This is a genomic window from Dokdonella sp. GW821-FHT11D02 (assembly GCF_058808595.1).
Map to the genome: position 1 here is coordinate 1,364,394 of NZ_CM179520.1, position 57,507 is coordinate 1,421,900.

The 57,507-nt window shown below is 66.0% G+C and carries 49 protein-coding genes (2 of these 49 running past the window's edge); 15 read left to right on the plus strand and 34 right to left on the minus strand.

Features of this window, described 5'->3' with window-relative positions; genetic code table 11:
* The 3 genes from AC3QL3_RS05830 to AC3QL3_RS05840 form a co-directional block, all read right to left on the minus strand.
* Nucleotides 1–456, minus strand: partial view of an asparaginase domain-containing protein gene (locus AC3QL3_RS05830; RefSeq protein ID WP_492897405.1) — the 5' portion only. It extends 30 nt beyond the left edge of the window; the window shows 456 of its 486 coding nt (coding positions 1–456); the start codon lies at nt 454–456; its stop codon lies off the left edge, out of view.
* 127 nt (nt 457–583) lie between these two features.
* Complete coding sequence (locus tag AC3QL3_RS05835) at nt 584–2,221, minus strand: isovaleryl-CoA dehydrogenase (RefSeq protein ID WP_492897406.1); 1,638 nt, start codon at nt 2,219–2,221, stop codon at nt 584–586.
* Between the two features lie 174 nt (nt 2,222–2,395).
* Nucleotides 2,396–2,980 (minus strand): FMN-dependent NADH-azoreductase, encoded by a 585-nt coding sequence (locus AC3QL3_RS05840; RefSeq protein WP_492897408.1) that lies wholly within the window; start codon nt 2,978–2,980, stop codon nt 2,396–2,398.
* Between the two features lie 118 nt (nt 2,981–3,098).
* Here AC3QL3_RS05840 and AC3QL3_RS05845 point away from each other — a divergent pair, with 118 nt between their 5' ends.
* The 3 genes from AC3QL3_RS05845 to AC3QL3_RS05855 all read left to right on the plus strand — a co-directional run bounded on the left by AC3QL3_RS05845 (nt 3,099) and on the right by AC3QL3_RS05855 (nt 6,945).
* Entirely contained in the window at nt 3,099–4,082 is a 984-nt protein-coding gene (locus AC3QL3_RS05845) for a LysR substrate-binding domain-containing protein (RefSeq protein WP_492897409.1), read from the plus strand.
* A gap of 1,188 nt (nt 4,083–5,270) precedes the next feature.
* On the plus strand, nt 5,271–6,494 hold the full coding sequence (locus tag AC3QL3_RS05850; RefSeq protein ID WP_492897410.1) for a hypothetical protein: 1,224 nt from the start codon (nt 5,271–5,273) through the stop codon (nt 6,492–6,494).
* 163 nt (nt 6,495–6,657) lie between these two features.
* The gene (locus tag AC3QL3_RS05855) at nt 6,658–6,945 is read left to right on the plus strand and encodes a hypothetical protein (RefSeq protein ID WP_492897411.1); all 288 of its coding nucleotides are present in this window, start codon (nt 6,658–6,660) and stop codon (nt 6,943–6,945) included.
* A gap of 469 nt (nt 6,946–7,414) precedes the next feature.
* Here the strand turns inward: AC3QL3_RS05855 and AC3QL3_RS05860 are convergent, their stop codons facing one another.
* Both AC3QL3_RS05860 and wrbA read right to left on the minus strand, forming a co-directional pair.
* Nucleotides 7,415–7,747: a DUF2069 domain-containing protein gene (locus AC3QL3_RS05860; protein ID WP_492897412.1), complete on the minus strand. Its 333-nt coding sequence runs from the start codon at nt 7,745–7,747 to the stop codon at nt 7,415–7,417.
* Nucleotides 7,744–8,340, minus strand: a complete 597-nt coding sequence (gene wrbA / locus AC3QL3_RS05865; RefSeq protein WP_492897413.1) for an NAD(P)H:quinone oxidoreductase — start codon at nt 8,338–8,340, stop codon at nt 7,744–7,746. The genes AC3QL3_RS05860 and wrbA overlap by 4 nt, the downstream gene beginning before the upstream one ends.
* 168 nt (nt 8,341–8,508) lie before the next feature.
* Here wrbA and AC3QL3_RS05870 point away from each other — a divergent pair, with 168 nt between their 5' ends.
* The 6 genes from AC3QL3_RS05870 (at nt 8,509) to AC3QL3_RS05895 (ending at nt 13,252) form a co-directional block, all read left to right on the plus strand.
* Nucleotides 8,509–9,813: a YihY family inner membrane protein gene (locus tag AC3QL3_RS05870; RefSeq protein WP_492897414.1), complete on the plus strand. Its 1,305-nt coding sequence runs from the start codon at nt 8,509–8,511 to the stop codon at nt 9,811–9,813.
* Nucleotides 9,810–10,316, plus strand: coding sequence for a TlpA family protein disulfide reductase (locus tag AC3QL3_RS05875; protein WP_492897415.1), 507 nt, complete (start codon nt 9,810–9,812; stop codon nt 10,314–10,316). The genes AC3QL3_RS05870 and AC3QL3_RS05875 overlap by 4 nt, the downstream gene beginning before the upstream one ends.
* Nucleotides 10,317–10,324: 8 nt before the next feature.
* Nucleotides 10,325–10,591, plus strand: coding sequence for an acylphosphatase (locus tag AC3QL3_RS05880; RefSeq protein WP_492897416.1), 267 nt, complete (start codon nt 10,325–10,327; stop codon nt 10,589–10,591).
* A gap of 5 nt (nt 10,592–10,596) precedes the next feature.
* Nucleotides 10,597–11,379: a pseudouridine synthase gene (locus AC3QL3_RS05885; protein ID WP_492897417.1), complete on the plus strand. Its 783-nt coding sequence runs from the start codon at nt 10,597–10,599 to the stop codon at nt 11,377–11,379.
* Between the two features lie 61 nt (nt 11,380–11,440).
* Nucleotides 11,441–12,859 (plus strand): hypothetical protein, encoded by a 1,419-nt coding sequence (locus AC3QL3_RS05890; RefSeq protein ID WP_492897418.1) that lies wholly within the window; start codon nt 11,441–11,443, stop codon nt 12,857–12,859.
* A gap of 120 nt (nt 12,860–12,979) precedes the next feature.
* The gene (locus AC3QL3_RS05895; protein WP_492897419.1) at nt 12,980–13,252 is read left to right on the plus strand and encodes a hypothetical protein; all 273 of its coding nucleotides are present in this window, start codon (nt 12,980–12,982) and stop codon (nt 13,250–13,252) included.
* Between the two features lie 48 nt (nt 13,253–13,300).
* On the opposite strand, the gene kbl is transcribed toward AC3QL3_RS05895, so the two are convergent.
* Entirely contained in the window at nt 13,301–14,491 is a 1,191-nt protein-coding gene (gene kbl / locus AC3QL3_RS05900) for a glycine C-acetyltransferase (RefSeq protein WP_492897420.1), read from the minus strand.
* A 197-nt stretch (nt 14,492–14,688) separates the two neighbouring features.
* Between kbl and AC3QL3_RS05905 the strand changes: the two genes are divergently transcribed.
* Entirely contained in the window at nt 14,689–15,852 is a 1,164-nt protein-coding gene (locus AC3QL3_RS05905; protein ID WP_492897422.1) for a hypothetical protein, read from the plus strand.
* A 435-nt stretch (nt 15,853–16,287) separates the two neighbouring features.
* A complete protein-coding gene (locus AC3QL3_RS05910; RefSeq protein ID WP_492897423.1) occupies nt 16,288–18,519 on the plus strand; it encodes a M3 family metallopeptidase in 2,232 nt (743 codons plus the stop codon).
* 84 nt (nt 18,520–18,603) lie between these two features.
* On the opposite strand, the gene AC3QL3_RS05915 is transcribed toward AC3QL3_RS05910, so the two are convergent.
* Together AC3QL3_RS05915 and AC3QL3_RS05920 are read right to left on the minus strand one after the other, a co-directional pair.
* Nucleotides 18,604–19,563, minus strand: a complete 960-nt coding sequence (locus AC3QL3_RS05915) for an acetyl-CoA carboxylase carboxyltransferase subunit alpha (protein ID WP_492897424.1) — start codon at nt 19,561–19,563, stop codon at nt 18,604–18,606.
* Nucleotides 19,564–19,779: 216 nt separating this feature from the next.
* Nucleotides 19,780–21,600: a hypothetical protein gene (locus tag AC3QL3_RS05920; RefSeq protein WP_492897425.1), complete on the minus strand. Its 1,821-nt coding sequence runs from the start codon at nt 21,598–21,600 to the stop codon at nt 19,780–19,782.
* A 304-nt stretch (nt 21,601–21,904) separates the two neighbouring features.
* On the opposite strand from AC3QL3_RS05920, the gene AC3QL3_RS05925 reads away from it, so the two are divergent.
* Both AC3QL3_RS05925 and AC3QL3_RS05930 read left to right on the plus strand, forming a co-directional pair.
* A complete protein-coding gene (locus tag AC3QL3_RS05925; RefSeq protein WP_492897426.1) occupies nt 21,905–25,216 on the plus strand; it encodes an nSTAND1 domain-containing NTPase in 3,312 nt (1,103 codons plus the stop codon).
* A gap of 107 nt (nt 25,217–25,323) precedes the next feature.
* Nucleotides 25,324–25,713: a hypothetical protein gene (locus AC3QL3_RS05930; protein WP_492897427.1), complete on the plus strand. Its 390-nt coding sequence runs from the start codon at nt 25,324–25,326 to the stop codon at nt 25,711–25,713.
* 133 nt (nt 25,714–25,846) lie between these two features.
* Here AC3QL3_RS05930 and AC3QL3_RS05935 read toward each other — a convergent pair whose 3' ends face one another.
* From AC3QL3_RS05935 to rpsB, 26 genes are all read right to left on the minus strand, one after another.
* A complete protein-coding gene (locus AC3QL3_RS05935) occupies nt 25,847–25,978 on the minus strand; it encodes a hypothetical protein (RefSeq protein WP_492897428.1) in 132 nt (43 codons plus the stop codon).
* Nucleotides 25,979–26,052: 74 nt separating this feature from the next.
* On the minus strand, nt 26,053–28,152 hold the full coding sequence (locus AC3QL3_RS05940) for a S41 family peptidase (protein ID WP_492897429.1): 2,100 nt from the start codon (nt 28,150–28,152) through the stop codon (nt 26,053–26,055).
* Between the two features lie 329 nt (nt 28,153–28,481).
* A complete protein-coding gene (locus tag AC3QL3_RS05945) occupies nt 28,482–28,952 on the minus strand; it encodes a putative toxin-antitoxin system toxin component, PIN family (RefSeq protein ID WP_492897430.1) in 471 nt (156 codons plus the stop codon).
* A gap of 30 nt (nt 28,953–28,982) precedes the next feature.
* The gene (locus AC3QL3_RS05950; protein WP_492897431.1) at nt 28,983–29,438 is read right to left on the minus strand and encodes a DUF6194 family protein; all 456 of its coding nucleotides are present in this window, start codon (nt 29,436–29,438) and stop codon (nt 28,983–28,985) included.
* Nucleotides 29,439–29,488: 50 nt separating this feature from the next.
* Nucleotides 29,489–29,896, minus strand: a complete 408-nt coding sequence (locus tag AC3QL3_RS05955; protein ID WP_492897432.1) for a hypothetical protein — start codon at nt 29,894–29,896, stop codon at nt 29,489–29,491.
* Between the two features lie 61 nt (nt 29,897–29,957).
* Nucleotides 29,958–30,290, minus strand: coding sequence for a low molecular weight protein tyrosine phosphatase family protein (locus AC3QL3_RS05960; RefSeq protein WP_492897433.1), 333 nt, complete (start codon nt 30,288–30,290; stop codon nt 29,958–29,960).
* Nucleotides 30,291–30,343: 53 nt separating this feature from the next.
* The gene (locus AC3QL3_RS05965) at nt 30,344–31,051 is read right to left on the minus strand and encodes a hypothetical protein (protein WP_492897434.1); all 708 of its coding nucleotides are present in this window, start codon (nt 31,049–31,051) and stop codon (nt 30,344–30,346) included.
* A gap of 119 nt (nt 31,052–31,170) precedes the next feature.
* A complete protein-coding gene (dnaE, locus tag AC3QL3_RS05970; protein ID WP_492897435.1) occupies nt 31,171–34,665 on the minus strand; it encodes a DNA polymerase III subunit alpha in 3,495 nt (1,164 codons plus the stop codon).
* 82 nt (nt 34,666–34,747) lie between these two features.
* A complete protein-coding gene (gene rnhB, locus AC3QL3_RS05975; protein ID WP_492897436.1) occupies nt 34,748–35,341 on the minus strand; it encodes a ribonuclease HII in 594 nt (197 codons plus the stop codon).
* Entirely contained in the window at nt 35,338–37,065 is a 1,728-nt protein-coding gene (locus tag AC3QL3_RS05980; RefSeq protein WP_492897437.1) for a sulfatase-like hydrolase/transferase, read from the minus strand. The genes rnhB and AC3QL3_RS05980 overlap by 4 nt, the downstream gene beginning before the upstream one ends.
* Nucleotides 37,062–38,330, minus strand: a complete 1,269-nt coding sequence (lpxB, locus tag AC3QL3_RS05985; RefSeq protein ID WP_492897438.1) for a lipid-A-disaccharide synthase — start codon at nt 38,328–38,330, stop codon at nt 37,062–37,064. The genes AC3QL3_RS05980 and lpxB overlap by 4 nt, the downstream gene beginning before the upstream one ends.
* Nucleotides 38,331–38,469: 139 nt before the next feature.
* Entirely contained in the window at nt 38,470–39,240 is a 771-nt protein-coding gene (lpxA, locus tag AC3QL3_RS05990; protein ID WP_492897439.1) for an acyl-ACP--UDP-N-acetylglucosamine O-acyltransferase, read from the minus strand.
* Nucleotides 39,240–39,707, minus strand: a complete 468-nt coding sequence (gene fabZ, locus AC3QL3_RS05995; protein ID WP_492897440.1) for a 3-hydroxyacyl-ACP dehydratase FabZ — start codon at nt 39,705–39,707, stop codon at nt 39,240–39,242. Before fabZ ends, lpxA begins: the two co-directional genes overlap by 1 nt.
* Nucleotides 39,704–40,744 carry a UDP-3-O-(3-hydroxymyristoyl)glucosamine N-acyltransferase gene (gene lpxD / locus AC3QL3_RS06000; RefSeq protein ID WP_492897441.1) on the minus strand — a complete coding sequence of 347 codons (1,041 nt, stop codon included), beginning with the start codon at nt 40,742–40,744 and terminating at the stop codon, nt 39,704–39,706. Before lpxD ends, fabZ begins: the two co-directional genes overlap by 4 nt.
* Entirely contained in the window at nt 40,741–41,289 is a 549-nt protein-coding gene (locus tag AC3QL3_RS06005; protein ID WP_492897442.1) for an OmpH/Skp family outer membrane protein, read from the minus strand. The genes lpxD and AC3QL3_RS06005 overlap by 4 nt, the downstream gene beginning before the upstream one ends.
* Nucleotides 41,290–41,343: 54 nt before the next feature.
* The gene (bamA, locus tag AC3QL3_RS06010) at nt 41,344–43,767 is read right to left on the minus strand and encodes an outer membrane protein assembly factor BamA (protein ID WP_492897444.1); all 2,424 of its coding nucleotides are present in this window, start codon (nt 43,765–43,767) and stop codon (nt 41,344–41,346) included.
* Between the two features lie 77 nt (nt 43,768–43,844).
* The gene (gene rseP, locus AC3QL3_RS06015) at nt 43,845–45,230 is read right to left on the minus strand and encodes an RIP metalloprotease RseP (protein WP_492897445.1); all 1,386 of its coding nucleotides are present in this window, start codon (nt 45,228–45,230) and stop codon (nt 43,845–43,847) included.
* 24 nt (nt 45,231–45,254) lie between these two features.
* Complete coding sequence (ispC, locus tag AC3QL3_RS06020; RefSeq protein ID WP_492897447.1) at nt 45,255–46,463, minus strand: 1-deoxy-D-xylulose-5-phosphate reductoisomerase; 1,209 nt, start codon at nt 46,461–46,463, stop codon at nt 45,255–45,257.
* Entirely contained in the window at nt 46,460–47,290 is an 831-nt protein-coding gene (locus tag AC3QL3_RS06025; RefSeq protein ID WP_492897448.1) for a phosphatidate cytidylyltransferase, read from the minus strand. Before AC3QL3_RS06025 ends, ispC begins: the two co-directional genes overlap by 4 nt.
* A gap of 10 nt (nt 47,291–47,300) precedes the next feature.
* Nucleotides 47,301–48,041, minus strand: a complete 741-nt coding sequence (gene uppS, locus AC3QL3_RS06030) for a polyprenyl diphosphate synthase (protein ID WP_492897450.1) — start codon at nt 48,039–48,041, stop codon at nt 47,301–47,303.
* Between the two features lie 139 nt (nt 48,042–48,180).
* On the minus strand, nt 48,181–48,738 hold the full coding sequence (frr, locus tag AC3QL3_RS06035; protein WP_492897452.1) for a ribosome recycling factor: 558 nt from the start codon (nt 48,736–48,738) through the stop codon (nt 48,181–48,183).
* A gap of 117 nt (nt 48,739–48,855) precedes the next feature.
* The gene (pyrH, locus tag AC3QL3_RS06040) at nt 48,856–49,578 is read right to left on the minus strand and encodes a UMP kinase (RefSeq protein WP_492897454.1); all 723 of its coding nucleotides are present in this window, start codon (nt 49,576–49,578) and stop codon (nt 48,856–48,858) included.
* Between the two features lie 63 nt (nt 49,579–49,641).
* Nucleotides 49,642–50,865, minus strand: a complete 1,224-nt coding sequence (locus AC3QL3_RS06045) for an acyltransferase family protein (RefSeq protein WP_492897456.1) — start codon at nt 50,863–50,865, stop codon at nt 49,642–49,644.
* 65 nt (nt 50,866–50,930) lie between these two features.
* Nucleotides 50,931–52,550 carry an RNA polymerase sigma factor gene (locus tag AC3QL3_RS06050; RefSeq protein ID WP_492897458.1) on the minus strand — a complete coding sequence of 540 codons (1,620 nt, stop codon included), beginning with the start codon at nt 52,548–52,550 and terminating at the stop codon, nt 50,931–50,933.
* 139 nt (nt 52,551–52,689) lie between these two features.
* Nucleotides 52,690–53,565 carry a translation elongation factor Ts gene (gene tsf / locus AC3QL3_RS06055; protein WP_492897460.1) on the minus strand — a complete coding sequence of 292 codons (876 nt, stop codon included), beginning with the start codon at nt 53,563–53,565 and terminating at the stop codon, nt 52,690–52,692.
* 175 nt (nt 53,566–53,740) lie between these two features.
* Nucleotides 53,741–54,640: a 30S ribosomal protein S2 gene (rpsB, locus tag AC3QL3_RS06060; RefSeq protein WP_492897462.1), complete on the minus strand. Its 900-nt coding sequence runs from the start codon at nt 54,638–54,640 to the stop codon at nt 53,741–53,743.
* A gap of 338 nt (nt 54,641–54,978) precedes the next feature.
* On the opposite strand from rpsB, the gene map reads away from it, so the two are divergent.
* Both map and glnD read left to right on the plus strand, forming a co-directional pair.
* Nucleotides 54,979–55,746, plus strand: coding sequence for a type I methionyl aminopeptidase (gene map, locus AC3QL3_RS06065; protein WP_492897463.1), 768 nt, complete (start codon nt 54,979–54,981; stop codon nt 55,744–55,746).
* 91 nt (nt 55,747–55,837) lie between these two features.
* Nucleotides 55,838–57,507 carry the 5' portion of a [protein-PII] uridylyltransferase gene (glnD, locus tag AC3QL3_RS06070; protein WP_492897465.1) on the plus strand. It continues 1,000 nt past the right edge of the window, so only the first 1,670 of its 2,670 coding nucleotides appear in the window; the start codon lies at nt 55,838–55,840; its stop codon lies beyond the right edge, outside the window.

Genomic DNA, 57,507 nt, shown 5'->3' on the forward strand with positions numbered 1-57,507 from the left:
ATTCTTGCGCACGCGCGTCGGGTCCCAGATGCGTCCGTTCATCGCGATGTAGACGCCGTCGGGCAAGGTCTGCACCGCGCCGACCGCACAGCCGATGTTGAACACCGCATCGGAGCCTTTGAACAGCGCCGGGTTCAACGCGCCGGTCAACACGATCACTTTGCCCGCGATCCCGGCCAGCGCCTGCGCGGTCTCGACCATCGTGTCGGTGCCGTGCGTGACCAGCACGTGGCGGTGCGCCTGCTGCTCGATCGCCGCACGCACCGCGGCGCGGTCGGTATCGTCGAGGTGCAGGCTGTCCTTGCGCAGCACCGGCAGCACTTCGAAATCGAAAGCGACGCCGAGCTGCTCGAGGATCTCGCCGATCTGCGGCGCGCCGATTTGAAAGGTGGATTTGTCGTCGAAGTAGATCTTGTCGATGGTGCCGCCGGTGGTGACGATGATCAGATGCTGCATGGTCGTTCCATGGAAAGGTTGCGGGAATGCGGAGGGGTGCGAAGGGGGCCGTGTATGGATGTCATGCCCGCGAAAGCGAGCATCCCAGCTGCGTCGCGCGGATCGGAAGAGGTGGTGTCATGTAATCTCAAAGCGCACGCGCGATCAGGTTTTCGTCGACCAGCGCGGCAGGCAAAGTACCGAGCGTCAGGCCGTGCGCGCCGCCGAGGCGGCTGCGGCAGAACGCCGGCGCCGCCGGACTGCCGGCGCGCAGCAGGACGCTCGCTTGCAGCGCCAGCGCCAGGCGTTCGGTCAGTGCGCGCGCATCGGCTTCCTCGATCCGTGGCGAGGCCAGCATCTGCTGCAGCGGCGGCAGCGCGTCGTCGTAGGCGGCATGCAGTCCGCGCGCGCCCTCCAGCTCGGCCAGCAGCGCGGCGCCGCACTCGGGCTCGCGCGCCAGCGCGCGCAGCACGTCCAGGCACTGCACGTTGCCCGAGCCTTCCCAGATCGAATTGAGCGGTGCTTGCCGGTACAGCCTCGGCAGGATCGATTCCTCGACGTAGCCGGCGCCACCGAGACATTCCTGCGCTTCGTTGACGAAGGCCGGTGCGCGTTTGCACACCCAGTACTTGCCGATCGCGGTGGCGATGCGCGCGAGCGCGGCTTCGTGCGCATCGCGTGCGGCGGCGTCGACCGCGCGTGCGACGCGCATGGACAAGGCCAGCGCCGCTTCGGATTCGAGGGCAAGATCGGTCAGCACGTTGCGCATCAGCGGCTGCTCGATCAGGCGCTTGCCGAACGCCCGGCGATGCGCGGTGTGATGCAGCGCGTGCGCCAGTGCCATGCGCATCTCGGCGGCTGAGCCGAGCATGCAGTCGAGCCGCGTCAGCATGACCATTTCGAGGATGGTCGCGATACCGCGGCCTTCTTCGCCGACGCGCCAGGCGGTGGCGTCGGCGAACTCGACTTCGCTGGAGGCATTGCTCCAGTCGCCGAGTTTGTCCTTCAGCCGCATCAGGCGGAACGCGTTCTTGCTGCCGTCGGGCAGGCGCCGCGGCAACAGGAAGCAGCTGAGCCCGCCGGGTGCCTGCGCCAACACCAGGAACGCGTCGCACATCGGTGCCGAGAAGAACCACTTGTGTCCGACCAGGCGGTACTCGCCCGCGTTCGCGCCGGGCTCGGCGCGCGTGCTGTTGCTGCGTACGTCGCTGCCGCCCTGCTTCTCGGTCATGCCCATGCCGAACATCACGCCGGGCTTGGCGCCGATCGCCGCGTCGCGCGTGTCGTAGCGGCAGGCTGCGATCTTGTCGATCCATTCGCGCAAGTTCGGCGCGTGCCGCAGCACCGGCACGGCGGCGTGCGTCATCGTCAGCGGGCAGCTGGTGCCGGGTTCGACCTGGTGATGCAAATAGCTTAGCGCCGCGCGCGCGACGTGCGCGCCGGCTGCGGCTTCGGCCCAGGACAGTCCGGCCACGCCGTGTTCGACGGCGGCTTGCAGGATGCGGTGGTAGTTGGGATGGAACTCGACCGTGTCGATGCGATGGCCGTAGCGGTCGTGCGTGCGCAGCCGCGGCTTGTCGCGATGCGCATCGAAACTCAACGCGTACAATTCGTCGCCGGCGAGCGCGCCGTAAGCGGCGATACGCGGCGCATAGGCGGCCGCGCCCTCGCGTTGGACTGCTTCACGCAAAGCGATGTCGCCGGCCCACAAGTCGCGCGGAGCGAACTCCGGCGGCTGGTTGTCGACCAGATGCGTTTCGAACGGCGGAAGCGGCGCTGCGGACATGGGCTTGGGATCCTGCGCGAATCCCGCGATTATGTCACTCGTGCGATCGTCCTTGATCGCTTCGGTCTGAAAGGCTGCGGCGGTCGACCAGGATGGCGCTTTCGGATCGTCTACCCGCGGCCATCCGTGGCCACACTTTTCAGTTGCTGCCTCACAAGAGGCGACAGCATTCGCTCACGCCGCGAGCCGCTCGTGGCTGGCGATCGAGGCGTGCGCCGAAGCGATCGCCTGCGCCTTCTGCGCCTCGCCGAGGTTGACGCCTTCGGCGCGCACGAATTCGATGTCGGTGATGCCGATGAAACCGAAGATGTGGCGCAGATACGGCTCCTGGAAATCGGCGCCGGCCGCCGGCGAGCTGCCCGAATAGACGCCGCCGCGCGAGGAGACGACGATAATCTTCTTGCCGCCGGCGAGGCCTTCGGGGCCAGCGGCGGAATAGCGGAAGGTCTTGCCGCCGATCAAGATGCGGTCGATCCAAGCCTTGAGCGAACTCGGAATGCCGAAGTTGTACATCGGCACGCCGATCACGACGGTGTCGGCGGCGAGGAACTCTTCCAACACCTCATTGTTCGTACGCACGGCCGGATCGTCGGCATCGGCGAGCGGAGTCCAATGCGGCAATGGGTTGGCGGCGAGATCGCGGTAGATCACCGGCGCACCGGGATTGCGGCGCTTCCAGTTCTCCACCAACGCGGCGCTGAGTTCGCGTGAGACGGAATGCGCGCCCAGCGCGCTGGAGTCGATGTGCAGCAAGTTCATGGCGAACCTCGTGGGTCAAAGCCGTTTCCGGCGACCGAAACAACGTAGTTCGTGTACGATGATTCGATAAGTCCGCAATTCTTGGATGGATCGTTCGTGAGATGAAACAATGAACCTGATGACGGTCGGTCCCCTGGCGGACCTGAATGACCTCCGTTTCTTCGCCGGCGTGGTCGAACACGGCGGTTTTTCGGCCGCCGGCCGCGCGCTCGGCGTGCCGAAGTCGCGCCTGAGCAAACGCGTCGCTCTGCTGGAGGAGCGCCTCGGCGTACGTCTGTTGCAGCGGACCACGCGGCGCTTCGCGGTCACCGAAATCGGCGAGCGCTTCTATGCGCATTGCCGCGCCATGCTCGAAGAAGCGCAGGCGGCGCAGGACGCGGTGGCCGAACTCAGCACCGAGCCGCGCGGCGTCGTGCGCGTGAGCTGCCCGGTATCGATCGCGCAGACCGTGATGGCCTACCTGCTGCCGGAGTTCCTGTCCGCGCATCCGAAGGTACAGGTGCGCCTGCTCGCCAGCGATCGCCGTGTCGACTTGATCAGCGAAGGCGTCGACATCGCCGTTCGCGTACGCACCAAGCTCGACGCCGACGCCAGCCTGATCCTGCGCAACGTCGGCCACAGCCGCGTGCTGCTGTGCGCGAGCAAAGCCTTCCTCGACGCACGCGGCCGCCCGTCCGCACCGGCCGAGCTGGAATCGTTGCCGCTGTTGTCGTGGAACGAGCACGAAGGCGCACAGACGCTCGAATTGAGCAGCAACGATGGCGCACGCATCAACGTCGAGCTGCAGGCGCGCCTGATCTGCGGCGAGTTCAACGTGATCTACGAAGCGGCCAAGCGCGGCATCGGCATCGCCGCGCTGCCGGAATTCATCTGCGCGCCGGCGATCCTGCGCGGCGAGCTGGAAGTGGTGCTGCCGGAATGGAGCGTGCCGCAGGGCATCGCGCACTTCGTCTACGCCAGCCGCCGCGGCCTGTTACCGGCGGTGCGCGCCTTCGTCGACTTCCTCGCCGAGCGCCTGCCGGAAACCTTGCGCACCAAGCACGAGCAATGCATGAAGCGCAACGATGGCGCCAGCATGGCCGATCCCCTGGGTACGAGGTGAGATGTTCGAAAGCGTAGAGCGCGCCGGTGCCCATTGCGATGCGACGGTTGCGCTGCGGCCGAACGAACCGCCATCCGCCGCTGCGCGCCGTGCCGAGTTCGACGTGGACGCCTAAGCCGGCTTCCACGGCTTGCTCGCGGGTGAGCGAGGATGCAAGGGCGCGCGCGACGCAGCCTGCCCGATGGCGGCGGCGACTCGGCACCAGATTCCATTTTTTCGTGCTGCGGACGGAATCGACCCAAACCGGCGAAGACGGTAGACGTCGACGGCCAGTGCAGTCGTCTCCGCGTCGCGTGCGCATCGAGTCGCGCGCGCCGATCCGGGCGGCCGTTCCAGCCAATCGCGCCAGGCGGCGCTGATGCGGGCGCCCAAGGCGAGATGGGCCTCGCTGATGACGAGGTTGCGCAACGAGGCTTCGCTGATTCGCCGATGGCTCAAGCGGCAGCAATGACGTCGTGCCGCCAGATACCACTGCCGCAGACTCCAGCGCGGATGCGGCTCGATCGGCGCAGGCGCGCAAGCGTGAATGGATGCGCTGTGTAGCCGCAACGCTCCCGCGGCGATGCAGGCCCCGACCATGCGCGCGGATACGTGCAGTTGTCGGCACACCTCCGCTACCGTCAGGCCTTCGCACACACGCGCGCTCAGGCCGCGACGGCACAGCTGACAGCGCACGGCGCGTTCGCTGCGGCGCAGGCGCCGGCACAGCACCGCTACGGGCCAGGTTCCGGCCCAGCGCTCCAGATTCCGCAGCTCGCTGCGGCTCCAGCGCCGGCGCGTTTTCGTCGCGCACGACGCCCCGCCGAACGCAGGCTGGCATTCCCCGTTTCGACGCATAGCGGCTTCGCGCCCGGGCCCGGACGCCTCCTTCGACTTGTGGTCGCCGCAACCCCGGCGCGCAGTTCACCGCATCGAACGTGGATACGCCGTCAACGCACAGCGTCATTTCACCGGTCGCTCGACCCTTCGCGCGCGCTGCCTGCCGCGTTGGCGGGATGAGACAAAACCCGGCGCGGTTGGGCTCTCCAAATCTCTGATCGCCGCGGCGTTTTTCCCCCAGCCAGCGAGCGCTTCGCTGGACGGATTGCGTTTGCGTTCTAGTGTGGCCGGCACGAGTTCGCCGCGAGAAAAGCCGAACGCGCAGCGGCGATAACGAAGCCAGCCATCCTAGTCCGCAGGAGAATGCTCATGATTCCGCGTATTCCCCATAGCTGCCTGGTCGCTGCCGGCCTGCTGTTCGCGACCGGGTTTGCGCAGGCTGCCGCCATGCAGGACATCGGCACCGCTTCCGGCCCGCAGTGCGCCGGCCTCGACGTGAACAATGCCGGTCACGTCGTCGGCGTCTGTGCCGAAGCCGACGGCTCGGCCTCGGCCTTCGTCGCGCTCGCGCCCGGCAGCGCCGTCGACTTGCAGGACCTGGTTTCCAACCGCAACTGCGCGGCCGCCGCCATCACCAACAGCGGACGGGTGATCGGCCGCTGCCTCGACGGCGACTCGCTGTCCACCGCCGTGATCTGGACCGTCAGTCCTCCCGCGGCGCCGACCTCGGCGCAGGAATTGGCGTCGCTGCTCGGCGGCATCCGCACGCAGGCCACCGCCTTCAACCAAGGCGGCGTCGTCGCCGGCGTCAGCATCAACGCCAACGGCACGGCCTTGCCGGCGATGTGGCGCAACAACGAAACCAACGCGCGCGCCTTGCCGATGGGATTGCTCGGACTCGGCGCGACCAACTGCGTACCGACCGACGTCGACAACGCCGCCGTCGATCCGGACCGCCCGGACATCGTCGGCAATTGTCCCGGCAGCGCCGGCCGGCCGCTGCCGTTGCGCTGGAGCGCTACCGGATTGCTCGGCGCCTACGTCGCCAACGCGCTGCCGCTGCCGACCGGCGCCGTCTATTGCGCGACGGCCGAGGTGGTCAGCGGGCGCGTCTTAGGCGGCTGCGATTTCGGCGCGGCGGGAGCGCGTACCGTCGTCTGGTCCGGCTCGCCGGCGGCGCCGCAAGTGTTGGAGTTCGTCCCGCCGATGCGCAACGGCGGGGCCGATCTCAATGCCCACGGCCAGGTCGTCGGCCACTACCGCGACAACGACGGCGACTCGATTCCGTACTTTTGGGATACGCAAACCAATCTGCGCGCGGACATTGCCGCCCTCGGCGGCGGCTTCAACGCCGATGTCGAGGAAATCGGCGACAACGGCGTGGCGGTCGGCGTCAGCGAACTGGGCGACGGCAGCCGTCACGCGTTCAGCTGGACGCTGGCCGGAGGCTCGCTGGATCTGGGTACTTTGCCCGGCGGCGAGAACAGCTCGGCGGCCGGCCTGAGCCAGGACGGTTGCTATCTAACCGGCGCGAGCGAGGTGGCGTTCGAGCATGCGACGCACGCGTACGTGCAAGACCTGTGTACGCCGTGAATCTTCGTCGGTTTCGGGTTTCGGCGCCGCTGGTCTCGCTCTGTGGCCATTGCTCAGAGAGGACGCGGCATATCCGTCGTGCGATCGGAGAGTTCATTCCGATGAGTGCGAATCGCAAGGTCTCGATAGGTCGCGTGCCTGTCGCATCAAGGCGGTCATTGGGATGAACGCGATTAGAAAAATCTGGGTCGGTCGCGCGATGTGCGTCGTGACGATTTTCTTCGTTGAAATGATCGAAAATTCTTCGGCGGAACCGCTGAATGGATATGATGATTTGCGCAAAATTAAAGACTTGATTGAGTTTCTTGATAGAAAAACTGACAACGTAATTACGAAAGAGGAAGTCGAAGAGATGTTTAGTCGCATCGATAGAGAGGGAGACGAGGCGGTGTGTGCGCTAGGGCTGAGGGCCGAGAACGGTGAGCTCAGCTGGATGACATTCCACCATTAGGAGTCCATTCGAATGAGCGCGATTGGAAAAATCTCGAGAGGCGGCATGCTTTGCATCGCGTTGGCGATTTCTTTAGGGGTGCTTGAAAATTCTTCGGCGGAGCCGTTGGAGAGCGTGCCCTATCTCCCGGTGAGTAAGCCCGTGGAGTACAACTATCAGTACTGTTGTAAACAAAATAATCAGAGTGAATATATAAATTTAGAATATATAGAATTTGAGTATGAGAGTAGACCACTTAAATCACGGGCAAATCCTCCTCCGGGCATTGCTTTCGATCCTAGGCGATGCACATGCGATTGGGAGTATCGAGCTGAATAAAATCAATGTCGCCGGCAATGAGGCTTCGAAGAAGCTTGCGCCGGAAGGTTTTGCAGCCCTCGCGCCGTTTTCGAAGCGAGCGAGCCGCCTGGAGACCTCGCAACAGCGCGGAGTCTGCCTTCTTGGCAACGCGCCCGACTCCGTCGTTCGCTCAGTGCGGTGTGCGACGGCTGATCCAGCCAAGCACGCCGATCAGCGCGACGCAGAGCGCGATTTCGAGCAGCGCCGGCACGCGCGTCGCCGGATACACCCAAGCGGCGACGACGCCGTGGCAGAAGTAGAACAAGGCCAGGATGCCGACCCAGAGCAAGGCGCGGTGCGCGCTCTTGCGCAGCGCGAGCAGTGGCCACAACAGCGGCGGCAAGGTCAGCAGCAGGGCGAGGTCGCCGCGTCCGCCGACCGGCGGCGCCAGCCACAGGTACCAGGCCGGTTGCAGCAGCACGAGCAGGGCCCAGGCGATCAGTCCCAGCCGCAGCGGATTCAAACCGAGGCTCCGAGTTTCTTCGCCGTTTCGGCGACGCGGCGGCCGAGTGCGCGTGCCACCGTGCGCTGGTCTTCGCTGATCGCGTTGTCGCCGTTGCTGCCGGCGACGTGACTCGCGCCGTACGGCGAGCCGCCGCCGAGCGTGCGGCTGAGCACCGCCTCGGTGTAGGGTACGCCGACGATCAGCATGCCGTGGTGAAGCAAGGGCAGCATCATCGAGAGCAGAGTCGTTTCCTGGCCGCCGTGCATGGTGCTGGTCGAGGTGAACACACCGGCCGGCTTGCCGACTAAAGTGCCGGAGGCCCATTCGGCCGCGGTCGAATCGATGAAGTGCTTGAGCGGCGCGGCCATGTTGCCGAAGCGCGTCGGGCTGCCGAGCACGAGGCCGGCGCAGTCGCGCAGGTCTGCGCGCGTGGCATAGGGCGCGCCTTCCTCCGGCTCCGGCGCCTGTGCGATTTCCGTCACCGGCGCCACCGGCGGCACGCTGCGCAGGCGCGCCGCGAGTCCGGCTTCCTCGACGCCGCGTGCGACCAGCCGCGCGAGCTGCGCGACCTTGCCGGTACGGCTGTAGTAGAGAACGAGGATTTCGGACACTGCAGCGACCGTCGAACGAGGGCAGCGGACGATAGTCGGCACGGCGCTCGGGCGCAAATCCGCGGCAGCGAGACGCGCTCCATCCGCGCGTGCAAAGGTCAGCCACTCGGTCGTCGCCGCGGTCTGCCGCGATTTGGCCGTGCGTGCACACTGCGTTAGGCTCCCCGCATGCTCGCGCGCATCCACCACTTCACTCGATCGCTACGCGACCGCGACCGCGTCGGCTCCTTCCTGCGCTTCACCTGGCAGCGCTTCCTCGAAGACCGCTGCATGCAGACGGCCGGCGCGCTCGCCTACACCTCGATCTTCGCACTGGTGCCGCTGACGGCGGCCGTACTCGGCATCCTCGCTGCGTTTCCCGGGTTCGCCGGCTGGCGCGATCAGATCACCAGTTGGGTGTTCGAGAACTTCGTGCCGGCCGCCGGCAGCACCGTGCAGGGCTACATCACGCAGTTCGCCGACAGCGCCAGCAAAGCCACCGCGGTCGGCATCCTGGTGCTGCTGTTCAGCGCGGTGTCCTTGATGATGAGCATCGAGGACGCGTTCAATCGCATCTGGCGCGTGCGCGTCGCGCGCGGCGCGACGGCGCGCTTCATCATCTACTGGACGGCGCTGACGCTCGGTCCGCTGCTCCTGGTCGCGGCGCTCGCGATCAGCTCCTATGCGTTCGCGCTGCCGTTCATCGACGCGGCCGAGGCGCAGTTCTCGATCAAGGCGCGCGTGCTGGCGGCGCTGCCGTTCCTGATCGTGTGGGCGGCGATGATCGCGGCCTACGTGGTGATTCCCAACCGCAGCGTGCGCATCGCGCATGCGGTAATCGGCGCGCTGATCGCAGCGGTATTGTTCGAGGCGGCCAAGCGCGGCTTCGCGCTGTACGCGACCAAGTACGCGAGCTACCAGCAGGTGTACGGCACGCTCGCCTTGGTGCCGATCTTCATCTTCTGGATTTATCTGTCGTGGATCGTGGTGCTGCTGGGCGCCTCGATCACCGCCTCGCTGTCCGCCTTCGACTATCGTCCGGCCGATCAATTGCTGCCGCGCGGACAGGAGTTCGCCGGCCTCTTGTGCGTGTTGTCGCGCTTCGTCGACGCGCAGCGCGAGGGCAAGGGTCTGCACAGCATCGCGCTATTGGCGAGCGAGCCGTATCTGACCGACGATTTGCTGCAGCGTTACATCGGCGATCTGCATCGCATCGGTTTGCTCCAGCGCGGCGAGCTGGGCGAATGGATGGTCGTGCGCGATCTCGCCGCCACCGACCTGCTCGAGATTTACGAAGAGGGCGGCTATCGCCTGCCGCTGGAGCCGCACGCGGCCGCACAAGGCCTGCAACCGCCGGCGCGGCAATTGCTCGACGAACTCGGCCGCAGCTTGCGCGCGGAACTTGCGGTGCCGTTGGCCGCACTGTTCCCGCTGCAGGTACCATCGCCGCCTGCGTCCGCGCCGCCGCGCGCCACTCCCACGGAGCCCGTATGAAATCGCTACGTCAGCTGAGCCTTTGCGCCGCGTTCGGCCTGGCCGCGTTCGTCTCGACCACCGCCGCGCTGCGCGCCGACACGCCCAAGCCGCCGCCGAAACAGCCGACGCTGAAGATCGCGACGCTGGACGGCGGCAGCTTCGATCTGGCGGCGCAACGCGGCAAATGGGTGATCGTGAACTTCTGGGCGACCTGGTGCTCGCCCTGCATCAAGGAAATGCCCGACATCTCCGAGTTCGTCGCCGGACGCAAGGACGTCGCCGCGATCGGGCTCGCCTACGAAGACACCGACAAGGCCGACGTCGAGGCGTTCGCGAAAGCGCATCCGGTGAAGTATCCGTTGGCACAAGTGGACGTGTACAAGCCGCCGGCCGATTTCGAGACGCCGCGCGGCCTGCCGACGACGTACTTGATCGCGCCCGACGGCAGCGTCGCGAAGAAGTTCACAGGTCCTATCACCGCCACCGATCTGGACAAGGCGATCGCGGCGGCGAAGCCGTAGCGCGACGCGTGGCGACCGCTCGGTTCCTGATTTCGGGTCTGGTGCAGGGCGTGTATTTCCGCGCCTCGGCGCAGGCGCGCGCGGAGCAGCTCGGCCTGAGCGGCTACGCACGCAATCTCGCCGACGGCCGGGTCGAAGTGGTCGCCAGCGGCGAGATGCCGGCGCTCGCGCGTCTGCAAACCTGGCTGCACCAAGGACCGCCGGCGGCCGCGGTCGAATCGGTGTTGCGCGAGGAACTGGCCGAGCAGCATTTCGACGGCTTCGCGCGGCGCTGATGGTGATGCGCGAACGCGGTCCCGCACGCCCACGCCGCGCTGCGCAGCCGCAAGCCACGGCGCCGCGGCACGGTTTGGCGCGCGTGATCTCCAAACTCGGCGTCGCCTCGCGCACGCAGGCGGCGCGCTGGATCGAGGAAGGCCGCGTCGCCGTCGACGGACGCCCCGTGCGTGATCCCGAGCGTCCCACCGATGCGGCGCGCGAGCGCATCGCGATCGACGGCAAGACGATCGAGGCGCGCGAGCGCATCTATCTGATGTTGAACAAGCCGCGCGGCTACGTGACGACGACTTCCGACGAGCAAGGGCGCGACACGGTCTATGCCTTGTTGCAAGGCGCCGATCTGCCGTGGGTCGCGCCGGTCGGGCGACTCGACCGCGCCAGCGAAGGCCTGCTCTTGTTCAGCAACGACAGCGCCTGGGCCGCGGCGATCGCGGCGCCCGAAACGCATCTGGACAAGACCTATCACGTGCAGATCGATCGCCTGCCCGGCGAAGACCTGTTCGCTTCCTTGCGCGCCGGCGTCGAAGACCGCGGCGAACGCCTCGCCTTGAAGGCGGTGCGCGAGCTGCGCCGCGGCGAGCGCAACGCCTGGCTCGAGGTCGTTCTCGACGAAGGGCGCAACCGACAGGTGCGTCGGGTGCTCTATGCCCATGACATCGGCGTATTGCGGCTCGTGCGCGTCGCGGTCGGCGGACTGGCGTTGGGGACCTTGGCGAAAGGTGCCTGGCGCAGACTGACGAGCGAAGAGACGGCACGCTTGTCGCACTCCGGCGCCTCGGCCTGAATCGGGCCGCGCGCCGGCAGCGCGCGGATTCGAACTCGTCTAGGCAGCTTCGGAGGTGGTAATGGTCGGTATGCGGCGTTGGTTGAAATGGTCGGGCGGCGTGGTGCTGCTGCTCGTTTTGCTCTGCGCGGGCGTCTTGTTCGCGTTCGTGCGCACGTTCTACCCCGAACCGCCGGCGCCGACTTATGCGCCGGCCGCCGATGCGGCGACGGCGCAAAAGCAAGATCTGGACTATTTCCGCCACTATCTGGAACTTAACCGCAGCTACACGCCACAGGCGCGCGAACGCGCCGAGGCGCTGCGCAAGCAGTACCTCGCACAAGCCGGTTCGATGTCCGCGGCGACGTTCGACCTCGCCATCGCGCGCATGACGGCGTTGGCCGACAACGGTCACTCTCGCGTGCATCCCGGCCCGCTGTCGCGGCGGTATGCGCGGCTGCCGTGCCGGTTCTATCGCTTCGCCGACGGCTACTACGTGTTGCGCGCACGGCCGGCCTGCGCGGAGCTGCTCGGCGCGAAGCTGGTCGCGCTGGACGGCCGCCCGGTCGAGGAGGTGGCGCAAGGGATGTACGAATACTTCGGCGGTCCGCGCAATCACTACGATCAGTTCGCCTCGGTGTTCTTTTTGGAGTCGCCGCCGCTCTTGCACGCGGCCGGCCTCGGCGAGTCGCCCGAGCGCTCGACTCTGCGCCTGATCTTGCGCGACGGCACCACGCGCGAACTCGCGCTCGTCGCCGATCCGGCCGACGCCGATGCGCCGCGCGTGTATTCCGACAGCTATCTATCGCCGCAGCGGGTCGAGAACGAAGCGAACGACTGGGCCTCGTTGTTGCCGGCCGATGCGCCGCTGCCGCGATTCCTGCGCGACTACGCGACGCCGTTCCAGGCGGGGCCGCTCGACGATGCGTCGAGCTACTACGTGCAGCTGCGCAGCAACGACGACGAGCCGGGACATCCGATCGGCGAGTTTCTCGCCCGCGTCGAGCGTGATATCCGCGCCGGCAAGCCGCGCGTGATCGTGCTCGATCTGCGCCTCGACCAGGGCGGCAATCTGACCAAGACGCTTGGCTTCATGCGCGGTTTGGCGGCGCTGACCGATTCGATCGAGCGCGTCGACGTGCTGACCAGCGCGTGGACCTTCTCGGCCGGCAACGTGAATCTCGCGTTGCTGCGCGAACATGCCGGCGCCAAGCTGCGCGTGATCGGCGAGGCGGCCGGCGATCGCGTGCGCTTCTGGGCTGAAGGCGGCTCCTTGCAGTTACCCAATTCCAAGCTCTCGATCGGCTACGCCACCGGCCTGCACGACTATGCGAAGCCCTGTTTCGGCGAAGCCGGCTGCTTCTGGATCACGTGGCTGTTTCCAACCCACGTCGCCAGCTTCGAGCCGGATTTGCGCGTCGCTTATACCTTCGGCGACTACGTCGCACTGCGCGATCCGATGCTCGACGCCGCGCTCGCGCCGGTGCACGGACACGATTGAATTTCTTTAGCGCGACTCGCTTGGCGAAACTGAACCGAGCAGCACACGTTCGGCTGCTCGTTCAGACCAGGGCAAGGCGGTTTTTCCAATGATCGAAAGCGTTCCATCACGGAGAGCGCCATGAAGACCTTCCGCAATGCCCTGCTGGCCACGATGATCGCGAGCGTTCCGATGCTCGCTTTTGCGCAGTCGGCGACGCCGACCAAGAGCGATCCCGTTCCGCCGCCGAAGGCGCCCGAATGGACCGAGTCCGACACCAATCGCGACGGCTATCTGACCAAGGAAGAGCTGATCCCGTTCCCGAGCGTGCTCAAGCAGTTCGAGCAGATCGACACCGACGGCGACGGCCGCATTTCGGAAGCGGAATACCGCGCCTGGTTCAACCACAAGTAATTGCATCGACGGTCGCCGCGCTTGCGGCGACCGTCGCTATGCGTCGTTTCAGCCAATCACGCCGAGCTTGCGTCCGACCTTGATGAACGCATCGACCGCACGATCGATCTGCTCGCGCGTATGCGCCGCGCTCATTTGCGTGCGAATGCGTGCTTGCCCTTGCGGCACCACCGGGTAGAAGAAACCGATCACGTAGATGCCTTCCGCCAGCAGTTCCTGCGCGAAGGCTTGCGCGAGCTTGGCGTCGCCGAGCATGACCGGCGCGATCGGATGGGTGCCGGGACGGATGTCGAAGCCCGCTTCCGTCATGCGCTTGCGGAAGTGCAGCGCATTGTCGTTGACCTTGTCGCGCAGGCTGGTGCTGGAGGACAGCATCTCGAACACCTTGATCGAGGCCGCCACCAGCGGCGGCGGCAAGGTGTTGGAGAACAGATACGGGCGCGAGCGCTGGCGCAGCAGATCGATGATCGCCTGGCGTCCGCTGGTGAAGCCGCCCGAGCCGCCGCCGAGCGCTTTGCCGAGGGTGGAGGTGAAGACGTCGACTTCGCTCATCACGCCGTGCAGTTCGGCCGAGCCGCGGCCGGTCGGACCGACGAAGCCGGTCGCGTGCGAATCGTCGACCATCAGCAGCGCGTTGTACTTCTTCTTCAGCGCGACGATCTGATCGAGCTTGGCGATGTAGCCGTCCATCGAGAACACGCCGTCGGTGGCGATCAGGCGCGTGCGCTTGTCCTGCGTTTCCTGCAAATGCTTTTCGAGTTCGGCCAGATCGCCGTTGGCGTAGCGCCGGCGCTCGGCCTTGCACAGGCGGATGCCGTCGATGATCGAGGCGTGGTTTAGCGCGTCGGAGATGACCGCGTCCTGTTCCGACAGCAGAGTTTCGAACAGGCCGCCGTTGGCGTCGAAGCAGCTGGTGTAGAGGATGGTGTCGTCGGTACCGAAGAAGCTGGAGATCGTCTTCTCCAGCTGCTTGTGCAGGTCCTGCGTGCCGCAGATGAAGCGCACGCTGGCGAGGCCGAAGCCGTGCGTGTCGAGCGCGTCCTTCGCCGCGGCGATGATGTCGGGATGATCGGCCAAGCCGAGATAGTTGTTGGCGCAGAAGTTCAGCACTTCGCGCCCGTCGGTGGTCTTGATCGTGGCCGATTGCGGCGTGGTGATGACGCGTTCGGTCTTGTACAGGCCCTGCTCGCGGATCGAGTCGAGTTCGGCTTCCAAGCGGGGGCGGGCGGCGTAATCCATGGGCGGCTCCAGCGGCGTGAAACCGCTATTGTCCCGCATCGGCCGCATGCTGGGGAGGGCGGCTTGCCGCACGCCGGTCCGCGCTCTACGCTGCGCTGCCGCGTCGGTCCACAATGGAATAAATCTACGCGCTCCTCGAGCGTGTCCCCATCCCCAGCACGGCGTCGCGCCTAGCGGCGCACAGCGAGGTCAGGCCGATGAACCGCAAACACGTGGCGACGATCGCAGCCGTGCTATTCGTGGGTTTGGTGACATCCGGCGCGGCGTTCGCCGCGATTCCGCCGGCCGAACGCAACGCGCTGATCGCGCTGTACGAAGCGACTCACGGCGGCGGCTGGACCGACAATTCGAACTGGTGCAGCGGAGCGTGTCCAGTGAGCGGAACGCCGACGTTCAACGCGCTGGGCACGGAATGCAGCTGGCACGGTGTCACCTGCGATGCCGGCACGACTCACGTCACGCGCATCGAGCTGGTCGAGAACCAGCTCGGCGGAAGCTTGCCTGCGCTCGCCGCATTCTCCGCCCTGCAAGTATTCGACGTGCACTACAACGCGATCGGCGGACCCTTGCCCGACATTTCGGGCTCGCTCGCTTTGACCGAGTTCGACGTCTTCGCGAATCAGTTCGAGGGCACGATTCCGCCGCTCATGAACCTGCCGGCGCTCGAGGTCTACAGCGTCGACAACAACTTCCTCGGCGGCTCGATTCCGCCGTTGACGGGATTGCCGGCATTGCGCCGGTTCGTGGTCGATTCCAATCAGCTGACCGGCACGATTCCGGCACTGACCGGCATGACCCAGCTGCAGGAGTTCGCGGTCTACAACAACCAGCTCAGCGGTTCGCTGCCGTCGCTGGCGGGGCTGACTTCGCTGCAGTTGTTCGATGCGAATTCCAACGCCTTGAGCGGCGGCATTCCGAGCCTCGCCGGCCTGACGAATCTGAGCTATTTCGCGGTCTATGCGAATGTGTTGAGCGGTGCGCTGCCCGATCTCACCGGACTCGCCGCGTTGCGCTACTTCGACGCGAGCCAGAACAGCTTCAGCGGCGCGATCCCGCCGTCCTTGAGCAGCGTTTCGACGCTCGAGTACGTGTCGGTGTGGAAGAACGGTCTGACCGGTTCGATTCCGAATCTGTCCGGTTTGACCTCGCTGCAGGCGGTTCGCTTCGACCACAACATTTTGACCGGCACGCTGCCGTCGCCGCCGCCCAATCTCATCCTCGACGCTTCGCAGCTGTGTCCGAACGCGTTCGAGCTGATCGCCGATCCGGCTTGGGACGCCGCCACCGGCCATGCGCCGTGGTGGAATCTTCCCGGCGGTTGCGGCGACCGCATCTTCGCCGACGGATTCGACGGTCTCTAGGAGCGCGCAACCCTCGTCATTCGCGCGACACCTGGCTGCGCCAGGCTCGGCGCAATCAAACGGAGATGACCATGACCAGCGGGAGATGTGGTGCGCGCCGCGCTGAGCGAAGATCGCAGCCGTCCCGCGCTTTTCCGTCTTTGTCGTCGGACCCGGAGGAATCGTCATGAAGATCCCATCCCGCACGCTCGCCCTGCTCAGCCCTATGGTGGTCGTCTTGGGCGCCGCCGCGATCGCCCACAGCGGCTACCTGTTCGGCCAATGGCTCCGCGCCGTCCTTCATTGAGGGATTGACGCGTCCGGTCGCGAAGCGGGTCCGCGCCCGCGCGACGCGCTCCAGGCCGAATCCGGCAGCGCCCGGCATGCCTTTCGTCAGGGGTCACGGCAAATTCGTTTTGCTAGTCTCGGCGGTCCAACCCGTTCAGGTACCGACCGATGAAGCATCCTCTGGCTCTCGCGCTGACTGCGGCGCTGTCCACCCTGGCGCTCGGCGCCTGCACGGCTCCGACCCGCCCCGATGCCGACGCAAAAAAGACGGCCGCGGCGCCGGTCAGTGAGACGGCCAATCCACTGTCCGCCGAGAGCACGCTGCCGCTGCACTACCCGCCGTTCGACAAGGTCAAGGACAGCGATTTCGCGCCGGCCTTCGATCGCGGCATGGCCGAGGAGCTGAAGGAGTACGAAGCGATCGCGAACAATCCGGCCGCGCCGACCTTCGACAACACCTTCGTCGCGATGGAAAAAAGCGGCAAGCAGCTCGATCGCGCGACCACGCTGTTCTATAGCCTGGTCGGTGCCGATACCAACGATGCGCGCAAGAAGATCCAAGCCGACTACGCGCCCAAGCTGAGCGCGCACCAGGATGCGATCAATCTCAATCCGAAACTGTTCGCGCGCGTGCAGGCCCTATACGACCAGCGCGCCAGCCTCGGCCTCGACGCCGAAGATCTGCGCCTGGTCGAGCGCTACTACGACGGCTTCGTCCGTTCCGGCGCCAAGCTGCCGGAAACCGCCAAGGTGCGCCTGAAAGAGATCAACAGCGAACTCGCCACGCTGGGCACCAAGTTCAGCCAGAACGTGCTGGCCGAGGTCAACGATTCGGCCATCACCGTCGACAGCAAAGAAGAACTCGACGGCCTCTCCGAGGAAGCCGTCACCGCCGCCGCGGAAGCGGCGAAGACGCGCAAGCTCGAAGGCAAGTACGTGATCGCACTGCAGAACACCACCGGCCAGCCGCCGGAGGCGTACCTGACCAATCGTGCGCTGCGCCAGCGCTTGTACGAAGCCTCGGTCGCGCGCGGCAGCCGCGGCAACGCCTACGACAACACCGCCATCGTCTCGCAGATCATGAAGCTGCGCATCGAGCGCGCGAAGATGCTCGGCTATCCGACCTTCGCCGCCTACAGCCTGGCCGACCAGACCGCGAAGACGCCCGAGGCGGTCAACTCGATGCTGGGCAAGCTGGCGCCGCCGGCGGTGGCGAACGCCAAGCGCGAAGCCGCCGACTTGCAGGCGGTGATCGATCAGGAACAGAAAGCGAAGGGCCAGCCGAGCTTCAAGCTCGAGCCGTGGGACTGGGCTTTCTATTCGGAGAAAGTGCGGCAGAAGAAGTACGCGTTCGACGAGTCGCAGATCAAGCCGTATCTGGAAATGAAGAACGTGCTCGAGAACGGCGTGTTCTACGCGGCCGGCCAGCTCTACGGTCTCAAGTTCAAGCAGCGCACCGACCTGCCGGTGTACCAGCCCGACGTGCTCACCTACGACGTCTTCAACGAAGACGGCTCGCAGCTCGCCATCTTCATCGCCGACATGTACGCGCGCCCGTCCAAGCGCGGCGGCGCGTGGATGAACGCCTACGTGCAGCAGAACAAGCTGTTCGGCACGCAGCCGGTGGTGGCCAACCATCTGAACATTCCCAAGCCTTCGGCCGGCAAGCCGACGCTGTTGACCTGGGACGAGACGCGCACGATGTTCCACGAGTTCGGCCATGCGCTGCACGGCATGTTCTCGAACGTGAAATATCCCTACTTCGCCGGCACCAAAGTGCCGCGCGACTTCGTCGAGTTCCCCTCGCAAGTGAACGAGATGTGGGCCGACTGGCCGAGCGTCCTGGCCAACTACGCCAAGGACTACCGCAGCGGCGCGCCGATGCCGAAGGAATTGCTCGACAAGGTGATGGCGGCGGCGCAATTCAACGAAGGCTTCCGCACCACCGAATATCTGGGTGCGGCGATGCTGGACCAGAACTGGCATCAGATCGGCAGCGCCGATGCGGTGCCGGCGGCGAACGGCGTGATGGCGTTCGAAGCGGCTGCGCTGGCGAAGGATGGCGTCGACTACAAGCCGGTGCCGCCACGCTATCGCACGCCGTACTTCAGCCACATCATGAGCGGCTACGCGGCCGGCTATTACGCCTACATCTGGTCCGAAGTGCTCGATGCGAACACGGTGCAGTGGATCAAGCAGAACGGCGGGCTGACGCGCGCCAACGGCGACCGCTTCCGCAACACGCTGCTCTCGCGCGGCGGCAGCAAGGACGCGTTGCAGCTGTTCCACGATTTCACCGGCCACGACCCGCAGATCGAACCCTTGCTGGAACGCCGCGGCCTCACCGCGGTGTCGGCCGCGCCGACCAAGGCGAAGCCGCGCAAGTCGAAGAAGAAGTAAACCGCTACGCTGCGAGCTGAAAAAAAAACCGCCCGGAGCGATCCGGGCGGTTTTTTTACGTCTGCAATCGAGGATGTTCTCGGGCTAGCCGCCGGTGAACGCGCCGTGCCGGCGCAGGCGCTGGTAGCGACGCTCGAGCAGGGCGCCCTCGTCGAGCGTTTCGAGTTCGTCGAGCTGGTTCAACAGCACGGCCTTCAAGCGGATCGCCATGCCGCGCGGATTGCGATGCGCACCGCCGAGCGGTTCGCGAATGACTTTGTCGACCAGATCGAATTCCTTCAGCCGCGGCGCGGTGAGGCCGAGCGCTTCGGAGGCGTCCTTCGCCTTGTCCGCGGTCTTCCACAGGATCGAAGCGCAACCTTCCGGCGTGATCACCGAGTAGGTGCTGTATTCGAGCATGTTGGTGATGTCGCCGACGCCGATCGCGAGCGCGCCGCCGGAACCGCCTTCGCCGATCACGGTGCAGATGATCGGCACGCGCAGATCGGACATTTCGAGCAGGTTGCGCGCGATCGCTTCGCTTTGGCCGCGCTCTTCGGCGCCGACGCCCGGATACGCGCCGGGCGTGTCGATGAAGGTCAGGATCGGCAGCTTGAAGCGTTCGGCCAGCTGCATCAGGCGCAGCGCCTTGCGATAGCCTTCCGGCCGCGGCATGCCGAAGTTGCGCCGGATCTTGCTCTTGGTGTCGCGGCCTTTTTGATGGCCGATGATCATCACGCTGCGCCCGCTGATGCGCGCGAGGCCGCCGACGATGGCAGCGTCGTCGGCATAGGTGCGATCGCCGGCGAGTTCGTGGAACTCCTCGCAGATCGCGCCGGTGTAGTCGAGCGTGTAGGGCCGCGCCGGGTGGCGCGCGAGCTGAGCGATCTGCCAGGGCGAAAGATTGCGAAAGATTTCCGCCGTCTTGGTCTTCAGCTTGCCTTGCAGCGTGGCGATCTCGTCCTCGATGTTGATCGATTGGCCGTGGCTGGCATGGCGCAGCTCCTGGAGCTTGGCGTCCAGATCGGCGATCGGCTGTTCGAAATCGAGGAAGTTGGGATTCATTCGCTGCAGCGCCCGACGGCGCCGGATGTCCGTCGGAGTGCGCGGACCGGAGCCAAAGAGGCGGAGTATAGCGGCTCGGCCTGGGACGGACAGTCTCGGCGCGCTGGCGCGGTCGCGGCGGCGGAACTTGCGGCCTGGCCGGCGTGTGCCGGCCAGGCCTCTCGCGTGGTGCGGCGGCGTCCGCCAACGCCGCCGCACCGTTGCCTGCACGTGCGGTTATTGATCGGTGAAACGCGCCGCTCCGGTGATGTGGCTGATGCCGAGGAAGCGCAGGTAGCGCAGGTCGACCTGCTGGCCGTTGATCGCATTCACCGCGCGCAGTCGATACAGCTTGCCGGTGTTCGGTCCGCCGTTGACCAGGTTCAGCGGCGGCAGCACGCTGATCGCGAAGTTGCCGCCGGGGAAGGTCTCCATGTCGGCATCCGGTGCGTTCAAGGCTTCGGCGCCGGGGTAGGCTTCCTCGCTTACGCGGATCTTGCGCAACGAGGTCACCAGCTGCGGCACCCGCGGCGCATGCCAGTACGCGCCGAGCGCATTGGCTTCCGCTTCGGTGACATTGCGTGCGACGACGTCGCCTTCGCCATCGGCGAAGGTGTAGGCATCGCCGGTCGGCTCGCCCCGCTCCTCGCTCGTCAGGAGCGAATTGTCGGCCGGCACGCGCGCGATGCTGACGCCGAGAATCAGCGGTGCATCGGAGGTGGTGGTGCCGCTGAAGGTCTGGCCCTGGCTGCTCGCATTCCAGCCGGCGCGCTCGCTGCCGCCTTCGGCCGAGATGGTGAACGGTCCGATGCGCAACCCGGTCGCCACTTTGAACTTCTCATAGAAGCTCTGGTACGTCGCCTTGCTGGTGCGGATGGTGAAGTTCGGCTTGTAGCCGACGTACATCGCGGTCTTGAGCGTGTTGAAGAAGCCGGTCTTGCCGAACACCGCTTGCGTGCCGTCGCCGCCGTAGGCGCTGTAGCCGCGCACGAACGGACCGTTCGCCTTGCTGCGCACGAACGCGCCGTTGTACCAGTCCGACGGTTGGATCTGGATCTGGTCGAGCGCTTCGAATTCGAGCGAGACTTCCAGCTCGTTGTCGGTTTCGAACTCGGTGATGCGCTCCCACTTGCCGCTGACCTGCACTTCCCAGAACAGCTTGGGGATCGACACCGCGCCGCCGGCCCAGGTCTTGGAGTAGTCGTAGGACTGATCGCGCGCAGTGAAGCCCATGGTGCCGCCGGCCGGGCCGCTGCCGGCCTTGACCGCATTGACCCAGGCGCTCGCGCTCTGCGAGATCTGGTAGTTGGGCACCAGCGGCATTTTGCTCAGGCCGGGATCGTTCAAGCGCGCATAGAAATCCTGGTTGGCGAACTGCTTCTGCGCATCGCCCAATCCGGGCGTGTTGGCCTGATTCACCAGCGCGTCGTAGTTGAGCTGCGCCTGCGCCGCCTTCTTGTAGGCGGCATCGAGCTGGATCGACCAGCCGCGACCGGCCGCTGTCGCCAGCCAGGCGGTGAAGGTCGGCTTGTTGTCGGCCACGTCCGGATCGTCGGCGTAGGCCTGGCGCGCCTGATTGTTGATGGTGGTGTAGCCGTTGGTCGCCGCGGTCAGCTCATCGCCGGCCTGACGCAGCTGATCGCGCAGCTTCGGATCGTCGGTCGCGGCCGGGATCACGTTCAGAAATTCCTGATACGCCATGTTGATGCGGTCGGCGCTGGAGGCGTACATGCCGATCGCGCTCCACTGCGGCGCGGCCGAGCAGAAGTCGTACTGCGCGGCGCCGATGTAACCGACGTTCTGGGTCGCCCAGGTCCAGGGCGTGAACGGATAGATCAGCTGGAAGTTGTTCGGGCTGGCGCCCAGGCTGTTGATCAGGGCGCCGTACAAAAGGCCCCAGGGCTTCTGGTCGAAGTCGATCGCGCTGGAGCGGTCGGCTTCGCGCAGCGTGTCGAGCATCGCACGGTCGCGCGAGCCGGTGCGGAACAGGGAGTATTCGCCAAGCTGCGTCGTTTCCGTGTCATGGGCCTTGCTGGGGGCGGACGTTTTGGTGGACATGATCGCTACCTCGTCGAAGGATTGAGTCGTTGGGTTGGCAGCCGGTTGCGTGGCAAGCGGTTGCGGGGCCAACGCTGTCCGATTCGCGGGCGGCGAACCTTACGGAAAGCCTACGATTTCACTTTGTCTTTTCGATCAATCGGATACGAGTGGAGTTTGGCGAGCTTCGGCCGCGCGCTACGGCTGCGTCGCGCACTTCCATTCGAGTGCAAAATGCGCCGCACTTCACGAAACGCGGCATTCCCCGGGCTGCGCCGTCCTTCTATCGTGCGAGTCCCCAACCCATCAGGTCCGGCCGGCCGCCATGTCTGACGCGGACTTGCGACTGCCATCCACCGCCACCTTCCATTTCGGCGACTGGTTCGTGATACCGGCGCGCAACCAGCTGCGCCGCGGCAGCGAGACACGCACGCTCGAACCGCGCACGATGGCGGTGCTGCAATACCTCGCCCGGCACGCCGGCGAGGTCGTCAGCAGCGACGACATGCTGCGCGCCTGCTGGGCCGGCACCTTCTACGGCGACAGCCCGGTGCACAAGACCGTGGCGGTGCTGCGCCGCGCGCTCGGCGACAGCGTGGCGGAGCCGGCCTACATCGAGACGATCCGCAAGCGCGGTTACCGCGTGCGCGTGCCGGTGGTGTTCACCGACGACACGCCGCTCAAGCCGCTGCCGGGCTGGGCCGACACCTGCCCGTTTCCGGGATTGGCCGCCTTCACGGCGAGCCAGAGCGCGGTCTACTTCGGCCGTTCGCAAGCGGTGTCGCGGCTGTTGGATACGGCCGCGGCGCAGATGCAGGATTCGCTGCACTTCGTCTTGCTGGTCGGCACCAGCGGCAGCGGCAAGAGTTCGCTGCTGCAGGCCGGCTTGCTGCCGCTGCTGCAGCAGCCCGGCGGCAGCAGCGGCTGGCAGGCCGCCGCGGTGGCGCATTTCCGGCCGATCGCGACCGATCTTTCGCTGGCGCGCTTCACAGACGCGCTGCTGCAATGGCGCGTCGGCGAGCGCCCGGTCTATCTGCCGACCGAACGCAACGAGCTCACCGAAACTCTGCGCAGCGTGCCGGCCACGATCGCTTGGCGGCTCGAAGACGCGTTCGAGCGTGCGCGCGCGACGTTCAAGAGCGGCGTGCGGCCGCTGGCGGTGCTGGTGGTCGATCCGCTCGAAGCGCTGCTCGACGAGCGCGGCCACGCCGATGCGGATGCGACGCTCGAAGCGATCGACGCACTCGCGCGCATCGACAACGTGCTCGTGCTCGGCGCCTGCCGCAGCGACGCGTTTCCGCGGTTGCTGCAGACGCGGCGCGCGCAGGCCCTGGTCGGCGAGGGCGCGCATTTCGACGTGTTCCCGCCCACGCGCGGCGAGTTGGCGGAAATGATCCGCCGCCCGGCGCAGGCGGCCGGGCTCGGCTTCGGCAGCGACGCCGCTTCGCATCAACGGCTGGACGACGCGCTGCTGGAAGACGCCGCCGGTGAGGCGGGCGCGCTGCCGCTGCTGCAGCACGCCTTGCGCGAGCTGTACGAACGCATCGAGGGTGGCGACAAGACGCTCTCGTTCGACAACTACCGGAACATGGGGCGCTTGACCGGCGCGCTGGCGCAACGTGCCGAGGCGGCGCTGACCGCGGCCGACGCCGAGGCGCAGGCGCATCTCACCGTTGTGTTCGAACGCATGATCGCGATACCGGACGAATCCGACGCGTTGCCGGTCGGCCGGGCGCTGTGGATCGACACGCTGCACGACCCCGCCGCCGAGCGCGTGCTGCACACACTGGTCGACGCGCGTCTTTTCACCAGCGAGCTGTTGGACAACCGTCCCGCGGTGCACGCTGCGCACGACGCCTTGTGGACCGCATGGCCGCGCGCGCAGGAATGGATCGCCTCCAACCGTCAGCTGCTGCGCGCACGCGCGCGTCTGGCTCAACTTGCCGCACGCTGGCAGGCGGAAGCGCGCAGTGCCGACTTCCTGATTCCGCCCGGCGCCGCATTGAACGAAGCGCAGCACGTGCTCTCGGCGATACCGGAACGGCTCGACGAAGCCGAGATCGCGATCGTGCAGGCCTCGCAGCGGCGCGAACGCCGGCGCGAGCGCCGGCGCCAGTTCTCGTTTGCCGCGGTGACCGCGCTCGCCCTCGTCGCCGCGATCGCGGCGGTGTCGGCCTGGCGCTCCAAATCGGTGGCCGAGCGCGAGCGCGCCGGCGCCGAAGGTCTGGCCGGTTACATGCTCGGCGAAGCGACCACGCGGCTGCGCGAACTCGGCCGGCTCGACATCCTCGACGGCATCGCCGGCTCCGCGCTGTCTTATCTCGAATCTTCCTCCGCCGATCCGCTCGACGCGGACCGCACCGCATTGCGCGCCGAAGGCTTGTTGCAGGTCGGCGAGATTCGTCTGGTCAAGGGCGATGCCGCGTCGGCGCACACCGCGTTCGCCAAGGCCGCCGACTTCATACGCGCCGCCTTGCAACGCGCGCCGTCCGATCCGGCGCTGCTGCGTGTGATGGGCAAGGCGCACTACTGGCTCGGCTACGAGGCGTTCCAGAAACGCGACTACACGGTCGCGCAGGCGCAATGGTCGGCCTATCGCGAGAACGCGCAACGTTTGTTCGATCTGCGGCCGGACGATCCCGAGGCTTGGAAGGAGCTCGGCTACGCGCACAACAATCTTGGGACGTTGGCGTATCGGCGCAGCGAGTTGGATGTGGCGGAGAAGGCGTTCGAGCGGTCGATCGAGTTGAAGCGGCGAGTTCTTGAGCGCAGCGGCGAGAAAGCCGATGTACTTCTCGATCTAGCGGACAGTTTGTCTTGGTCTGCAAACGTCGAAGACGCAGGAGGCAAACTGCAAGCAGCACGCGATCTTTACATTCAGTCGCACGATATGTTGGCGCGAGCACAAAAGTTGAGTGGAGATGATACTGGGCTTAAGCGGCGGCAAGTCGTCGTATTGTTCCAGATGTCGCGCGCGTCGCTTGCGATTGGAGATCTTGCGGGAGCGCGCGCGGCAAACGGTGAGGCTCAATCGCTGATGGAACGGCTGGCGCGACTGGAGCCTGCCAACTTGCAATGGCAGCGAGACGTCGCCTATGCATACACGCAAGCAGTCACGTTGGACCTATTGGGCCGTGGCGAGGATGATATGGAGAAGCTCAACGAAGCCGCTATCGTCATATTGACGCGATTGGTGGATCAGCAGCCAACGAATGCCGATTGGGCACGCCAGTACGGGCTCGCCTTGATGCAGCGGGGTGCTTTGGCAATGCGCGAACGCCGAGTAGTGGCAGCGAGGAAAGCTTTTGCTTCCGCTACGGAACATCTCGACACACTTCTGAACACGCATCCTGATGATGCCTCGAGCCGCGTGCTGTCTGCGCGCACGCGTTTGCTCGAGGCTGGAGTTGCATCCGATACGTTGGAGGCTCAGCGCAGCATCGATGCGGCCATTGCAGTACTAAAGCCCGCTGCGTCGCGCTCGCACGATCGAACTGTGCTTGATCCTTGGGTCAGAGCTTTAGCCGCTTCCGGTCGTATTGAGGAGTTGCAACCAGCTCTGCGAGAGCTGCATGCAATGGGGTATCGTCCGCCCGGATTCGTCGACTACTACGATCGCTATTTGGCTGGGCGTTGATAGTTCAAACAAAAGGTCATTTCGAAAGTATAACTTTCCGTTGGAGAGTAGGTTGTCGGTCGTATCCAGGAACTATCGGTACTTTTATTAATACAGGGAGATTCATCATGGTTGAGCAAGACAAAAAAATTACTGATTACGTCATATCCGTCGATGTGCAAGACGCTCCCGCGGGTGACGGCAATGCGATAGGCGGGAAGTATCGATACACATTCAAGCCGGATATCGCCGCGGTGAAGGAAACTCCGACGCGGCTGGTGTACCAAATGACGGCGACTACCAAGAAGGCTTTGACGTTCAGTACGCTCTACAGCAACGACGGACGCTATCAGCTTGCACGCCCTGAGTTGTCGCCTGATGGGCGATCAATCTCGGTTCTCAATGTGAATACGCAACGTGTGCTGATCAACATCATGCTCCAGATTTCGGACGCCGTTGGCCAAAACGTGGTGCACGTCGATCCGCAGGTTCTCAATGAGCCCGAGCTTCCAGATTGAAGTACCTCAGACGGCCAAAAGCCACGCAGCTTCGGTGATGGTGAGTCCAGTTTGCATTTGAAGGTCGCTGGTCAAAAAGCGGGCGCTCCTTTGAGCGCCCGCTTCGTAAGCTATCGCAGTCTCGCCGGCAATCTCAGCCTGGTATCTCCGGCTCGTTGAGCACTTGCGGATCAATCACTCCGATCGCCCCATCCGATCGCCTCTCGAAGATGATCGAATACTTGAACGCGCCGAGATCGATCTTGTCGGCGCGGATCGTCAGCACGCCATTGGCGAAGTCGCGCAGCGAGCAGCCTGCGCGCGCCGTCCGCTGAAGGGTGGCTCGCGTGAGACACGATCTCAGCGATAGAGCTTGCGCACCGCTTCATCACTTGGAGCTTTGCCGAGAATCTCGCGCAAGGCACGCTCGAGCGGTTCGTCACGCCCCTCGCGGATGCCGTTGATGGTCGGTTTCACTTCGATGTCGGGAACGATGCCGATCTGCTGCGTGGGTTTCTTGTCGGGATAGAAAACTCCGATTCCGCTGATCGCCGCCCGGCGCCGTCCCGGCAAAGGAATGGGCGAGACGTTGCCGTCCGCGCCTGCGGTGGTGCTGCCGACGACGACGGTGCGCGGGGAAGCGCGCAGCGCCATCGCCGTGAACTCGGCTTGGCTCAGCGACACCTCGTCGACCAGGACGACGACTTTGCCGGCGTAGTGCAGCGTCGACGGCGTCAGGCGATTGAGCGGGCTCCAGCCGAAAACACCCGGGTCGGACAGGGCCGGTCGAGTGAACCTCGCGAACGGCGTTTCGGCGCCGACCATCGACTCACCCAACGGCAGCGCGACGAACTCGCCGGGATAGTTGCGGATGTCGACGATCAAGCCCTTCGTCTTCTGTGCGGCAGTGACGTATCCCGCGAGATCCGCCTTCTTGATCGAAGAGAGCTTCAGATAGGCGACCTCCGGCGACAGCAGGCGGAAGGTCTCGCCGGGCAGGTCGTGGGTGAGGAGGGGCGGGATTTCGCGCGTCGGCACACGGCGCTCGACCAGATGCATCGGTTGGCCGGCGCGGTCGATGTCGAGACGAACGTCTTCGCATGCGCCGATCGTCAGCGAGGCGCCGATGTCGCGCAGTCGCGCGGCATCGTTGGAGGCCGCGTAGTAAGGTCGCCAGTTCGCCAGCAGCTCTTCGATGGGCGCTTCGTTCAATGTGCGGACGATGTCGCCGCGTCGAAGATTGGAGGTCTTTCCCACTGCGACGCCGACGACGACCGGCACGTTCTCGACGAAGCGAAGGTAGGCCGGTAAGGCGCATTCGCCCTGCGGCGGTCTGGCGTCGAGCGAACTCCACAGATTGGTGTGGGTATCGGCGACGCGGGCGATCAGCTTGAGCATCGCGCGATCGAAGCTTCCGCCGTCGCCCGCCTGTGCGATGGCTGCGAGATTTTCGCGCAGTGCGCCGGTCCAGTCGCCTGCGATCAGATCGCGATACGGAAACCAGTACTGGATGATGGCCCAGAAGCGGTACGCCGCCAGAATCTGAAAGCCGGCGTCGGGCAAAGCGACGCGAGCGTAGAAGGGTTCGTTCTCGAACACGGGATTGCCGACGTTCTGCACCAGCGACACGTAGAACTGCGTATCCGGTTTGCGGTTCCGATAGACGTCGGCGAGCCGGCTGCTGAGCCGATGACCGAGCCTCGCCTGATCGCGAATCCATTGCGTCGGCGAGGTCAGATACACCTCGCTGCCGGCCGGCTCCGGCGCGCAGGGATCGCACGGCGTCAACGGACCGAGCGCCTCGATCCAGTCCGCCAGCAGCCGATTCGTTTCTTCCGATGTCGATGCCGCCAAGATGCGCGGCAGCCATCGAAACAGCTCGTAGTCCCATTGGCGCGTGCCGGCGGTCAGCGCCGAATGGAAGTACTTGAGAAAGCCCCAGACCTGGCCGGTCAGAACGAGGCTGTCGAGCTGTCGATCCGACAGCGTGCCGATGCGCACGCGCGAGCCGCCGTCGAATTCGCGGTCGGTATCGAACACGGTCTTCTTGCGTTCGACCCGCGGCACCTCGGCCAGCGGCTTGCCGTCCACGAACAGGCGCGGCTGGTCGCTCCAGACCGTGCCGGTGCCGGCGAGCAGCACGCCGTAGAACAGCTCGGTCGCGCGTGGATTGATCGGCAGCGTGATCGTGTACTCGGCCCAGTCCTTCGTGCCGGAGAGGCGCTGCGAGGCCATGTTGTCGAATTCGAGAGCGGTATCGACGCCGTCCTCGCGCAGCCACAGTCCGGCTAGCGAAGACACCTCCTTCGTGCGCAGATGGCCGCGCAGCTCGATTTTTGCGCCGCTGAAATCGAGCGGTATCGAGCGCGTGACGACGGAAAACTCACCGGCGCTGCTGCCGTCTCGCTCGATACGCAGCGAGGCCTTGCCGTCGTATTTGATCGACGGATCATTGGACACTCCGCTCGTCGGCGCGTAGTGCCATCCTTCGAGCGGGCTTTGCTCGGCGTCGGCTGAGGCGTGTTCGTCTGCCGCCGCCGTTCCGAAGGCTGCAATCAAGCCCAGCCGAACGATGAGAGACCAAGCTGTTCCCGGCATGGTGCGTTTCCTTTCGGCGAAATTCGCCGGCACGTTGGACGACGGCGCAGCAGGATCGGTGCATGGCCGCCGCCGATCGGCGACCCACGCTCCGGTCACCGGGAGTGGCGGCCGCTCGGCAGCGGCCGCTCTTCGAGCGACGGCTTCGTAATCGTCCAACGCGAGAAAACGGGGTTAGCGATGCGGGCGCTTTAGCTCGGAGAAGAGAAACGAGCCTCGTTCAAGGCCGCCCAAGCCTGCGGCGTCTGAATCGCGAACAGGCCGTCGCGCTGCGCTCGCTTCGCCAGCGCGAGCAGCGCGTCGTCGCGTGTGATCAGCGCGGCCGCGCGTGCCTGCCAGGCCAGTTCGAGGAATTTCTGGTCGTCCGCATCGGCGCAGCGCGGTAGACGGATCCGCGTGGAGTCGGCCGGCGTCGCTTCGCGCAAGCAAACGATACGTTCGTCATAAGCCGCTTCATGCCGCGCGCAGGTTTCTTCATCGAATCCGAACGGCCGATAGCGCAGTACGCGCCGCCATTCCTCGCGACAGTCCTCGCGCGTGACGGCGACGACTCGCGCGTTACGCAGAGCGGCGTCGAGAACGGCCACGGCGGGATCGCCGAAGACGAACAGGTCGAGACAGACGTTGGTGTCGAGAACCAGACGGGGCGGTGCTGAGATCATCGGAGCGCTCGACGGTGCGTCGTTCGTTCGTCAGCGCTGCCGGCTTGCTCTGTCGATCGCGAAATCCAGCAATCCCTCGACGGATTCGCGCGAAGACTCGCTCGGATTGATGATCGAAGCCCAGCCGTTCGCGGCGTAAGCGGGGTGCGGGAAAAGCCGATCGATCGCCGTGAAGTCGAAGCGGTCGCGATGCTGCTCTATCTCCTTCGGCGCAAAGCTGAACAACTGCTCGAACTTCTCCTTGCCGATGTCGAGGTTGAGGCGGTAGAGACCGCCGCGATCGAGTTTCGAATACGCATCGAAACCGGCGTAGTCCTTGATCACGATCGTCACGAACGGCATCTTGCGCGGCTCGCCGTCGTCCTGCAGCGCGAAGCAGAACGTGTCGCCCCAGGCCATCTCCGGGCTGCCGTCGCCGGCGGCGGCGATCTGGATGCGTACCGCGGCGCGGGCCGCGAGATAACTGCGGATGTCGTCTTGGGTCATGGCGGGCTCCGAATCGGGGCGCGCCATTCTAGTGGCCGCGAGCGCGAGCGCTAGAAGAATCCTTGCAGGAATCGCGCGGTTTCCTCCGACAGACCGACGATCTTGTTGGTCGCCTGGCGATAGAACTTGAAGTTGAGCTCGGTCTCGGGCTTGCCGTCGTCCCAGTCGGAGAACGGTTTGAGCTGCGCGCGCCCGAGGCGCTGCTTCGCCGCCGCGGTGCGCCGTACGGTGATGCTGACGCGCGGTGTTTGCCGCTCGACGCCACGTTTTTTCGCGACCGCCGTGGCCGCCGTGACCACGCCGCGTGCGATCAATCCCGGGCCGCCTTCATTCTCGCTGGCGAACAGGAAGATCGTATCGCCTACGGCGATGCCCTTGCCGCCGTACATCGTCTTCTGCGCATCGAATGCAAAGGTCTTCGCTTGCGTGTCATCGATCTCGGCTTTGATCGCGAACATCATGGCGGTCACCGTTTGGGATGGGGGCTCGGAGCGCGGGCGCGTCGCGCTTCGCGGCTACTCAGCTTGAAGGGAGATGGCGCGAAACGCGGACGCGCAGTAGCTGAATCAGTTCCGGCGCCATGTAGTCGTAGTCGTCGGGAATGTCGAGGCAGATGATGCGCTTGGAAGCGAGCTGAGATTTGAACTTCGCCGCGAGTTTGTTGCGATGCGCGCGCTCCATCACGAAGATCGTCTCGGCCCAATCGATCAGTTCGGGCGTGAGCGGGTTGTCGGCATCGTGGTTCAAACCGGCCGACGCAGTGGCGAGTCCCGGCCACTCGGCGAACACCTGCTCCGCAGTCGGACTGCGCAGCCGGTTCTGGCTGCAGATGAAGAGGACGTTGCGGGTCATGTGTTCACCACGGCGTCGCGAGCGGCAAGGAGAATCTGAGTGCCGCGCGTAGATTAGGGCCGTGCTTCACCTTTCTCAATTCCGAGCTCGGTGTCCGAAATCACCGTACCGCTGCGCAGATCTGCTTTCGCTACTCTGTACTGCCCTTTCTTGGTGTAGAACAGGAAGGCCTCCGAGGTGTCTGCCATCGAGTGCGCTCCGTTGAAGTCCTCCACGCTGTTGATCGCGACATGCATGGAGGCGCCATCCGGATTCGACAGATAGATGTCCTTGAGATCTCCACTGGTGAGCTTTCCGTCTCCGTCGGAGTCCACCTCCACGATCTCGTAGGCGAACCCCTGAATCGGTTTCGACGATTCCGAGTGGCGCTCGTCGGGAAGTCGATACGTTTCGAGGATGATTCCCTTGAAACCAGGGAGTAGCCACCGCGCTCGGCCGCTAGCCGAATCGAAGAGCAAGACGTTTTGAGCGGAGCGCGCTTCCTTGAGGCCGGATCTGAATCCGTATTCTTGCGTTCTCCACAAGGTTGCCCTGAGAACCGGCGTTCCTTCGATCGATTCGAATCGAGAAAGCACGACCTTGGTGGTATCGATCTCTTGGTCGGAAACTCTCATCACGTTCTGCGCATGTTGCGTGCGGGACGACTCCCGGACGAGCATGTAGAGCCCGAAGGCGAGCGCCGTGGTTCCAATCAAGCCGCACAAGCAGATCAGAATTGCGTTGATTCGCCAGACGGCCGAAAAGAATCGCGACCTTTTCATTGCGCAAATTCCCATCCGTTCGTGAGCTTCGAATGTGCACGCCGCGCCGCGCGGATGCAACGATTGCGGGCCGACGCGGTGCGGCGAACGAGGATGGCAAATGAGCTGGGCGAATGCGCCTAGCCGAACACCAGCTCCGCCGCGAGCACGCCTTCCATCGCTTCCAACGTCTGCCGCAAGGCCGGGCTCGCGCGCACTCGCCACTCGGCGCCGAGTTCGATCTCGGCCTGGCCGTTCTCGTTGCGCATGCTGATGCGCACCGGCGTGGCGCCGCCGCGGTGCGCCGCCAGCGTGTGCTGCAGCTTGGGGACGAAGTCGGGGCGCACACCGTTGAGGCGCACGCGCAAGAGGCGCGCGCGTCGCTCGCAGGCCGCTTCGATCGTGGCGACCGAGTTCACGCGCAGCTGATAGCCGCCGGAGAATTCGTCCACGCTGAGGCCGCCTTCGAACACGAGGATCGCATCGCGCGTCAGCAGCGGGCCGTACTCGACCCAGGTCTCGCGATAGAGCACGGCTTCGAACTTGCCGGAGAAATCCTCGACCGTGACGAACGCGCGCGAGTCGCCCTGCTTGCGCAGTCCGATCACCGAGCCCGCCAGCGCGACTTGTTGTAGGTCGGCGAAGCGGCTGCGGCCTTCGCGCGCGGACGGTTTGTGGTGCTTGTCGAGCTCGCCGATCGGGCAGGTCGCGACTGCCGCGATCAGTTCGCGCCAGGCGTCGGTCGGATGGCCGGACAAGTAATAACCGAGCGTGTCGCGTTCGCCGGCCAGACGTTGCGCGGCCGGCCATTCGTCGACTTCGGCGAGAATCAATTTCGGCGCCGCCGGCCCAGCGGCGCCGAACATGTCGTTCTGTCCCGACTGCGCATCGCGCGCCTGCTGCTCGGCCGCGCGCATGCATTCGGGCAGCTGCGCCATCAGGCTGGCGCGGTTTTTCGCCAGCGCGTCCATCGAGCCGGACAGGATCATCGCTTCGAGCGCGCGCTTGTTGAGCTTGGTCGCATCGATGCGGCGGCAGAAGTCGGCGAGGTCGGCGAAGGCGCCGCCGCGCTGACGCACCTCGACCAGGTTCTCGACCGCGCCGCGGCCGACGCCCTTGACCGCGCCGAGGCCGTACTGGATCGTTTTCGCGTCGGTCGCCTCGAACATGTAGCCCGAGGCGTTGATGTCCGGCGGCCGCACGGTGAGGCCGAGCGCGCGCGCTTCGCCGAGGAAGTTGACCACCTTGTCGGTGCCGTCCATGTCGCTCGACAGCACCGCGGCCATGAACTCGGCGGCATAGTGCGCCTTCAGCCAGGCGGTTTGATAGGAGACCAGCGCGTAGGCGGCGGCGTGCGATTTGTTGAAGCCGTAGCCGGCGAACTTCTCCATCAAGTCGAAGATCGCGTCGGCCTTGCGCTCGTCGAGGCCGTTGCCGGCGGCGCCTTGGCGGAACTTGGCGCGCTCCTTCGCCATTTCCTCGATTTTCTTCTTGCCCATCGCACGGCGCAGCAGGTCGGCGCCGCCGAGCGAGTAGCCGCCGACGATCTGCGCCATCTGCATGACCTGTTCCTGATAGACCATGATGCCGTAGGTCTCTTTCAGGACCGGCTCGACGCGCGGATCGGGATACTCGATCGGCTCGCGGCCGTGCTTGCGCGCGCAGTAGCTCGGAATCAGATCCATCGGACCCGGCCGATACAGCGACACCAGCGCGATGATGTCTTCGAAGCAGTCGGGCTTGGCGTCCTTCAGCATGCCTTGCATGCCGCGCGATTCGAGCTGGAACACCGCCACCGTGCGCGCTTTCTTCAACAACTCGAACACCGCCGCATCGTTCAGCGGTATCGCCATGATGTCGAGCGGCGTCTCGCCGGCCTGCGCGCGGCGCGCATTGATCGCTTTGACCGTCCAATCGATGATCGTCAGCGTGCGCAGTCCGAGGAAGTCGAACTTGACCAGGCCGACCGCTTCGACGTCGTCTTTGTCGTACTGCGTGACCAGACCGTCGCCGCCCGATTCGGAGAAGAGCGGCGCGAAATCGCTCAAGGGGCCCGGCGCGATCACCACGCCGCCGGCGTGCTTGCCGGCGTTGCGCGTGAGGTCTTCGAGCTTGAGCGCGAGATCGACCAGCTCGGTGACGTCCTCGTCGCTCTCGTACAGACCTTTGAAGTCGGCGACGATGCGGTCGGGTTCCTTGCGCGACTTGTCCGAACGGCCGAGCGCGTCCTCGAGCGAGAGGTCGAGCGGCATCTTCGGGATCAGTTTGGCGATCTTGTCGACCTGGCCGTACGGCATGCTGAGCACGCGACCGGTGTCGCGCAGCACCGCCTTGGCCGCCATCGTGCCGTAGGTGATGATCTGGCTGACGCGATCGCGGCCGTATTTACGGCCGACGTAGTCGATCACTTCGTCGCGGCGATCCATGCAGAAGTCGACGTCGAAGTCGGGCATCGACACGCGTTCGGGGTTCAGGAACCGCTCGAACAGGAGACCGTAACGCAGCGGATCGAGATCGGTGATGCCGAGCGCGTAGGCGACCAGAGAGCCGGCGCCCGAGCCGCGCCCGGGACCGACCGGGATGTCGTTGCTCTTGGCCCAGTTGATGAAGTCGGCGACGATCAGGAAGTAGCCCGGAAAGCCCATCTGCACGATCACGTCGAGCTCGCGGTCGAGCCGGACCAGATAGTCCTCGCGCGCGAAGCCCGGCGCCGGGTCGTGCGCGCCGAGCCGCTGCTGCAAGCCCGCGTGCGATTGCGCGCGAATGTAGCTGTCGAGCGTGTGCTCGTCCGGCACCGGGAAGGCCGGCAGGAAGTATTTGCCGAAGCTGAGTTCGAGATTGCAGCGCTTGGCCAGCTCGAGCGAGTTTTCCAAAAGCTCCGGCAGGTCGGCGAACAGCGCCTGCATCTCGGCGGGTGACTTCAGGTATTGCTCGGGCGAGTAGTCGCGCGGCCGCTTCGGGTCGGCCAGCACGCGGCCGGCGTGGATGCACACGCGCGCCTCGTGCGCTTCGAAATCGTCGCGTGCGAGGAAGCGCACGTCGTTGCTGGCGACGGCCGGCAGGTCGAGCCGCGCGGCGAGATCGAGCGCGGCGGCGAGGTAGGCGTCTTCTTGCGCACGCTGGGTGCGCGCTGCCTCGAGGTAGAGCCGCTCGGGAAAGTGCGAACGCCACCATTGCGCGCGCTCCAGCGCCGCTTCGTCGCGGCCGGCGAGCAGCATCTGGCCGACGTCGCTGTGCTGGCCGAGCAGCACGATCAGGCCGGCGTGCGTGGTCTCCAGCCAGTCCGCCTCGACCAGGGCGTGGTCGCCGTGGCGGTTCTCGGCGTAGGCGCGCGAGAGCAATCGCGACAGGTTCAAGTAACCCTCGCGGCTCTGACACAACACGGTCGCGCGTTGCGGGCGGCTGCGGTCCTGCGCATCGGCCAGCCACAGATCCGCACCGGCGATCGGTTTGATGCCGGCGCCTTCGGCCGCCTTGTAGAACTTGACCAGGGCGAACAGGTTGGCCTGGTCGGTCAGCGCCACCGCCGGCATGCGCGCACGCGCGCATGCATCGACCAAATCGCCGACGCGGATGGTCGAGTCGGTCAGCGAATATTCGCTGTGGACGTGGAGGTGGACGAAGCCGGAGGGCATGCCGATGCGCGACGTTGGAACCGCAGCGTAGTCGCTGCCTCCGCCGCGGGCAAGGTTGACAAGCCGGCCGCGGCGGCGGCTGTTACAACAGCGCCGGTTCGATCAGCCGCCGCACCGGCGCGAAGCCGCGGCGATGGATCGCGCACGGTCCCAGCCGCTCCAGCGAGGCGAGGTGTTCGGGCGTGGCGTAGCCCTTGTGCTGGGCGAAACCGTAGCCGGGATGGATCGGGTCGAACTCGCGCATGATGCGGTCGCGTTCGGTCTTGGCCAGGATCGAGGCCGCGCTGATTGCCGGTTCCGAGGCGTCGCCGCCGATGATCGCGCGCGCGGTGCATGGGAGGGTCTTGGGGAGCCGGTTGCCGTCGATCAGCGCCAGGGTCGGCGCGATGGCGAGCGTCTGCAGCGTGCGCGTCATGCCGAGCAGGGTGGCGCCGAGGATGTTCAGCCGTTCGATCTCCAGCACCTCGATCGCGATCACGGTGAAGGCCAGCGCCTGCGCGCGGATCAGCGGCGCCAGCGTTTCGCGCTGCGCTTCGCTCAGTACTTTGGAATCGGCGAGGCCGGCGATCGGCCGCTCCGGATCGAGAATCACCGCGGCGACCACGACCGGCCCTGCCAGGGGACCGCGGCCGGCTTCGTCGACGCCGGCGACGAGGTGGCTGGCGGCATGCCTCATTCCTGCAGGTCCTTGAGCTTGGTGAAGACGTGGTCATGATACGAGGTCACCATGCGCGCGTCCTTGCAGTCGACGTAACGGCCCTTGCAGCGCTCGCGCAGCAAGGTGTTGGCCTGGAAGAACTCGTCCTTCGGCACGCCGGCGACGTCGAGCAGGAGCGAGCCGAGAAACGCGATGTCGAGCACCGGGTAGTCGTACTTGCGCCGCACCGCGTAATTGGTCTTCAGCATGTAGTAAGTCAGCCAGTGCGCGTTCGGGCCGACGTCCTTGGGCAGCACCTTTGGGATCTCGTTGATGGCGCCGTCGAAGGAAGGCTGATGGTCGCCGAAGTGCATCAGCACGGCCGGGCGTTCGTCGCCGAGCAGGAATTTCTCGAGATCGGCCATCATCGCGTCCGATTCCTGCGCGCGCTCGAGATAGTTGCCGAGATTGAGGTTGAGCCAGTCGTCCAGCGCCTTCGGTTTGAAGCGGCCGGGAAACAGCGGCTTGTCGAACGGCGGCTTCAGCTCGGCCAGCGGCCGCATGTGCGGGCCGTGCTGGTGCAGGGTGAGCATGAAGACGAACAGCGGCTGCTCCGGATGGACGCGCTTCTCGTCGGCGTAGATGCGTTTGAACACCGCCAACAGATCCGCGTCGTGGCTGTCCCAGCCGAGGCCGTATTGGGTGCCGTCGTAGAACGCGTCGAAGCCGTAGTAGTCGTAGGCGTTGCGCGCGTTGAGGAAATCGCCGGTCATCGGATACACCGCGATCGCGCGGTAGCCGGCGTGCTTGAACGCTTTGGGCAAGGTGTAGGCGACGCGCGGCGCGAGGTTGTAGGGCGCGTACAGGCCGGCGTTGCCGAACAGCGTGTGCGCAAGTCCGGTCAGCAGCGAAAACTCGCTGGTCCAAGTGCCGCCGCCGAAGGTGTGCACGCTGAGCGGGCCGTGCGCGCGTGTTTGCTTGTCCGCTTCGAACATGCGCAGCTTGCATTGCGGCAGCGTGCACAGCTTGAGCAGGCGCGGGTCGAAGGTGCTTTCTTCCAGCACCGCCACCACATCCGGCGGCGTCGGCGGCGCCTGCAGCGGACGGTCGAGCTTCCAGGAAATGCCGCGGTCGACGCCGGGCGGAATCACCGGCTGCTCGATCACCGTGTCGTTGAAGGAGGTGACGAAGTCGGTGATGAAGCTCTTGTCGTTGATCGCGATCCACATCGGCTTGTTGAACACCGTGCCGAAGGGGCCGGTGGCGTTGGCGCAAACCAAGAGCAGCCCGGCGGAAGCGGCGCTGCCGAGCCAGCGCACGGCGATGCGCTGCGCACGCGGGCGCGCGCCCAGCGAACTCGCGCGTTCGCCGACGAAGGAGACGATCAGCAGCAGCGGCACCAGGATCAAGGTCGCGCTGCCGATGCCGAGCAGCAGCGGATAGTGCGTGAACAGTTCGATCGTGTCGCTGTTGACGAAGTATTCGAGATCGGGCGCCAGCAGCGGCGTGTTCAAGTAGAGAAATTTGAGCCGTCCGGCGATCTCGACCAGGCCGAACAAGAGCGCGACGAAGGTCAGCGAAAACGCGAGGCGCGCACTAGCGAACAGCACCAAGAGCAGCGACAGCAAGGCCAGCGCCGCGGCGAAGATTTTTTCGATGAGCGTGTTTTCGGTCAGCGGGCCGAACGCGAACATCAAGGCGAACGCGAGCGCCGCGAAGAGGCGCAAGGCGATGACGCGGCGGCGGACCGGTTCGCCCTTCATGCCGGCGGTGGCGCACCTGTAGTTAGCGATTCGGCGATCGCCGCGGCCGCGCTGCGGCTGGCGTCGCAGCGCAATTGCAGATGCAGGCGGCGGAATTCGTCGGCGAGCGCGGGATCGATCGCGCGTCGTTCGAGCAGGGGCTGCAGCGCGGCGGCCAAGGCCGGCGGCGTGCAATCGTCCTGCATCAGCTCGGGCACCAGCTCGCGGCCGGCGAGGATGTTGGGCAGCGAATAGCGTTCGGTCTTGAGCAGGCCCAGTCCTTTGACGATGCGGTAGGTGGTCGGCGCGATGCGATAGGCGACCACCATCGGCCGCTTCGCCAGCATCGCTTCGAGCGCGGCGGTGCCGGAGGCGAGCAGGATCGCGTCGGCGGCGATCATGGAAAGCTGGGAGAGGGGCAGGGATTGGGGATTGGGGATTTGGGATTGGGGATCGAGCAAGAGCAAATTCGACGCGCTCCCTGCCGAGCTCGGCTTTTGCGAATCCCCAATCCCCAATCCCCAATCCCGGCTCAACGACCGAATCGCTGCCGCGCACGCGTCGTTCGCAGCCGGGATCACCACGCGCAGATGAGGCAGCGCTTGGCGCAGCAGGACCGCGGCGTCGAGGAAATCGCGGCCGAGCCGCGCGATCTCGCCGAGCCGGCTGCCGGGCAAGAGCGCGAGCAGCGGCGCATTGTCGGGCAGGCCGAGCGCGGCGCGGGCGGCGGCGCGGTCGGGTTCGAGCGGCATCGAATCGGCCAGCGGATGGCCGACGAAGCGTGCGTCGACGCCGTGGCGCGCGTAGATCGGCGGTTCCATCGGAAATAGGCAGAGCACGCGGTCGGCGCTGCGGCCGATCTTCGCCGCGCGCTTCTCGCGCCAAGCCCATACCGACGGGCTGACGTAGTGCAGAGTACGCACACCGGCGCGCTTGAGCTTGCGTTCGAGACCGAGATTGAAGTCGGGCGCGTCGATGCCGATGAAGGCGTCGGGCTTGCACGTGATCGCACGGCGCGCGACGTCGCGGCGGATCGCCAACAGCTCGAACAGGCGCGGCAGCACTTCGACCAGACCCATCACCGCGAGTTTCTCGGCCGGATACCACGCCTCCAATCCGGCCGCGATCATGCGCGGACCGCCGATGCCGGCGAAGCGCGCCTGCGGATAGCGCTCGCGCAAGGCGTCGATCAAACCGGCGCCGAGCAGGTCGCCGGAGGCCTCGCCGGCGACGAGGACGAAGAGCCGGGATTGGGGATTGGGGATTGGGGATTGGGAGGAGGGCACGAAGCGCGTATCGATCCGATCGAATTCAATGCAGCATGGTCAACGCTTTCGAACAAGGCAACGAACGTGCGCCACTTTCACGGCAGCAAGCTGTTTTCTTCTTTTCCGAATCCCAAATCCCCAATCTCCAATCCCGGCCTCACCGCGCCAACGGCCGCTCGCCGCGCTCGATGAAGTCGAGCATCGCCGCCACGTCGTCGCTGGCTTTGGCCTGTTCGGCCAGTTTTCCGCGCGCCTCCGCCAGCGGTGCGCCGGCAGCGTAAAGCGTGCGATAGGCGCGTTTGATCGCGCTGATGCGTTCGGCGTCGAAACCGCGCCGCTTGAGGCCTTCGCTGTTGATGCCGCGTGGGCGGCCGTAGTCGGCCGCGACCATCACGTACGGCGGTACGTCGCCGCTGACCAGGCAGCCCATGCCGATGAACGCATGCGCGCCGATGCGGCAGAACTGGTGCACGCCGGCGAAGCCGGACAGGATGACCCAGTCGCCGATGCTGACGTGACCGGCGAGCGTGGCGTTGTTGGAGAACACGCAATGGCTGCCGACCTGGCAGTCGTGCGCGATGTGGCTGTAGGCGAGGATCCAGTTGTCGTCGCCGATGCGGGTGACGCCGCCGCCGTCGCCGGTGCCGCGGTTGATGGTGACGAACTCGCGGATCAGGTTGCGCTCGCCGATCACCAGTTCGCTGCGCTCGCCGTGGAATTTCTTGTCTTGCGGATCGGTGCCGATCGAGGCGAACTGGCTGATGCGGTTGTCGCGTCCGATCCGCGTCGGACCTTCGATGACGACGTGCGGGCCGATGTGCGTGCCGGCGCCGATCTCGACTTCGGCACCGATCACGCTGTACGCGCCGATGTGCACGTCGGCGCCGACGCTCGCGGTGGGATCGACCAGTGCGGTCGGATGGATCATCAGCGCGGAACCTCGGCGCAGAGGAATTCGGCTTCGGCGGCGGCCTGGCCGTCGACCATGGCGCGCCCGAAGAACTGGCTCATGTTGCGCAGGCGCCGCTTGTGCTCGACTTCGAGCTGCAGCTGGTCGCCCGGCACGACGATGCGATTGAAGCGCGCCTTGTCGACCTTGACCAGGTAGAACACCATCGGCTGGTTCGGATCGTGCGGCTCGGACAGCTTGATCAAGACGCCGGCCGCCTGCGCCATCGCCTCGATCAAGAGCACGCCCGGCATGACCGGATGGCCGGGGAAGTGGCCTTGGAAGAACGGCTCGTTGATGGTCACGTTCTTCAGCGCGGTGACGCGCTTGTTCGGGTCCAGCGCGACGACGCGGTCGATCAGCAGGAACGGATAGCGATGCGGCAGCACCGCAGCGATTTGTTCGACGCCGAGCGGGAGTTGGATCGGCGTGGCGAGTTCGGTCATGACTTGATTTCCTTTGCGGCGGCGTCCAGGCGCCGCGCGAGTTCGTCCAGGTGCTTGAAGCGCGCCGCGTTGCGGCGCCACTGCCGGTTCGGCTGGATCGGCGTTCCGGAGGAGTATTCCCCCGCTTCGCGGATCGAGTGCGTGACCAGGCTCATCGCCGTCACGGTGACCCCATCGGCAATGCTCAAATGACCCAGTATGCCAGCCGCGCCGCCGATCAGGCAGTAGCGGCCGATGCTGGCGCTGCCGGCGACGGCGGCGCAGCCGGCCAGCGCGGTGTGCGCACCGATCGTCACGTTGTGTGCGATCTGGATCTGGTTGTCCAGGCGCACGTCTTCTTCCAGCATGGTGTCGCCGAGCGCGCCGCGATCGATCGTGGTGTTGGCGCCGATCTCGCAGTCGTCGCCGATGCGTACGCCGCCGAGCTGGGGCACCTTGATCCAGCCGCCGCGCTCGCCAGCGCCGCGATCGAAGGCCAAGCCGAATCCATCGGCGCCGAGCACTGCGCCGGGGTGGATCAGCACGCGCTTGCCGAGCACGACGTCCTGCACCAGGGTCACGCGCGCGACCAGGCGCGTTTGCGCGCCTACCACGCAACCGCGGCCGACGATGCAGTGCGGTCCGAGGATCGCGCCGGCTTCGATCACGGCGCCGTCCTCGATCGTGCACAGCGGCCCGATGCAGGCATCGGCGGCGACGACGGCACCGGGCGCGACGACCGCGCTCGCATGCACGCCGGCGCTCGCTGCCGGTGCGCGTTCGAACAAGGCGGCGATGCGCGCGAAGGCGACGTACGGGTCGTCGGCGATCAGAGCGGCGCCGCGCCATCCGTCCGCTTCGGCGGCGCGCAGCACGATCGCGCCGGCGGCAGTCTCCGCCAGCTGCGAGCGATAGCGTGGATTGGCGAGGAAGCCGAGCTGGCTGGGGCCGGCGTGGGCGAGGGTGGCGACCCCGTCGATGCGCAGACTCGCTTCGCCGCGCAAGGCGAGCCCGAAGCGTGCCGCGAGCTCGTCGAGGCGAAACGAAGCTGTCGTCACGGTGTCTCCGGTTTGGCGTTGCGGCGCAGGCGTTCGAGCACGCGGTCGGTGACGTCGACCTTGGGGCTGGCGTAGACGACGGGGCTGGGCACGATCAGATCGTAGCCCTGCTCGCGCGCGAACTCGACCACGGCGTCGTTGATCTCGCGCCAGCTCTTGTCCAGCTCCTGATCGCTGCGCGTTTTCAGATCCGCGCGCAGGCTGTCGCGGCTGCGCTTGATCGAGCGGTCGAGCGCGTCGATTTCGCGCTGCAAGGCGTCGGCTTCGGCTTGGTTCATCGTCGCCGCATCGCGCTTCTGGCGTTCGCGCAGAGCGGAGGCGCGGCTTTCGTCGGCTTTCAGCGCGGTGTCGCCGGCGGCGAATTCGCGTTCGAGCTTACGCCGGCCCGCGACCACTTGCGGGGCGTTGTCGAGCAGCCGTTTCATGTCGACGTAGCCGATGCGTACGGCCGGCGCCGGTGTCTGCGCCTGCGCCGTGGCTGCGAACGCGAGCGTCGCAGCCAGCGTGGCGCGGATGCAGAGGCCTGTTTGTGCGCGAAACGTCACCCGGCGTCTCCTCGCTGCCCCCGATGATGCGCCCGCCCCCGTGCGCCGCCTCGATCAGAACGTATTGCCGAAGGTGAACTGAATCACCTCGGTGTCGTCGCCCGGCTTCTTCCGGATCGGTCGTGCCAAGTTGATCACGATCGGGCCCACCGGTGCACGCCATTGGAACGACAGGCCGGCGGACGCGCGCAGCTGATCGGTGCTGAAGGTGCGCATGCGCACGCAGTCGATGCGCGAGTCTTCGCTGTAGAAGTCCTGCGTACAGAGCTTGTTCTTGAACACGTTGCCGACGTCGAGGAAGGCGGACAGGCGCGTGCTGTCGTCGTTTTCCTTCATGAACGGCGTCGGGAAGATGATTTCGGCCGAAAACACGGTCTTCAGTCCGCCGCCGAGCGGCAGGCGGCAGTCCTTGTTGGAGGCCGGGCACGAGGATGGGTTGTACAGCGTGTACGGACCGAGCGTGTTGTCGCGGAAGCCGCGCACGTCGGCGACGCCGCCGGCGTAGAAGTTCTCGAAGAACGGCAGGCCGCCGATGTCGGCCAGGTAGCGCGGATGATCCTTCGGCAGCACGCTCTTGGGATCTTTGTAGGTGTCGCCGTAGGCCAGCTTGACCTTGCCGAGGAAGGTCAGCGAGTCGGTCAGCTTGAGGTACTGGTTGTACTGATAATTGAGCTTGTAGTACTCGACCGTCGAGCCCGGCAGGGTCGCTTCCAACGAAACCTGCTGCAGCGAACCGCGAGTCGGGTTCCAGTAGCGGTTGCGCGTGTCGTGCGCCCACGACAGATTCATGTTCAAGGCGTGGAAAGTCTTGTGGCCGAGGTTGTCGATGTAGTTGACGATGCCCGGCGGCGAGTAGAAGACCGACGCGTCGATGCGCGTCTTGTTCACGCCGATCTGCGTATTGATCGTGTCCGACTCGGTGATCGGGAAGGACAGATAGATGTCGAATGCGTCGGTGCTGGTGTAGTAGCTGGCGAGGTTGTTTTCGCCGGCGTCGAACTTGGAGTGCTGCAGGTTGTAGCCGAGGCCGATGCCGTCGTCGGTCAGGTACGGCTCGAAGTACGACAGCGTGTAGCGCTTGATGTAGGAGCTCTGCTGCGCCGTGACCGAGATGCGATCGCCGCTGCCGAGGAAGTTGTTCTGCGTCACGCTGATGCTGGCGATGATGCCCTGCACCTGGCCGTAGCCGAGGCCGAAGGTGAACGCGCCAGAGTTGGTCTCCTCGACGTTGATCGCGAGATCGACCTGGTCATCGGTGCCCGGCACTTTCGGCGTGTCGATCGAAACGGTCTTGAAGTAGCCCAGACGCTGCAGGCGGATCTTCGAGCGGTCGATCGCGGCCTGCGAATACCAGGAGCCTTCGAGCTGGCGCAATTCGCGGCGCACTACGTCGTCGCGCGTGTGCACGTTGCCCTTGAACACGATCTGGCGCACGTACACGCGCTTGCCGGGCACGACGAAGAAGTTGATGCCGACCTCGCGCTTCTCCTTGTCGATCGCCGGAATCGGCTGCACTTCGGCGAACGCGTAGCCGATGTTGGACAGCACCGCGGTGATCGCGTCGACCGACTGCTCGATCTGCTTGCGCGAGAAGGTGTCGCCGGGCTTGAACTGGATCAGCTTGCGCAGATCCTCTTCTTTCAGGACCAGGGTACCGGTCAGCTTGATGTCGTTGACCTTGTAGATCTCGCCTTCCTTGATGTTGGCGACGACGTACATCTTGCGCTTGTCGGGACTGATGCTGACCTGGGTGGAATCGACGTTGAAGTCGGCGTAGCCGCGGTCCATGTAGAACGACTGCAGCTTCTCGAGGTCGCCCGAGAGCTTTTCGCGCGAGTACTGGTCGTCCTTGGAGTACCACGAGGTCCAGTTCGAGGTGTTCGACTCGAACTCGCCCTTGATGTCCTTGTCCGGATAGGTCGCGTTGCCGACCACGTTCAAATGCTTGATGCGCGCCGGCTTGCCTTCGACGATGTTGATCGCGACTTCGACGCGGTTGCGGTCGAGGTTGACCTTGGCGGTCTTCACCGAGACGTTGTACTTGCCGCGGTTGTAGTACTGGCGCGTCAGCTCGTTCTGGATTTCGCTCAGCTTGAGATCGTCGAGCGCTTCACCCTCCGCCAGGCCGATGCCCTTGAGGCCTTTGAGCAGATCCTCTTCCTTGATGTCCTTGTTGCCGCGGATCGCGATCTTGGAAATCTGCGGGCGCTCTTTCACCGTGACGACCAGGATGTCGCCCTGGCGCGCCAGCTGCACGTCGCTGAAGAAGCCGGTCTTGTACAGAGCGCGGATCGACTGCTCGGCGCGGTCGCCGGTCAGCGTGTCGCCCTTCTCGACCGGCAGGTAGGTGAACACCGTGCCCGGCGCGATGCGCGACAGACCCTCGACACGGATGTCGGAGACCGTGAAGGTATCGAACGCGAACGCGTCCTGGGTGGCGAACCAGGCGAGCAGGAGTAGGGCGGCAATACGCTTCATCGTCACTTCCAGGGCATGCATGCGGCTCGCGGCGGACGCCCGCCGCGGTCACACTTGTTGTCGGGCAGACCGCGCGATCAGGATGCGATCCGCAGTATGTCGTTATAGAACGCGAGCCCCATCAGGGCCATCAGCAGGGTCAGGCCCACGTACTGGCCGGCGATCTGCAGGCGATCGCTGACCGGGCTGCCCTTGACCAGCTCGATAAGGTAATACAGCAGGTGGCCGCCGTCCAAGATCGGGATCGGCAAGAGGTTCAGGATCGCCAGGCTGAGCGAGATGATCGCGAGGAAATTCAAGAACCAGGCGACGCCGAGCTGGGCTGTACTGTTGGCGACCTGGGCGATCGTAATGACGCCCGACAGGTTCTTCAGCGAGGCTTGCCCGGTCAGCATGCCCCACAGCATCGACAGCGTCTGACGCGTGTGCTGCCAGGTTTCGTCGAATGCTTTGGGAATCGCGGCCAGCGGGCCATAGTGCAGGGTCGCGTCGTAGTTCGCTGCCGGCGCCTGTACGCCGATGCCGAGCAGCCAGGTCGGTGCTGTGGTGCCGGCACGCGGCTTGCCGGCGTCGGCCGGGACGTTGCGCAGCGGCGTCGCCGCCAGCTCCAGGCGCTGTCCCTGACGCTCGACCGCGACGGTCAGCGCCTTGCCCTCGGCCGCGTGCTTCTGGATCAGCGCCGGCACCTCGCGCCAATCGGTGACCGCTTCGCCCTCGATCGCGACGATGCGGTCGCCGACCTTGAGCCCGGCCCGCGCAGCCGCTCCGCTCGCCGTCACTTCGCCGATGACCGGCGGCGTCGCCCATTGGCGCGGCGTCAGCCCGATTTCGCGGAACACGCCTTCCTCGTTGAGCGAGGCCGGCAGGGTCGACAGCGGCAGCTTGCGCTCTTGCTCGCGGCCGCTCGCGTCGACGAGGCGCAGGTCGAGGTCCTGACGATTGAGGACTGACTGCAGCATTTCCTCGGTGGCGTCGGTCCAGGTTTCCACCGCATGACCGTTGACCGCCGCGATGCGGTCGCCGCTCTGCACGCCGGCGCTGGCGGCGAGACGGTCGACGTTGCCGACGATGGGCTGGTAGTCCGGCTTGCCGACCACGAACATCAGCCAGAACGCGAACAGGGTGAAGATCAGATTGAAGGCGGGACCGGCCGCGCTGATCGCCATGCGGTTGCCGACCGGCTGGCGGTTATGCGCGCCGGCGAGGCCTTCGGGACCGATCGCGCCTTCGACTTCGCGCTCGTCCAGCATCTTGACGTAGCCGCCGAGCGGGATCGCCGCGACCACGAATTGCGTGCCGTGGCGGTCGATGCGCGACCACAGCGCCGGACCGAAGCCGATCGAGAACTTCAGCACCTTCACGCCGCAGCGTCGGGCGACCACGAAATGGCCGTACTCGTGAAACGTCACGAGCAGGCCCATGGTCACGATCAGCCACCAGACGGAACCGAAAAATTCATGCATGACGCGGGTTTGCGAACTCTGAGGTTAAACGGAGGCGATGATACTTCGGGCTTTCCGGCGCGCAGTTAAATCGGCGTCAAGGATCGCATCCAGGCCGCTCGCCGGTGCGGAATCTACCGCATCCAGGCAACGTTCGATCGTTTCGGCAATCCCGAGGAATGGCAACCGTTCATCGAGGAAGGCCGCGACCGCCTCCTCGTTGGCCGCATTCAGCACGGTGGTCGCGGTGCCGCCGGCATCGAGTGCTTGGTAAGCGAGGGCGAGACAGCGGAAGGTCACGAGATCGGGCGCTTCGAAATCCAGCCGCGCGGTCTTGAGCAGATCCAATAGCGGGACGCCGGCATCGACGCGTTCGGGCCAGGCCAGCGCGTAGGCGATCGCGGTGCGCATGTCCGGGTTGCCGAGCTGGGCCAGCACCGAGCCGTCGACGTATTCGACCAGCGAATGCACGATGCTCTGCGGATGCACGACCACCTCGATGCGCTCGGGCGCGGCGTCGAACAAGTGATGCGCTTCGATCACCTCGAGGCCCTTGTTCATCAGGGTGGCGGAGTCGACCGAAATCTTGCGTCCCATGCTCCAGTTCGGATGCGCGCAGGCCTGCGCCGGCGTGATCGCGGCCAGCTCGGCGCGCGTGCGGCCGCGGAACGGGCCGCCGGAGGCGGTCAGCAGAATTCGCCGCACGCCGGCCGCGGCGAGGTCCACCCGCGTCTCAGGCCGGCGCTCTACGTCGACGGACCGCGCCGGATGCGGCAGGCACTGAAAGATCGCGTTGTGTTCGGAATCGAGCGGCAGCAGCTCACCGCCGCCTTGCTGCAGCGCCTGCGCCAGCAGGTCGCCGGCCATCACGATCGCCTCTTTGTTCGCCAGCAAGAGGCGCTTGCCGGCGCGCGCGGCGGCCAAGGTCGAGCCGAGGCCGGCGGCGCCGACGATGGCGGCGACGACGGTGTCGCAATGCGTGCCGGCGGCCGCTTCGAGCAAGGCTTCCGCTCCGGCCAGCACGCGGCAACCGGCGCCGTTCGCGGCCAGCCGATCGCGCAGTTCGGCGGCGCAGGTTTCGTCGGCGATCACCGCCAATTCGGGACGGAAACGCGCGCACGCTGCGGCCAGCGCGTCGACGTTGCGATGCGCGGCCAGTGCGGTGACGCGGAAGCGGTCCGGGTGACGCGCGACGACGTCGAGCGTGCTGGCGCCGATCGAGCCGGTCGCGCCGAGAATCGCGATCCGCCTCATGTAGCGAAGGCGAGATCGAGCAAAGCTTTGCCGGCGACGAAGACCGGCAGCGCCGCGAGCAGGCTGTCGATGCGATCGAGCAGGCCGCCGTGGCCGGGGAACAGGGTGCCGGAGTCTTTCACGCTGGCCTGGCGCTTGAGCAGGCTTTCGAGCAGATCGCCCGCGATCGAGGCCAGCACCGCGACCAGCGACAACGCGATCAGCGCAACCAGCTCGAGCCCGCGCGTACCCAACAGCCAGCCGCCGATCGCGGCGACTGCGCCGGCGCCGAGCACGGCGCCCCAGGCGCCGGCGGTTGTCTTGTTCGGGCTGATCTGCGGCGCCAGCTTGGTGGTGCCGTAGCGGCTGCCGGCGAAGTAGGCGGCGATGTCGGCGGTCCAGATCAGGACGATCACGAACAAGGTCCAGGCGTGGCCCTCGGCGCTGTTGCCGTGCAGGTGCATCATCGCGAGCCAGGCCGGCAGGATCGCCAGCGCGCAGGCGCCGATCTTCAATGCCGAGTGTTCGCGTGTCGGCGCCGCGCCGTAGGAGAAATGGCGCAGCCAGAGCAGCGCGAGCAGCCACCACAGCAGCCCGGCGCCGATTACGTACCAGGCGATCGGATCGGCGCGCAGAATCCAGAGCAACGCCAGCAGCAGCGCATGCGCGAGCACGATGCCGAGGCGCCACGGTGTCGCGACGATGCCGGCGAGTTGGGTCCACTCCCATACCGCCTGCAGACACAGCGCCGAGACGATCAGGGCACAGGCCCAGGTCGGCAGAAACAGAATGATCGCGATCGCGATCGGCGCGAGGACCAGGGCGGTGAGCGTTCGTTGCTTCAGCATCGCCGGCCGCTCAACTCGCCGCGCGCACTTGCGCGCCGGTCAGTCCGTAGCGCCGCTCGCGCTGCGCGTATTCGGTCAGCGCCGCATCGAGCACGACGGCGTCGACATCCGGCCACAAGGCATCGGTGAAGTACAGCTCGGCATAGGCGACCTGCCAGAGCAGGAAGTTGCTGATGCGCAGTTCGCCGCCGGTGCGGATGAAGAGATCGACCGGCGGTTGCTCGGCGAGGCAGATCTGACGCGCCAGCATCGTTTCGTCGATCGCTTCCGGCGCGAGTTCGCCGCGTGCCACGGCCTGCGCCAACGCGCGCGCCGCCTGCGCGATGTCCCAGCGGCCGCCGTAGTTGACCGCGACGTTCAAGCGCAGCGCGCCGTTGCCTTGCGTGCGCTGCATCGCGGCGTGCATGCGTCCGGCCAGTTCCGGCGAGAAAGCGGACAGGTCGCCGACGAACTGGATGCGCACGCCGTTCGCGTGCAGCTCGTCCACTTCGCGGTCGAGCGCCTTCAGAAACAGCTGCATCAGCGCGCCGACCTCGCCCTGCGGCCGCTTCCAGTTCTCGCTGGAGAAGGCGAACAAGGTCAGCGCCTCGACGCCGCGGCGGCGGCAGAACTCGACCGCCGCGCGCACCGCTTTCTGGCCCTCGCGATGGCCGAAGCTGCGCGGCCGGTGGCGGCGTTCGGCCCAGCGGCCGTTGCCGTCCATGACGATCGCGATATGGCGCGGGATGCGAGGAGCGGAATCGGAATCCATATCTGCTTGGGTTGGATGAAGCGCGCGAAACGCGGTGGCGCCGTCCGTGGCCTGCGGGACGACTCGCATCCTCGCGTATTTCCGATCGGCGATTCGGGTTTCGGGAGCGTCCCGAATCTCCCATCCCCAATCCCGGCGACTACATCGACATCAGCTCTTCTTCTTTCGCCTTGACCACGCCGTCGATGTCCTTGACGAACTTGTCGGTGTATTTCTGGATGTCTTCCTCGGCACGACGTTCCTCGTCCTCGGTGACTTTCTTGTCCTTGAGCAGTTCCTTGATCTGGTGCAGCACGTCGCGGCGCACGTTGCGCACGGCGACCTTGGCGTTCTCGCCTTCGTGCGAGACGTGCTTGGACAGCTCCTTGCGGCGCTCCTCGGTCAGCGGCGGCAGGTTGATGCGGATCACGTTGCCGACGGTGTTCGGGGTGAGACCGAGATCGGAGGCGAGAATCGCCTTCTCGATCGGGCCGACCAGGCTTTTCTCGAACGGCGTGATGGTGATCGAGCGCGCGTCGGCGAGCGCGACGTTGGCGACCTGCGACACCGGCGTATCGGTGCCGTAGTAGGACACCTTCAGCGGCTCGACCAGGCTGGTGCTGGCGCGGCCCGTGCGCACGCGCGTGAGATCGTGCTTGAGCGAATCGACGCTCTTCTGCATGCGCGTTTGCGCGTCTTTCTTGATGTTGTCGAGCATGGCGCGGTCACCTGTAATGCGTCTGCAATCGGCCGTGGAGTATAGCAGTGGCCGCGTGCAGGTCAGCGCCGACGCCGGCCGGAGGCAGACGCCGCAGCCGTGGACCGAGGGCGCCGCTCAGCGCCCGTAGACCAGAGTGCCGATCGGCTCGCCGCGCATGATGCGCATCAGATCGCCCTCGCGCGACATGTCGTAGATACGCAGCGGTATCTTGTGGTCGCGGCACAGCGCGATGGCGGTGGTGTCCATCACTTGCAGGTTGCGCTGGATGACGTCGTCGTAGGACAGCTTGTCGTAGCGCGTCGCGCTCGGGTCCTTGGCCGGATCGGCGCTGTAGACGCCGTCGACTTTGGTCGCTTTCAGCAGCAGGTTCGCGCCGATCTCGATCGAGCGCAGTGCGGCGGCCGAGTCGGTGGTGAAGAACGGATTGCCGGTGCCGGCCGCGAACAGCGCGATGCGACCTTTCTCCAGATGGCGGATCGCGCGGCGGCGGATGAAGTCTTCGCACACCTCGTTGATCTTGATCGCGCTCATCGTGCGCGCGAACCCGCCGGCCTTCTCGATCGCGTCCTGCATCGCCAGCGCGTTCATCACCGTCGCCAACATGCCCATGTGATCGCCGGTGACGCGATCCATGCCGGAAGCGGCGAGCCCGGCGCCGCGGAAGATGTTGCCGCCGCCGATGACCACGCCGACCTGCACGCCGACGCGCTGCACTTCGATGATCTCGCGCGCCAGCCGCTGCAGCACTTTCGGATCGATGCCGTAATCGGCCTCGCCCATCAAGGCCTCGCCGGAGAGTTTGAGCAGGATGCGCTTGTACTTGATCTCGGCGGGCATGGCTCTTCCTACTGCGGGCAAACGCAGCATTGTAGCCCAGCGCTCGCCGGCAGCGGGAGTCGATCAAATCGTTCGCGCGATCCACGGGATGCGGCGCAAGGTCGCGACGAGCGTCCAGCTCGAAGCGAGCGCTGCGAGAAAGACGAAAACGCCTTTCGCGGCCGCCGGCCAGTTCGCATCGAGCAGGCAGAACTGCAGCCAGCTGACCAGGACGTAGTGCACCAAGTAGATGCCGTAGGCGTTGCGGCTGAGGTGGTCGAACAGCGCGTGCCGCTTTTTCCCCAGGTGCAGAAACAGTGAGAGAAAGGCGATCGATGAGGTGACGCAGGAAAGCGCGAATGCGGTCAAGGTCGCCGTTTCGAGTCCGGCGATCGGCTGCTGCCGGGCGTTGAAAGTGAGCAAGGTGATGAAGACGGCGATCAAGGCGAAATAGGCGAGCAGCGCCAGGTTCGGCCACAACAGCCAGCGGCGCGCGAGCGCGCCGTCCTCGGTCAGCACGCTTCGACCGATGCCCCAGGCGCCGATGCCGACGCCGATGGCGAAGAAGCTCGCATACAGCGCGATGCGGCTGCTCTGCACGAAGAACGGCCCGAAGCTCGACCAATGCGAGGGATCGACGAACGAGGCGAGCGGTACGAACGCCAAGATCGCGATCGCGGCGGTGCCGCCGAAGAAGGCGCCCGGCGAACGCGCGGCGATCAGGCGGCCGAAGGCGTCGGCGGCACCGGGCGCGACGCGCCAGGCGAGCGCAGCGAGCACGTCGAACGCGAACAGCACCCACAGAAACCAGGCCGGACCGGCCGGCCAGACGCCGAGGTCGAGCCAGGCCTGCGCGAATCCGCCGAAACCCGATTCGCCGCCACGTTGCAGCCACGCCGGATAGTAGGCGAGCGGCGCGAGGACCAGTGCGGAAAACAGGAACGGCAAGCCCAGGCGTCGGCCGCGATCACGCAGGAACGCAGCGGCGCCTTTGCGCTGCAGTGCCGGCCAGACGAACAGGCCCGACAGCAGGAACATCAACGACATGAAAAAGGCGTCGTTGAAGCCGACGAACAAGTCGATGCCGACCCAGCGCCGCGTGTCGACGATCGGAAATGCGCCCCACAGCAGGTTCCCGGCGCCGAAACTTCCGGGCGGCGGCGCGTATGGGTGGTAGGCGAGCACGGCGTGATGGGCGACGACCAGCACGGTCAGGAACGCGCGCAGGTAGTCGAGTGCCGGGTAGCGTGCGGGCATCGTGTCGGCGACGGCAGCATCGGCGCAGGGTTCGGTTCGAAGTTGGCGCACGATCGAATTCCTCGGCGGGCAAGGTGGAGAAGCGGGCAAGGGGCCGCGCCGTGGCGCGGAAGAGGTCAGCGCGATCGCCGCAATCGGCGCAAGGCGAGCAAGTAGAAAAGGCCGGGTATGCCGACCAGCACGGCGATCACGACGAAGGCGGCGCGGAAGAATTCGTCGAAGCGATAGCGCAGGAAGAACTCGTAGGCGAAGCGGTCGTTCGCGTGCGCCGCGGCGATCGCGTAGCCGCCGCCGGCGACATCGTGGGCGACCGCCAGACCACCGGCCGCGGCGGTCCAGGCGGCGGCGAAGCCGCCGATCGCGTAATCGCCGATCGCGATGCCGCCGAAGGCGAGCCACCCCACTGCAACGGTGGCGAGCGAGACCAGCCCGACGCCGACCGAGCCGATCGAGATCACGCCGACCGAGACCGCGCCGACGCTGATGCCGCCGACACTGGTCGCGCCCATCGCGTACAGCACGCCGATCGCGTGCGCAGGTCCGATCGCGATCCAGCCGCACGCCGGACCCGCGTCGCGCGGCGGCACGCCGAACTGGACGTGCCACAGCGGCAGGCCGAGCAGCGAGATTTTGCTGCGGCGTTCGCTGAAGCCTCGTCGTGCCAGCGTGTCGCGGCCGGCGAACAGCTCCGGATGCGCATCGCGTTCACTCTCGCGCAGCGCCGCCGTGGCCTGCACGGAGAGCAGGATCGTACGCACGATCCAGGCACCGAAGCTCAGCGGCAGAGCGATTGCGGCGGCCAGAAACAGGCGCGGATGTTCGGTCCACAACGATCCGGCGAAGACGAACGCGTACAAGGCCGGCAGGAAGAAGGCGAGCCCGATCGCGATGTCGCGCACTTGGCGGTGCAGCAGCTCTCTCTCTCGCTGCGTGCGCACTGCCTCCAGCCCCATGCGATAGCCGAGATAGCTGCCGGCGAAGCCGAGCAGAAGGCCCGACAGCGCGTTGAACAGTGCCGCGAAGCCGGCCCACTTGGCCAAGACGCTGCCCTTCGCCGCGGTCGCACCGATCGCCGCGGCGGCGGCGGAGGTGCTGGCGCCCGGCAGTGCGGCGATCACGGCGAGGGTGAACACGCTGCCCGGCGCACTGCGCGTCAGCGCACCCTCGACGAAACTGGCGATCTGCTCTTGCAGCAGCCGGCGTCCGCGCGTGAGGCGCTGCTTGACCGCCTCTTCGCTCAGATCGAGTGCCGCCGCGACCGCTTCGATCGACTGCTGCTCGCGGTAGAACAGCACCAAAGGCTCGCGATAGGTCTGCGGAATGTGCGCGATCGAACGCCACAGCAGCGCTTGTTCTTGCTCGCTGACCGCGCGTTCGTGTGGCGGCGGTTCGCTGTCCGCCACATCGAAGGTCGCCTCGATTGGCTCGGCGGCACGGGTCGGCTCGTGCCGCTCGCGTCGCGACGCATTGCTGGCGAGATTGCGCGCGATGCCGCACAACCAGGCGCGCAGGCTGTGCGGATCGCGCAGTTCGCGCAGCTGCTTCCAGGCACTGATGAAGGTTTCCTGCGCCACGTCTTCGCTCTGGCTGAGGTTGCCGGTCGCGCTGTAGCCGATCGAGCAAACCAGCGACTGGTAGCGCGCGACGATACGCGCGAACGCATCGCGACTGCCGTCGAGGCTTTGCGCGACGAGGGCGGCGTCGTCGCCGCGCGGATCGAGAAGACGTGCGGTCATCGGCATCATGACGCAGCAGTGGCGCGATCGGCGCGAAAGGTGACAGAAACGCAGGCAACAAAAAAGCCCGCGGGTGTCCGCGGGCTCGAGAATCGAAACTTTTTGATCTTCGCGATCAGGCAGATCGCGAAGGGTACTCTCAGACCTGCATCGCCTTGGCGACTTCGGCCGCGTAGTCCTCGACCACCTTCTCGATGCCCTCGCCGACGGCGAGGCGCTGGAAGCCGAGCACGTCGGCGCCGGCGGCCTTGGCCGCGGCTTCGACGCTCTGGTCGGTGTTGAGCACGTAGGGCTGGCCGTACAGCGTGTTCTCGTTGACGATCTTGGCGATCTTGCCGCCGATGATCTTCTCCAGGATCTCCGCCGGCTTGGCCTTGTCCTTCTCGCTCATCTTGGCCAGCTCGATTTCCTTCTCCTTGGCGACGAAGTCGGCCGGAACGTCGGTCGCCTTGTTGTAGGGCGGATTCATCGCCGCGACGTGCATGGCGACGCCGCGCGCGAACTCCGCGTCACCGCCCTTGACCTCGACCAGCACGCCGATGCGGCCGCCGTGCACGTAGGCGGCGACGTTGTTGCCGCTGTCGATGCGCGCCAGGCGGCGCACCTGCACGTTCTCGCCGACCTTGGCGATGACCGCGGCGCGCGCTTCCTCGACCGTCTGGCCGGAGGCGAGCTTGGCCGCTTTCAGCGCTTCGGCGTCGGCGGCGCCGGAGGCCAGCGCGGCTTGCGCGACGGCGTCGGCGAAGGCAAGGAAGTTGCCGTCCTTGGCGACGAAGTCGGTTTCGGAATTGATTTCGACCAGCACCGCCTTACCGCCGTTCTGGGCGAACGCGATCTTGCCTTCGGCGGCGACGCGGCTGGCTTTCTTGTCGGCCTTGGCCAGGCCCTGCTTGCGCAGCCATTCACCGGCGGCGTCGATGTCGCCGTTGTTCTCGGTGAGCGCCTTCTTGCACTCCATCATGCCGGCGCCGGTGCGCTCGCGCAGTTCCTTGACCAATGATGCGGTGATTTCCATGGGAATCCTCGATGTGGCGGCAGCGGCGCCTGCACGGCACCGCTCGTTCTGATGTGTCGGCCGTCGGCCGAGCCGAAAGCGCGCGCCCGGCCGGGCCGGGATACGACGGGTTGCGGCGGAATCCGCGCGTACGCGGTGTCGGTCCGGGCCGCATCATGCGGCCCGGACATGACGATTACTCGGAAGCCGGCTCGGCGTCCGCCTTCGGTGCGCGCTCGCGCTGGCCCGGACCCGGGCCGCGACGGCCCGCCGGCGGACGGCGGTCGCCGCCCGGCTTGCGCGGACCCGGCTTGCGACGGTCGTCGCGCTCGCGCGATTCCTTCTTCGTCACCGGATTGCCGTCGGCGTCGAGCTCGACGAAGTCGTCCTTCTCGCTGGCGACGATCGCCGGCGCGGCGGCCTTGCCTTCGAGCACGGCATCGGCGGCGGCGGCGGTGTACAGCTGCACGGCGCGGATGGCGTCATCGTTGCCCGGGATCGCATAGTCGACCAGGGACGGATCGTAGTTCGTGTCGACCACCGCGATGACCGGAATGCCGAGCTTCTTGGCTTCCTTGACCGCGATGTCTTCATGGCCGATGTCGATCACGAACAGCGCGTCCGGCAGACGGTTCATGTCCTTGATGCCGCCGAGCGACTTGTCCAGCTTTTCCTTCTCGCGCACCAGGCCCAGCACTTCGTGCTTGACCAGGCGCTCGAAGCGACCGTCGGTCGACATCGCTTCGATTTCCTTCAGGCGCGCGACCGAACCCTTGACCGTGCGGAAGTTGGTCAGCATGCCGCCGAGCCAGCGCTGGCTGATGTAGGGCATGCCGCAGCGTGCCGCCTCTTCCTTGACCGCCTCGCGCGCGGAGCGCTTGGTGCCGACGAACAGGATGGTGCCGCGCTTCTGCGCCAGACCCGAGATGAAATTCATCGCGTCGGTGAACAGCGGCAGGGTCTTTTCGAGATTGATGATGTGGATCTTGCCGCGCGCGCCGAAGATGTACGGCGCCATGCGGGGATTCCAGTAGCGGGTCTGGTGACCGAAATGCACGCCAGCTTCGAGCATCTGGCGCATGGTGACTTGAGGCATTGCAGAATTCCTTCGTATAGGGAATTGCAGCGAGCGGTTCCATCAAAAGACCGCACACGGATGTGCGGGCTCTTGCACGGGACTCGCATACAACTCCGGGGTTGGGACCTCCACGTATCCGCCGCGTGCGACTCCTTACGGAGCACCCCGAACGCGGTGACGATACGTGTGCGGATTTGACCCTGGAGCTTTCGGCTCCGGGCCGCAGCAGCCTTGCGGATTGCCCGCGCGGCCGCATCTTGCGTTACGCGTCAACGACTTACGAAAGTCGGGGCGCGCAACCGTAAAATTATAGCTTGGGTGGCGTGTCCGCGCCACAGTCAGGCTTTCGAGGAACCATGGCCGTCACCGTCAAGACCCCCGACCAGATCGAAAAAATGCGCGTCGCCGGCCGCCTGGCCGCCGAGGTGCTGGAGATGCTGGTCGCCCACGTCAAACCCGGCGTCAGCACCGAGCAGCTCGACCGCCTCGCCTACGAGCACATCGTCGACGTGCAGAAGGCGATTCCGGCCAACGTCGGCTACAAGGGCTTCCCCAAGACGCTGTGCACCTCGGTCAACCACGTGATCTGCCACGGCATTCCCAACCCCGGCAAGGTCTTGAAGGACGGCGACATCGTCAACATCGACGTCACCGTGATCAAGGACGGCTGGCACGGCGACACCAGCCGCATGTACTTCGTCGGCACGCCGTCGGTACTGGCCAAGCGCCTGGTCGACACCACGCTCGAGGCGATGCTGCTCGGCATCCAGCAAGTGCGCCCCGGCGCCACGCTCGGCGACATCGGTCACGCGATCCAGCAGTACGCCGAGCGCCAGGGCTTCTCGATCGTGCGCGAATACTGCGGCCACGGCATCGGCCAGATTTATCACGAAGACCCGCAGGTGCTGCACTACGGCCACGCCGGCGCCGGACTCAAGTTGCAGAAAGGCATGACCTTCACGGTCGAGCCGATGGTCAACGCCGGCAAGCCGCAGACGCGCCTCTTGCCCGACGGTTGGACCGTGGTGACCAAGGACCACTCGCTGTCGGCGCAGTGGGAACACACGATCGCGGTCACCGACGACGGCTACGAGATCCTCACGCCGTGGCCGAGCGCGGCCTGACGCGCCGACCTTTCGACGAAAAATTCCGCTTCCGGACCGATCCGATTCAAACCGCTGCGCGGCGGCGCCGCACGCTTGTACAGTAGGGCGCATGCCCGACCGCAACGCCCTCCCGCTCGCACCGCTGCCGCGTCTGCCGCCGGCGATGCCGCGCAGCGGCGTATCGGCCGAGGCGCGGCTGGCGCTGCGCCAGGTGCTCGGCGACATCGACCGCACGCTGACGCAGGCGTTTCGTGCCGGTGCCGACGCCCGCGACCTGGTACGCCGGCGCGCGAGCGCGATCGAGAGCGTGGTCGTACACGTGTGGCAGGCCTGTGTCGGCGAGGTGGCGGACTGCGCCTTGTTCGCGGTCGGCGGCTTCGGCCGCGGCGTGCTGTTTCCGCATTCGGACGTCGACCTGCTCGCGCTGGTAGAGGCTGATGCGGCCGCGCGCCAGGCGCGCGCGCTGGAGGCGTTCTTCACCTGTCTTTGGGACATCGGTTTGAAGCCCGGTCATGCCGTGCGTACGCCGGCGCAATGCCGCGAACTCGCCGCCGGTGACGTCACCGTATTCACCTCGCTGCTCGATGCGCATCTGCTCGCCGGCAATGCCGCGCTGGCCGAGACGCTGCACGCGATCGTCGACGATCCGGCGCTGTGGCCGCCGGCCGAATTCTTCGCCGCCAAGAGCGCCGAGCAGAGCGCGCGTTATGCGCGCTACAACGACACCGCCTACAACCTCGAGCCGAATCTGAAGGAAAGCCCCGGCGGCTTGCGCACATTGGACTTGATGCGCTGGCTCGGTCGCCGCATCGCCGGTGCCGGCGACTTCGCCGCCATGGTCGAGGGCGATCTGCTCGACGCGACCGAGCGCGCCGCGCTGGAACGCTCCGAGGCGACCTTGTGGCGCTATCGCTACGCGCTGCACCTGGCCGCCGGGCGTCCCGAGGAACGTCTGCTGTTCGATCACCAGCGCCGCCTCGCCGCTGATCTCGGTTTTGCCGACGAGCACGAGAAGAATCTCGCGGTCGAACAATTCATGCAGCGCTACTACCGCGCGGCGACGATCGCCGAGAGGCTCTACGCGCAATTCAAGGAACGTTGCGCGGAGCTGCTGGAGCCGCCGGTCGAGGCGCCGCGCGTGCTCGACGAATGGTTCGTCGCTTCCGGCCTGCGGCTGGAGCCGCGCGATGCCGGGCTGTTCCTGCGCCGGCCGCGCGCGATGGTCGATGCGTTCGCGCTGCTGCTCGACCATCCCGAGCTGCGCGGTCTGTCGGCGCAGACGATGCGCCTCCTGCAACAGGCGCTGGCGCGTCACCGCGGCGGTTTCGCCGAGGATAGGAATGTGCTGGCCGCCTTCCTCGCGCTGTTGCGCCGTGGCGCACCGGCGGTCGATGCGCTCGCCGCGATGAACCGCCACGGCGTGTTGGCGGCGATCCTGCCGATGTTCCGCCGCGTCGTCGGCCGCATGCAGTACGACCTGTTCCACGTCTACACCGTCGACGAGCACACCCTGCGCGTGCTGCGTAACGTCGCGCGCTATGCCGATCCCAAGGCGCGCGAGGAGCTGCCGCTCGCCTGCCAGGTGTTCGAAGCCTTGGACAAGCCCGAACTGCTGCTGTTGGCGGCCTTGTTTCACGACATCGCCAAGGGCCGCGGCGGCGACCATTCGGTGCTCGGCGAGGAAGACGCGCGCGCGTTCGGCGCGCGGCTGGAACTGGCGCGCGCCGATACCGAGCTGGTCGCCTGGCTGGTGCGCTGGCATCTGTTGATGAGCGTGAC

Bases quoted from the DNA above. Each gene is read 5' to 3' on its own strand.
- AC3QL3_RS05835 (WP_492897406.1), bottom strand. From the start codon at position 2,221: ATGTCCGCAGCGCCGCTTCCGCCGTTCGAAACGCATCTGGTCGACAAC.
- AC3QL3_RS05840 (WP_492897408.1), bottom strand. From the start codon at position 2,980: ATGAACTTGCTGCACATCGACTCCAGCGCGCTGGGCGCGCATTCCGTC.
- AC3QL3_RS05845 (WP_492897409.1), top strand. From the start codon at position 3,099: ATGACGGTCGGTCCCCTGGCGGACCTGAATGACCTCCGTTTCTTCGCC.
- AC3QL3_RS05850 (WP_492897410.1), top strand. From the start codon at position 5,271: ATGATTCCGCGTATTCCCCATAGCTGCCTGGTCGCTGCCGGCCTGCTG.
- AC3QL3_RS05855 (WP_492897411.1), top strand. From the start codon at position 6,658: ATGAACGCGATTAGAAAAATCTGGGTCGGTCGCGCGATGTGCGTCGTG.
- AC3QL3_RS05870 (WP_492897414.1), top strand. From the start codon at position 8,509: ATGCTCGCGCGCATCCACCACTTCACTCGATCGCTACGCGACCGCGAC.
- AC3QL3_RS05875 (WP_492897415.1), top strand. From the start codon at position 9,810: ATGAAATCGCTACGTCAGCTGAGCCTTTGCGCCGCGTTCGGCCTGGCC.
- AC3QL3_RS05885 (WP_492897417.1), top strand. From the start codon at position 10,597: ATGCGCGAACGCGGTCCCGCACGCCCACGCCGCGCTGCGCAGCCGCAA.
- AC3QL3_RS05890 (WP_492897418.1), top strand. From the start codon at position 11,441: ATGGTCGGTATGCGGCGTTGGTTGAAATGGTCGGGCGGCGTGGTGCTG.
- AC3QL3_RS05895 (WP_492897419.1), top strand. From the start codon at position 12,980: ATGAAGACCTTCCGCAATGCCCTGCTGGCCACGATGATCGCGAGCGTT.
- kbl (WP_492897420.1), bottom strand. From the start codon at position 14,491: ATGGATTACGCCGCCCGCCCCCGCTTGGAAGCCGAACTCGACTCGATC.
- AC3QL3_RS05905 (WP_492897422.1), top strand. From the start codon at position 14,689: ATGAACCGCAAACACGTGGCGACGATCGCAGCCGTGCTATTCGTGGGT.
- AC3QL3_RS05910 (WP_492897423.1), top strand. From the start codon at position 16,288: ATGAAGCATCCTCTGGCTCTCGCGCTGACTGCGGCGCTGTCCACCCTG.
- AC3QL3_RS05915 (WP_492897424.1), bottom strand. From the start codon at position 19,563: ATGAATCCCAACTTCCTCGATTTCGAACAGCCGATCGCCGATCTGGAC.
- AC3QL3_RS05920 (WP_492897425.1), bottom strand. From the start codon at position 21,600: ATGTCCACCAAAACGTCCGCCCCCAGCAAGGCCCATGACACGGAAACG.
- AC3QL3_RS05925 (WP_492897426.1), top strand. From the start codon at position 21,905: ATGTCTGACGCGGACTTGCGACTGCCATCCACCGCCACCTTCCATTTC.
- AC3QL3_RS05930 (WP_492897427.1), top strand. From the start codon at position 25,324: ATGGTTGAGCAAGACAAAAAAATTACTGATTACGTCATATCCGTCGAT.
- AC3QL3_RS05945 (WP_492897430.1), bottom strand. From the start codon at position 28,952: ATGATCTCAGCACCGCCCCGTCTGGTTCTCGACACCAACGTCTGTCTC.
- AC3QL3_RS05950 (WP_492897431.1), bottom strand. From the start codon at position 29,438: ATGACCCAAGACGACATCCGCAGTTATCTCGCGGCCCGCGCCGCGGTA.
- AC3QL3_RS05955 (WP_492897432.1), bottom strand. From the start codon at position 29,896: ATGTTCGCGATCAAAGCCGAGATCGATGACACGCAAGCGAAGACCTTT.
- AC3QL3_RS05960 (WP_492897433.1), bottom strand. From the start codon at position 30,290: ATGACCCGCAACGTCCTCTTCATCTGCAGCCAGAACCGGCTGCGCAGT.
- AC3QL3_RS05965 (WP_492897434.1), bottom strand. From the start codon at position 31,051: ATGAAAAGGTCGCGATTCTTTTCGGCCGTCTGGCGAATCAACGCAATT.
- dnaE (WP_492897435.1), bottom strand. From the start codon at position 34,665: ATGCCCTCCGGCTTCGTCCACCTCCACGTCCACAGCGAATATTCGCTG.
- rnhB (WP_492897436.1), bottom strand. From the start codon at position 35,341: ATGAGGCATGCCGCCAGCCACCTCGTCGCCGGCGTCGACGAAGCCGGC.
- AC3QL3_RS05980 (WP_492897437.1), bottom strand. From the start codon at position 37,065: ATGAAGGGCGAACCGGTCCGCCGCCGCGTCATCGCCTTGCGCCTCTTC.
- lpxA (WP_492897439.1), bottom strand. From the start codon at position 39,240: ATGATCCATCCGACCGCACTGGTCGATCCCACCGCGAGCGTCGGCGCC.
- fabZ (WP_492897440.1), bottom strand. From the start codon at position 39,707: ATGACCGAACTCGCCACGCCGATCCAACTCCCGCTCGGCGTCGAACAA.
- bamA (WP_492897444.1), bottom strand. From the start codon at position 43,767: ATGAAGCGTATTGCCGCCCTACTCCTGCTCGCCTGGTTCGCCACCCAG.
- rseP (WP_492897445.1), bottom strand. From the start codon at position 45,230: ATGCATGAATTTTTCGGTTCCGTCTGGTGGCTGATCGTGACCATGGGC.
- ispC (WP_492897447.1), bottom strand. From the start codon at position 46,463: ATGAGGCGGATCGCGATTCTCGGCGCGACCGGCTCGATCGGCGCCAGC.
- AC3QL3_RS06025 (WP_492897448.1), bottom strand. From the start codon at position 47,290: ATGCTGAAGCAACGAACGCTCACCGCCCTGGTCCTCGCGCCGATCGCG.
- uppS (WP_492897450.1), bottom strand. From the start codon at position 48,041: ATGGATTCCGATTCCGCTCCTCGCATCCCGCGCCATATCGCGATCGTC.
- frr (WP_492897452.1), bottom strand. From the start codon at position 48,738: ATGCTCGACAACATCAAGAAAGACGCGCAAACGCGCATGCAGAAGAGC.
- pyrH (WP_492897454.1), bottom strand. From the start codon at position 49,578: ATGCCCGCCGAGATCAAGTACAAGCGCATCCTGCTCAAACTCTCCGGC.
- AC3QL3_RS06050 (WP_492897458.1), bottom strand. From the start codon at position 52,550: ATGACCGCACGTCTTCTCGATCCGCGCGGCGACGACGCCGCCCTCGTC.
- tsf (WP_492897460.1), bottom strand. From the start codon at position 53,565: ATGGAAATCACCGCATCATTGGTCAAGGAACTGCGCGAGCGCACCGGC.
- rpsB (WP_492897462.1), bottom strand. From the start codon at position 54,640: ATGCCTCAAGTCACCATGCGCCAGATGCTCGAAGCTGGCGTGCATTTC.
- map (WP_492897463.1), top strand. From the start codon at position 54,979: ATGGCCGTCACCGTCAAGACCCCCGACCAGATCGAAAAAATGCGCGTC.